Origin of the sequence: Alkanindiges hydrocarboniclasticus (assembly GCF_001982605.1) — a bacterium.
In the GTDB taxonomy this organism is placed as follows: domain Bacteria; phylum Pseudomonadota; class Gammaproteobacteria; order Pseudomonadales; family Moraxellaceae; genus Alkanindiges; species Alkanindiges hydrocarboniclasticus.
Window position 1 is genome coordinate 1 of the sequence record NZ_MLCN01000055.1, and the last position, 49,990, is coordinate 49,990.

A 49,990-nucleotide genomic window follows, 5' to 3' on the forward strand; every position below is an offset into this window, starting at 1 on the left:
CATCAAAGCCAAGTTGTAGGCTAAGATATCTTCCGTTTTCATTAAAACTGGCTGTCAGTGTACGGCTACCCGTAGAAAGTTCCCCTGCTGAAGCCATTCCGGCAATCAACTTCTCAGCTGCTCCTTCATTGAGCTTTATCCAGCCATGCTGCTCAACCAGCCGGTTAATGATCCTTTCTGAATAGTGTAAGGGCAGGGTATTGGCATGCATGGCAGGAATCTCTGGCTCATTATCATAAATACTATTATACTTCTATATTAATTATTTTGGCTATATATAAATAGGAAAAGACTGTATGTTTCCTTACACACCCCATTAATGCTGGCGGTGATATTCCTGCCATTGTTCAAGTGCTTTTTTAAAATAGACCAGATCAGATTGCTTCTGGCTGGCCTGCGAGATTAACATGTTTTTATGGTTGGCCAGTGCCTTTGGCCATTCAGGCATATCACGGGTGATCTGCGTGGCCATTTGACCGCGTGGTTTCATGATCATCAGGTTGGGGATAGAATCAACATTGGCAAGTTGTTGCTGCAACTCATTAATACGCTGCTCTGTGATCGTGATAAGCCACTCTAGGCCTGCTGTAGACTGCTCCAGTGGCTTAAAGCGTATACCTGCACAACTGGCCGTCTGATAGCCCTGTCCTGGTCGCTGGTAGCCATGGTGTGCCATGTGCTCACCCACAATTGCAATCTGGCGGAAACAGCAGGAACAGGTGCCCATTTTCTTATTGGGATTTTCCGGCTGGGCAGGCTTGTTACTTGGTGCACGTCCGCTAACCAGATGGTCTTTGAGGTAATCCATGCACTCAGCCAGTGGCAAAAGTTCACTGGCCATGTGTTGAAGGCGTATAACCAGTTCACCGTCTACTTTTGCACCCATGGCTTTCTTATACAAGGCCTTGATTTGATATAAGCCCATGGGCTTATTGACCGTCCTGAAGAATGTCTTGAGCTCTAAAGAAAGATTGGCCAACTGCACTCCCAATACTGGCCGGATATGATCATCCCAGATTTTATCCATCCTGTAGGAAAAATAGCTCTTGATCCGGTCATGGTCTGCCTTTCGTATCTGTCCTGCTTCCAGTGCCTGTATCAGTTCAGTCAGTATCCGCAAAAAAACCGGATCATTATTGAGGGCGGCGCGCGTAATGGGAAATTTTTCGGGCACCAGTAGGGCAGCTAATTCGACTGGATTTTTTTCAACGCTTGAATGCTTCATGTGAATACCTACGGGCAGCAACGACATACCTCACCAATAGATATTATTATAATATTCCCACAACACCCATGCAACACTATCCAATTGTTTTTTAAGGTTTTATTGTTAATTTTATTAACATTTCAACAATCAAAAACGGAGTTTTATTGGCCTGTTTTTCCAAAGCATATCCAGCCAGTCCAAGTGTATTAAATACATGGCATGCTAAGATTTATAGTTAAAACTTGAACTGTTGTATTGGCTTGCAATCCCTGCCAAGCCACTATTTCCCTAGTTGCCTACTATATTAGCCTAATCACGCTATGTGCCAGTTTTACTAGCTGTGGATCACATACAGCAGGGAAGGGAAGTGCATCAGGCACTGAGCTACACGAGCATCAAGCGAGTATTGCTGGTCAACTAAACAAATGTATTGGACAGTTTAAGCCGCCCCAATTCGGCCAGTGGGTGAATGACTGTCAACATGCGTCAAATCATGGCGCAAAGGTTTGATTTTACGATAAATTTTTATAAAAATTATTATAAAATAGAGACTTAAAAGAAATCGAGGGCAATATGATGAATATTAAAATGCTGACAGCAGCAAGTCTGGCCTCCCATGACCTATGTATAGAGATAGCAGGTATTGCACATACACTAAAAATTACCAGTACAACTCAGCTGGCCATGCTAGACCTGCCAAAACTAACTCTGATCAAGCCAGTTAATCCAGCATTACCTTATCTGTGGCATGGACAGGTGGATGATGATGTTACCCTGATCCTGATTGGCCAACCCAGTCATATGACCCTGCTCGCCGTGCATGCCGATAGTGTTGAGCAAGCCATGCTATTGCTGGCCAGCGAGTTATTAATGCCTACCAGCAAGCAAGATTTGTTCATGATCATGGTAACCGAATATGGTCTGGACATTGATAATTCCATTAAGGCAACCCAGCGCCATGTAAACCCAGTCACCAAAGTGGCTTCTTCCTATGTGAACGTAACCACATGGGATGTAGAACAAATGGATATGGAACTGGAACGACTTGATCGGATAGGACAATCTGAAAGCTATGTATTACACTGGAATGCTGCCAGTGCAAAGTATGAAGCTGAACTTACCAACCTGAATGACATCAATGCATTCCGCCCAGAAACACTGGTGTTACGGCTATTTGATTAATTTAATGTTTTGGCACTGGAGTTATTTTGCTAAGGCCTTGCATAGGTACTACTGTTAGTTTTCAGGCTGTTCTTACTGCCCGAGCATAATTCTCGCAAATCGCATACTTAGATGTTTTCAAGCAACGAGTTGGCCTGATACACCATATATTGCTGGGATAATACCCCTCCTGATAATGATGAAAGTGATGGCCATCAAGGGCTGGGTCTGTCGATCGATACATGTCAATGGTACTAGTCCAGTAATCACTGTTCCAGTAAAGCTCACGTCCCTCAGGGTCTAGGCTAATGATGGTACCTTCTGGCCATGAATAACCCTTGTGGATCACATATAGGGTAAGCATCTCATCCAGTGTTGGCATGCGCCAGTCAGTATAGCCGGCTAATTTCAATTGCCTGCATTCTTCTAGGGCTTGCTGCCATTCCATTTTCTTGCCATCGCCCATGCACTCACCATTGATCCAGTGCTGGCCAATGGTAATCCTAGACCACATTAAGCCCATTTTAGTGTCTGTCCATACTCCCTGATCAAGTTCATTGTTAATCAGCATGGTTTAATTCCCTTTTTGTCTTGGAACAAGTTGATATTCAGGATGCTGGCCAAGCGCCAGCAGGAATATCCCCCAAAGTTGAGGTGAAGGATTACGCAGCATTTTTTCATCACTGCCCAGATATTCATAACGCTCCCACGTCCTGACTGCAACACCGGTAATTTTGGCACACTGGCGCTGTGACAGGTTATGCTGATTACGCAAAGCCTGAATCGCTGCTGCATCAGGGGGATGAATGGCTACCTTGTCAGCAATATGGCCAAGGCCTACCGAGCACTGAGGGGGATTTTCCAGATTAGTCATTTCTGCTGTTATATTCCTGATTCATGGGGTCATTAAGCGGATCACGGTATCCTATGGCATACCCATCCGCAGCTGCCGGTCGCTTTACTGATTGGCTGCCAGCTAGAGGCATTGCTTAGTAAAACATCTGGCGCGATATTTCTTACAGCTTTAAGTGTGCAGGATCATTGCAATAATGGGACTTGGGCTTACCGGTTTATGACCTTGCTGGTACTGCTGCAACCGCATTTTTTTGCTGTTGCAAAAGCATGTGTGCTTTACAGGTTGCTAGCCAGCTTCTTAGCTGTCTTTTTGAAATAACTTCATCCGCTTGTTGGATATCGTCAACAATGGCGGGGCATTCCTTCATTGCAGCCCTGAGATTCTTTTTACTGGCATCACCAGCATTATAGTGATAAACGGCGTATATCAGACCTATAACAAGCCCAAGCCCTATTAGGCTTTGTAACAGACCCTTTAATTCACGCTTTGTCGCAGAATCAATCATATCTAATCTCATTTTTCTTAAAATAGATGTGTATTCGTTTTTTCACTTTCAGGCGTATCAACATTTGTCATGTATGCTGGTATGACCTGATCCAGCTTATTAATAAACGGTTCAGGCTGTACCATGGCATGCACATACATTGCTGCATGTCGTTTTTATCAAGCAACTACGGGAATGGGCTTTAACCAGTTTTTTGGGATGGCATACTGGCCAGCATGATTGCACTTGGGAGAGCTCATGACCAATACATATTCCTGCTCCAGATATGGGAAAATCTGGTATCGGATACCCCGCTCAGCCAGTCCCTGCTTGATTACGGTACGGGGTGCATCTGCATAACAATCACAGTCATGCATACTGCTACAGCAGGCATTGCCTTCGGGTTTAGTCCACTCGACTAAATCCTCTGCTTTTGGCGCTGTAATGTCCTTCAAGTTAAGGATACGAATAAACCCACCATGGCGCTGGCCTTCGCTAATCTCAACAATAGGGCTGGCAATTTCCCGATCAAGTGCCAGCTGGTTGCAGTAAGCCGCAATAAATTCACGGCTGGTATTAAAAAAGTGTAAATCACCAATAATGGTGTGACCGAGATGATCCTTGATCAGTGCGTTTAATTGCTGTGTCATGCCGTGGGCTCAACTGTTTAATATAGTTTATTATACCGTCCAATGGTCGGTATTAGGAGTTGTAAGTAGTTCCACTTTGTAAATAATCTATTTTAGTATCAGTTGATTAAGCCTCATTGTATAAAAATTTACTTTATTTGACTTCATCCATGAGGCTTTGCTGGCCATCCCCAAGTTTAGGGTTAGGATTATCAGGCTCGACCCATAGCCAGCAGGCTAACCGCTCATTAATGCGGGTATAATCAAAATCAATGGGTATCCAGTCAGTCGCTGCTTGAAGGGGAATACTGTGGTGCCTAAACCAGTTGCCTTGCAGGGCGTCACAATTCACGCAGCCATTGGATTGATAGCTTTTTCCTTCCGTTTTGCTATATCGTTCCTTGATTTGGCCATAACCATAGCGCATCCGGTAATGAGGTTCATTTAACAGCCTGACATAGGGTGCTGTTACCTTGTCTACTGGAACGGATGTCAGGTTATATAATCCATCGGCACATGGCGTGGCCAGATTGACCGTATCAATGATTCGTGTGGTTTCATCACATTTCCAGCACTGGTTTTCAGCCAGACTGATATTCAACATAAACCCCATTTCAGGGTAGGGTATCCACCTGATCTGACGTTGTAGCATACGCCGGATAAAATCACTGAGTTCCATTTCAGGGGGCTTGCCAAAGAGTCCCTTTTTCTGCTGGCTCACCCCTGCAACCATAAATTGCTTGGTATTAGGGTCAAGCCTGAGGCCAAACAGGGGTAATTCCTGACTGCGTGCCTGATGGTAATGATAGCCCCCATTAGCACCCATCCGCTGTAGCCAAAGTCCCCTGATCCCAGACCGTTTATATCGTGCCTGCCTGCGCATGGTTTCCTCAACAGTCTGGGGTGACCACTGTATTTCCACGGCAATCTTTATATTCCCTCGTTTACACAAAGTATCGACCACCCAGCCTTCATGGGTTTCAGATTCCCCACGGTGCTCGATGGAAACTTCCCAGCCCAGTTCATGTGCTGTCTTGGCCACAATATATTTGGCAAACTGGTGTTCCTTGCTTTCAAGCGCTGTTTTGCACTCTCCCTTACGGGCATGCGCAAAAAACTGGGTACCAAAGATATTGGTTTTTGGAATGGCAGCAGTCGGGCAGCAGCTCATCCTCAGCTGATGATTTTTATAGCTTGCCTTCAATTCCTTCCACTGGGCAGCACTATAGGTATAGCTATAAATGGTTTTTCCATTGGCCAGACAGCAGAAGGGCATGATGATTCCTGAACAGGGCGTGATGATCTACTTTAGGCAGATTTTGCAGGGTTGTGAAGTAGAATGGCCTGACCAGTACTGCCAGTGATAAACAGCCAGCTTTGGCTATCTGGGCTGGTAATTACCGCTCTCTGAATGCTCCCTGACCAGTAACTGCCGGTTGGTTTTTTTCCTTAAATGGTAAGACAGGTAGCGCATTGCAGTAATCCCAGCCATTAACAATGCAGTGATCAGCCCAAAAACAAGCTGTTCCCTGCTGGAATAAATATGGGGAGAAAGCCAGATGTTGGCCAGCAATAATGACCCACCCAGCATCTGTAAAATATAAAAACCGCTAAAGAACTTAAATGTTTTCATTATTGAATTTCCGGCAAGCCTAGGGCAGCTATCATCCTAAAAATATAGTAAATTACCCATAGAAATTATAAGGCTATAGGGCATACGCCGCTATAGTAGATTTTAGGGACTTGGGATTTAAAATGGTAGCCATTGCAAAAGACTATTCTGATATCTACAGGACGGCAACCCGAGCTGCCATAATTCAAAGCCAGAACCTTAAGTTTCCTAATCAAGCTCGGGTAACCCCTGAATCAAGGATTCCAGATCATTACCTAGAGGCGCTGCATGTTTTTAGTCGCAGTCAACTTATCAATTACCTTGCTCCACAATTTAATTATCCTTACTGGGGTACCAGTTGCCTGCAATTAGCAACTGCTATTTTTGCCTACCTCAACGCCATTGACCTGCCTGCTGACATCGTTTTTGGTGAAGTGACCATCCATGGAACTGACGAATATGATGTCACGCTTGAAAACCTGATCCATGAATATACGCATGGCATTCAAGAAGGCGAGCAGGCTATCCATGCTTGGGTGACTGTAGGAGATGACATCATTATTGATGCTGCCATGCCGGATCGGCTGCATAAGTATTATCACTTTCCGCTACCCAGCCTTCCGGAGATTCTGGTTGGGCGCGCCTATGAGTTGGCGCACTACTTTAAATGCCAGTATAAACCGATGCTGGTAGGTGCTGACTTCATTACCAGAACCAATCTCAACCGTATTGATCCACTTCAACTCGTTGAACAACTCAAACCAGTCCTTAATCCGTAACAGGATTAATCCAGATTGTGGGAAAACCTATATCCATGAACCGCCTAAAATTTTTGTCACTGGCGTGGGTAACAGCCCTTTGCTGTCTCCAGCCAGTAAAGGCTGATGATGTACCACCCGCCATGGACACACGGCCTGCCATCAATATTGCCGAGCTTAGCCAAAAGGCCAGTACCGGTGACGTTGCCGCTCAGGTTGCACTGGCCAATGCTTACTTTTATGGGGAAGGTACCACTGAGGACAACCAGAAGGCTTATGAGTGGTATAAGAAAGCAGCCATGCAAGATAATGCCTACGCGCAATATTCCTTGGGCTTGATCTATCATATGGGATTTGGCCTTCCTCAGGATTATAAGCAGGCGCTTTACTGGTATGGTAAAGCCAGTAATCAGGGCAGTGGTCTGGCCAAGGTAAGACTTGCTGGTCTGTATCATGAGGGTAACGGTGTCGCCAAAAATGAGGATATGGCCAAGCTGCTTTATAGCGATGGATTTGATGCCCTGATGAAAGATGCCCAAAATGATATTCCACGCGCTCAAAGAGAGATTGCCTCCATGTACTATCATGGCATGGGCATAAAACAGGATAAGAAAGCCGCAGCCCAGTGGTATCACAAGGCTGCCGAACTGGGTAACGCCTATGCCCAGCAAGAGTATGGGGAAATGCTGGAAGATGGGATTGGTGTCCCTGCTGATCCGGTGGAGGCATTCAAGTGGTATCAGCTGGCCGCAAATCAGGGTAGAGCTGAATCACAATATTATGTTGGCACTGCTTACTATAATGGTAAGGGAGTCACGCAGGATTATGAAAAAGCGTTTGAGTGGTTTATGCGCTCAGCCCAGAAAAATGATCGGGATGGCCAGTTTATTGTCAGCCTGATGTATTACAAGGGTCAGGGCGTGGTCAAGGATGAAAAACAGGGTTTAAGCTGGCTCATCAAGGCAGCAAATCAGGATCAGGCTAGGGCTCAGCTTACCTTGGGGGCACTATACCTTACAGGGGATGGAGTGCCGGAAAACCCCAACAAGGCCTATGAATGGTTTGCCAAATCCGCCCAGAATGGCAATAAGCAAGCAGCCAACATGCTGGCCGATTCCAAAGTATTAAAAGATCAGGAAGCGCGTGAATATGATGCGAAGATACGTGGTTATCATGTGATTAAAAAGCCAGTACGTGCTATTTATAATTATTACCTGACTTATAATTTATATAACTTCAGGGGCAAACATATCCGATCCTATGAAGTACCCGTGCCATTAAATACTACAACCTTGGCACAATGCCAGAATCTTGCGGCCAACCGGCAACTCTTAAAAAAGGCAAAAGCCTTACTGGATGATAATTTGTGGGTAGAACTGGAGATTATGCGCTTTAAGGTGACCGGTGCCTGTACCAAGGTGGAAATCCAATAGAAGCAGTCACATGGTAACTGCACCCCTATTAATTTCAATTAACCAGCCATGTTGGTATGCGCATAAAAAAGCCTACTTTCCAGTAGGCCTTTTATCAGAATATGAATTTTTAAATTGCACTACCCATTATATCCGCCATTAACGCGTTAGTGCGGGTACCTTGCGCCTTTTAATAATGCCTTCTTTTGCCTTTATGGCAAACTGACTTTGTTGTTCACAGTCATTATAGATTTTTAAGATAACAAAATTGTGATCAATGAGTTCACCAATCAATGATTCTGGCAAGTCAATTTCACCCATGTACGCCAGTATCATCTGACGTCCATACTGGTGTAATGTTTTGACCAGTGTTTTGATATCGTCTTCGGCATAGTGATACGCATCATCAATCGACCAACACTTGGCAGTGCTATTACTAACCATATCAAAAATCATGTTCAGAGAGGGTACCGAAACTTGGTAGGTTGGCGTTATGGCTGTGATGAACGTGTCAGGTGAAAATGCTTGCATTAATCTCGACTTGCCAGTGCCAGTTTTACCTATTAAAACCAGATTAACGCCTGTATCGAGTATTTTGCCCAATTCCTCTTGTGCAGCTTCAAGGTTATTGTGCACCCAGTGAGAATTTGCCTCATAATATAAATCTAACATCTTAAATTCCTCAGCTATTATTGAACTTAAGGGAACATGATTATCCGTGTTCCCCATAACACTTATTTACTGGCCAGTACTGCCAGCTTCTGGTTGGCTATAGCACGCACATTCGCATTGCTGGATTTTTCTGCAACCTGCTGTAGTGCGTATGACACGGGGACATCACCACGGATAATGCTAAAGTCAGTGGGACTGGCACAGCCGGATTCATCCAGCCCTTGGTCAACATCCTCACTGGCCACCACCAATGCAGGAACCTGCTTAATATTGAACATAACAAAAGCAGGGGGATGGATCAGGATATTGGGTGCCTTCTTCAGCCGGAATGTTTGCAGGTAACTCTGGGTTTCCTTAAATGATAGGGGCTTATCCCCGATAACCCCATTAAGGTAAACACTTACCCCCAGTTGCCCAGCCTGTCCCAGCATGTTTTCTACGGTGGCATGTGGCATGCTACTGCTAATGAAAAGGTACGCCCCACCATTCTTGTGATCCTGAATCCTGTCCTTGCTATCATCAGGCAAGGTGACCTTGAGCTGCCCATACTGATCAGCCAGCTTGGCAATATCGACGCCACTGATATCCACATTCGGGGCTTTATAATGCTCAAGCAGTTTTTTGACGTCTGGAACATTTTGCTTGGGCATGCTGACTTTATCCAGATTGACATTGGCCATGCCATTGGTGATCTTCTGTCCACTGGCCGGATCAATCTTATACAGGTCAGGCAGGCCATCCTTTTTAAGCTTATCAAGGCTTTTCTTGATTTCTTGATCGGTTGGGAACTGGTTGTCTTTTTTTACCTGCTCAAGGTCAATGGCAGCACTGGCCAACACCGGAAGCAGTAAAAGCCCATACAACAGGGATGCAGGTTTCATATTATTCTCCGACGTTGTAGACATTCTGGCAGCAATCACGTTTACGGAAGATCATGAAATTCATGTCTTCACCGATGATCGGTGGTGTCATGCCACTACCCCACAACAGGGTGGTACGGCCAAGCGGCTGGCAACACTTGCCGGCAATTTTCTGGGTTTGCGGTATGGGATAGGTCATGGAGTACTTGTATTGACGCTTATTCATCAGCGGCTGGATATAACCGCCACATAAGCCCATATCACCGTAATAGCTCCATGTAACCGACTGGCGGTGAAGCTTGGCCAGCATCCGCTGCATCATCAGGGAGCCGGTGTCCAGCTGGGCTTGATGGCTGCTTTCATAACCTGTTAGTGGGTAGGTCTGGCCATAACAGCCAGCACACCAGTGCAGTGCCGAAATGGGCAGGCCTGCGCTGGCAGCTAGGCAGTCTGCGGTACAGGCCGCTACTGCTGGTAAACTGCCATACAGGAAGGCATCCGGATTAAGCAGGTTGGCCAGCTCACCATCCACCCATGTGGGATCGGCCTCGGTAATATAGGCCACATCAAATCCCTTGTTTTCAAAACAGGCACTATCAAGAATGAGGCCTAATACTGTCAAAACGGGATTGGTATAAAAATGGGCATGGTAAAAGGCCTCTTCAATCGGGTTACGGCTATCTGCACCGACATAACCGGAAGTGTCCCCTGATAGCATGCCACTTTGGCCAAGCTCAACACCTCCAAGTCCAACCATGCAGTAGGCCTTGCTGGTGACATCGACCATACGGGCTGGTTCCCAAAACCCGATTGGAACCCCAACCGCTGCCTGCCCACAGTTACAGACATAATTGGATATGCCGCCCCCAAGGGTGGTTTCGCTGTCCTGTGCACCGGTGAAGTCAAGATTCTGTCCCATGATGGTGACGGGCAAAACGCATGACCAGCAAATATCAGTGACCGGATTAATGAACTGGCCAGAACAGGTACCATTGGCGGTACCGGTTGCCAGCAATAGCGGCATAACCAGCCAGACAAGCCGCAGTAGTACTGACCTATAAAGATTTTTCATGGTTTCTTCCTCTGGCTGCTTTCCAGTGTGGCCTGATCCAGCAATGCATCCAGTTCGGCGGTATGGCTAAAACCCACATGCACGCTCTGGTTGGGTAAAATAAAAAGTGGTACCGCGTTAACACCCACCTGTTTTAGCAGTGACAGGTTTTTGCTAAAGGGGGTTGGGCAGGGCGCAACTGCGGCCGGCTGAATTCCGCCCAGCACAAAATCATGCCAAGTCTGGCCAGCATTCCGGTTGCACCAGATTTGGGTATCAAGGGCGATGGCGGTAGGGCTAGGGTCTATTAATGGTACCGGATAAATATGAATGGTCACGTTATTTAGCCGTGCCACCTCGGCATCCAGTTTCTTACAGTAAAAACAGTGCGGGTCACTAAAGATCACCAGCTTACGGCTGCCATCCCCCCTGATAATCTGAATGGCCTGTGCAGCTGGCAATTGATCAAGGTTTACACTGGCATGTGTCCACGGGCTTGCCAGAGTTAAAACCAGACTAAAGAAGTACTTCTTCAATTTTAAGTACCTCACCTTGCTGGGTTACTTTTGATGGCACATGCTCAATGCCAAATTTCTGAATCAGCTGGCCATTTTGATCATAGAAAATCTGTAAGTGATACTTTTCCATGGCCTCCATCCAAGAACCCTTGGTAAAGATCACAACAGTCAGTGGCGCATCCTTTTTGACGGCCATTGCCCATGCCACCTGCTTATCAACAGTACCGTCAATAAACAGAACGGCCTTACTCAGCTGTCCGGTTACCAAGGGATTCACCACTGAACCTTTTTTGGCAATAATGTTCCCTTGGGTGTCAGTGATATCCGCTGTCACTGTAATGGATGGGTCAAGGGTAAATGTTCTTGGTTTGGTCACCAGCGGCAGGTCATTACCCTTGGGATGACGGATACCCTCTACAATCTTCTTGGTATTGTCCTGCTTGATTTTCTCCCATTCACCAGAATCAACCATTTCACCCACGCGCTTCTTGATGGCATCAAGCAGGGAAATTTCTTTCACTGGATAGACATTCCCCACAGTGCCCAGATCAGTAGCCATGGAACAGATTGGTAAGCCAAGGCTGGCCATCACCACCACATACTTGAATTTCATGCATAGTCCCTCATCGTCCGGCAGGCCATGGTTATTTTCGGCCTGTCACTTGGGCATGGGCATCATTCAGCAATGTGTCGAGTTCAACTGCTGAACTGGCACCTACATTTACCTTGCCATCCTCCAGTACCGACATGGGGGTGCCATTTAAACCCAATTGCTGGGCAAGCTTGATATTGGCATTGACTGGATTTTCACAGTCTGAAGGCGCATCTGGCTTTTGCTGATTGATCAGGTAGTTTCGCCATGCTGCCTGCTGGTCTTTGCTGCACCAGATTTGCCGTGCAACCTTGATGGCATCAGGATGAAGCTCAGTGATCGGGTTTTCAAAGATATAGATGGTAATATTGTCAAGCTTAGCCAGTTCGTGCTCAAAGCGTTTGCAATATGGACAATCCGGATCAGAAAATACTGCAATCTTGCGCTGGCCATTCCCCGCGACAAACTTGATGGCCTGATGGAAAGGCAATTTTGCAAAATCCAGCTTGTTGGCTTCTTCAACCTTGGACTTAGTGAGGTCGGCCTGATCCTTCATTCGGATCAAATTTCCAAACAGGAAGTAATCCCCTGTCTTGTCGGTGTAAGCCACATTCTTGCCCATCACCACTTCATAAATTCCCTTAATCTCAGATTCCTTGACCGTTTTGAACTGGGTAGCAGGGTATTTCTGTTTCAGGGTGGTAAGCAGGCTGGCATTGTCAGCCATTGCAACCGATAGGGAAGCACTGGTAATTACAAGGGCACTGATTAGCTGTTTCAACATATAAACCTCAAGCGTCTTAATAAATTGGAAAAGGATTGTTGTGAGTGGTTTCAACAGATGCACTATCAAGTGAAGCGTTAAGCTCAGGGGCAGTAACACTGGGTATTACTGGGACAGGGACAGTGACAGGACGCAACTGGGCAGCAGGAAGTACACTGGAGGCCATCATGCTTGGGATGATTTTGTCTTCAGGATTGATGTAGCCATTCCTGATCAAACAGTTGTTTTTGGCCAGTACCAGCAGGACATCCTTGATCACGCTTTGGAACTTGCCATGCTCAAGGGTCAGTAGCCATGCCAATATGGGTTCCGGTGTGTCATGGCCAAAATTGACCTTGAATATAAAACCATCCGGTTTCATTTTGCGCTGGAAAACTCGTTGTCTGGGCATACTGGTCATGCTCCAGTGAGAGCAGTCTTCTTATAGGTGGCCAAGCCAAATTTGCGCATTCCGGCTGCTACTGCATGGCGGGGATCACTGGCCGGTGAAAGTTGTGGCCATTTTTCCTGCATGGCCTCAATCAGGTAAATGCTTCCACCGCCAGCGATAATGAACTGGTCAATGGATCGTGCATGGCTTGAGAACAGGCGATTGGTGTTTTGATGGATATCGATCAGGGTGGCATCCAGTGCCGAAGTCACTGTTTTGGTTTTATCAATCAGCTTGCCATATGATTTGATTGTTTTGGTTTTAAGCACCTCAAAGCATTCAAGATGTGATGCGGTAATCCCCTCTCTGGCCAGTGCATGCTGCAAATGATCTACGGTCGCATAGATACCTTTGCCAGAGTAACTGGCGTTTTGCACCCATGTCCCACTATCAATTAGCATGTAATCAGTCGTGAAATGGCCGACATCAATGATGGCAATTTTGGCATTGCTATTATTGGTGGTGATAACAGAACCTTCATCATTCAATAAATAGTTCTGGTAAACCCCCCAAGGTTGAGGAATGGGCATAACCCGTGTTTCATGGCCAAAGTATTCCTTGATCTGTTTAGCCAGATCGCCACTTAACGATGCAAAGGTATTAACTGGAAGTCCCACCACGATTAACTCGGGTTTAATTCCATAAGTAAGCAGCAGTTGTTGAGCCTTAACCACCAGTACCCGATGTTCAAGACTGTTTATCCAGTCAGAATTATGGCCAACTGTATTTACAGCACCCTGCTTAATAGCGGTTTCACCAACAAAATAATCAACGCCATATAAATTAACGGTGTTCTGGCGGGTAATCTCGGGCGTAGGATCAAACGACAGGGTGGTAGCTGGGATAACAGCTGATGGAATAAATTTATTGCTGACCTCCCCATTAAAGTAAAATGATAGCTTTACACCGCTTCGTCCAATATCTATTGCAACGACCTTGCTGGATAAATCCTTGTTTCTATCTTTGGACATGTATTAACTCCATTAGTTAGGTACTCAATTGATAATTAATGCCGAATTAAACAAATATATAATTTATCTATTAGACTAATAGAAAGATTTATAATTATAGTAATTTTTAAATTAAATGATAGCGTTTCGTGCAAAAGTTCTTTTTGTGCTTAAGGGAAAAGTACTTTTGACATTGCTGCAAAACACTACTCTAGCAAGGCTTTATCTTGTGTTAGTGGTTGCAGGGGAAGACATTGAGGTTACAAAATAGTTATTGGATACTGTGTAATAGATATTCATAAAAGTACTTTTGCCGACTCATGGGTTCGGTGCAAAAAGAACTTTATAATTTGTGAGATTTGCTGAAATACGCTTGAACTCCTTAGCGTCAAGCGACCAAAGCCATAGCGTGCGTAAAGCACCTTTGCCTTTACCGGAACAGGGGCATAAAAGTACTTTTGCACCCCTGTTTCGTTTTTTTAATATTTAGAGGTTCATTTCCATTAAGTTAATATCCATATTTTGATTATCTTTAAGAAACACGGCAAATTCCTGCTGGCTAATTTCAGCTATTTTAAATTTTTGCTGATTAATAATTTCATCAATTTGTACATTTGTTAAATCCTTATATTTAACGTCAGATTCCCTAATTCTTTTTCGTAATACAATCCGGTTTTGCTTGTGCTGTTCCTGTAATTCCAGTTCCTTTATCCATTTAATGGATTCAGTAATGCATGCATCATGAAACTCTTTAAAATTGGCATAAGATTTTGCAAATATCCGGATAAAGCCAAGCGCTCTGGGGCGGGTCGCATTCTGGTGAGTCTGGGGGTAGGTTAGCCGCATACGGCGATGATAGCGGCCAGACAGGATGCCGATCTGTTTTCTGACGCCACGAAAGCCAACATGTCGAAAAATATCATGCATGGCCTTTTCATATTCCATGGGTCTCTTGGGATACAGGATGATTGCCTGATCCAGTCTTTTTTCCCAATCTTTCATTGAGCTTTGCTTGATAAACCATGTCCAGCGGATTTTAAAAGAGGTCACCAAGCCGTGTGATGCTACTGGGGCAATCCCTTGGATCATCTGGTCAAGCTGGCTTGTTCCGGTGACGACGTGCTTATCGTTAACGTCATTACTTTCGGGATCGACGATAGTATCGTCATCGATATCGTCTGTTCGGGAACGAATATTCGGGGCATGCTCTGGTATCGGCATCATACTGCTTTTGTGTCTTCTTTCCGGTATTACCATTTCCTCAATCTTGGATTTTCCCTTGGATTTGATATGCAGCTGGCCAAGCACATAGTTTTCAAAAATCAGCATCTGGTCTTTTTCAGAAGAAAGCAGGCAACGCAGGTTCTCATCGCGGATTAGCTTTTCGTGCGCATCAGGATCAGATGATCCCGTGGTCATCAGCCAGAATTGATATATCTTGTTAGGGTTCCTTTGTTTCCGGTTAAACCAGATCACAAGGTGCCACACTGGTTCATCAATCGACTTCAGGTAGCTATTTTTGCGTTTGTCATTATTGAGCTGATATTTGCTATTGAGGTGGTTTAATACCCGCGATAAATCCTTAGCCTCAATCCGGCCAGCAGTGTACCAGTACGTTCTTGAACGAGATACCAGCGTCATTAAATGCTGCATGGCCTCAGCTTTGTGAATGGAATAATAGATCATAATATAACCTAATAGATTAATTAATTGTTACCATATAAAAGAGCATAATTGATTTTATAATAGATTTGTTAATAATTCCCTTAAAAAATCCGAACTATTTCCGAAAATTTGCTACCGTGTAAATAAGAGTTCCTATGGGAACACTCGACAACGAATAAAAAGCGCACTAATATTTGCTTATCAATTAACGGAAAGTGTTAAACAGCAGCTGTCAACTGCGGTAAGGCACATCAAAATTTCCTCTATTGAATTAAACTTCTTTGAGTGTCTTGGACTGCCAATCCAATACATCGAATTCGCAAAGCTGCATACTTCCGAAAGGGCGTTGGTGCGGCTATGAAGAGCGCTGGTTGTTGAAATACAACCTTCGACTCAATCGGATTTAAACGCAGTTCGGCCAGCCATATGTATATCCATGGCAGTTTTTATTGGCCGATTTGACAGATGTATGATTAAGGTTCGGGCGACAATGAAACGGGCGTTGTGGTGACACAACCAACCCTGTCTTTCGAGAAACGGTGAGAGTTTGCATGGATTGCTAAACTCGTTAATAACCGCCATTCCTCGCTGCAATTTTGCAAAGGGCGAGGTGTGTGACGCACTGGTGGGCTTTTGAGGGCATCGTGAGGTGTCAGGGCTGCAAGGAGAAATCTGGCGCAGTCGGTACTCGTAGGTTTGCATGTGAATTCGCTGAGAAGTGTTCATGCAGGCTTATGAGATCAATGGATAGCTCAAGCCAGTAACGGTGACACGCAAATTAATTCCCATATGATTTTAAGAATCGTCCTCTACATGTATTGGACGATTTTTTTATCGGGTGTTAAATGATGTTGCTGTGCGTAGATTAAGTGCTATACCCCTACAATGTCTGGTACTTCCAATAATCAGGGTTTCGGAACTCTTACCTGAAAAATGGGAAGTGGAGTACACAAGGCTATGGGATTAGCGTACTGATCGCATTACTGAATCCAATTCATTAATGCAAAGGCTCTTTAGACTAAATTGGGAATCAGTGGGGCGTTAATTTGAGGTGGCACTCAAATTGCCTTGATCGTGAAAATTTTCCTTTGAGAATTGAATAAGCGATCTTAATCACTGAGGGAGATTAGGTGACTAGGTAGTGGATTATTTATTAATTCATTTGTAGACAAATTCGAGCGAATAAAAACGTAAGCGTTTGTTAAGCGAAAGCCTAAGCGGATTTTATCAAAGAAGTTTATTTAATAGTGTGTGAGGGTGACGCCTCAGTATCGGTGACACGATACAACTCTTAATTGACGGTAACAGCTCTGTAAAATGTCCGCTAATTATAAACTTAATTCTTTAAGGAATTATTAATTTAATTAGTGTCGGAGGAAGTGCCCGAAGAGAAGAGCATTTATTAGTTTGCTCGATAATATAACTATATATCTGCCGAGATATAAAATGCGGTAAAGCTTTAATTAAAGCCGTAGTTACCACGTTAAGGTAAATTTTTGAACCCCATCAATTGATGGGGTTCGATCTCATTAATTTAATGAATATTTTTATATAAATAATATGTTATCTATTAATTTAAAATATAAATTATTTAAAAAATATTATTTCTAATTCCGTTTTTTTCGTCGTTTTATCGGCTTGTGCCATATTAAAAAAATTTGCATCCCTAAATGTGGCTTTTCAATTTAACTCTAATATGAGGTGTATCGTTAAAATTGGACTTACCACTGCATCCCGATTTGTGGCTTTATTTAATCATCCCAAGTTGTGGCTTTATTGAGGATGCTTAAAAAGAGGTTTTTAGCTATATTCTGCATTTATTGATTATATATAGTACGTTTTTCTATGCTTATTAAGTTCTATTCACTTCCGTTAACATATTTTTCCATTTTCTATCTAAAAAATATTGAATCAGCTCTGTAGTGTAGAGATACTGAGATTTGCTTCTAATTAGTCAACGATTACCTTTTATTTTATAGCTTAACTAAGTTATCCACAGCCAAGAATAGTTAAGTTACTGCTTTTAAAGAAAAAAATTAAAAAAGATAAAGATTTTGAATTCATTTTTATTTTATCTATTTTTTATTTTTTTATTTTATTTTATAAAATTTATTCTTTTATAAACAATGGTTTAACTTCCCATTTAACCACATTTAGGGACGGGTAAAACCACATTTAGGGAGAGTTAGAGCCACAAATCGGGATGGATAAGACCACAAATCGGGATGCATAAAGCCACATTTAGGGATGGATAAAACCACAAACAAGGATTTAACCACATTTAGGGATTAGCATATGACCACATCTAGGGATGATCTAAGTAGTAGTTTTATAATTTATAAAATAAGTTTATATAAATTATATACTTACCTATAAAGACTAATTTTATGAATACCTAGGTACCTACGGCACAAACCATATGACCACATTTAGGGATGTATAAATTTTCAGTTTGGAGAATTTTTAATAAAGCCACAAATCGGGACGACTTAATAAAGCCACAGTTTGGGATGGTTTAATTTAGCCACAAATCGGGATGAATTGGATTCTGTACCTGTTAGTTGTAAAACATGGAATCCAATAAAGCCACATTTAGGGACGGTACAGGGGCTATAAAATGGGTATTGGATTTGTCAGTATTCTTTTTACAAGATAAAGCCACAATTTGGGATGGTAGGGTTTGGCCAGTGAAAGATTATTGGGTGAATTGGGATTTGATAGCCAACAATAAATTTCTTGCCATAAAGCCCAGTATCGTAATAATGTGGCTAAATGGATTTTAGTTTAGGCGACTTAATGGCATCTTCAGCAAAAAAGGATTCAAAGACTATTTCATTGGACTTTGAGGAACCTAAAGAATCAAAAAACGAATTAACTGTTCAAAATAGCGAAGTTGTATTAGCAGCTGAGAAGAGCCTTGTTGTAAAGAGTAATCGTTTAGTAGAGGCCATTTATAAGAATTTAACTTTAAATGAGCATCGTATGATAACGCTTGCCATCGTGAATTTAAGGCAGCTCGTTCATGAGAATCCTAATCAAGGTATGATTCCCCCTTCAATATTTATAAGTAAACACCAGTACCAAGCGTTTTTTGGGGTTACGTCCCATTCAGCCTATAAAATTCTTAAAGAAGCAGCTACCAGCCTATATGAGAAAACCATAAAATTTTCGGATGCTGAAAAATCTTCTGAAATCCGCTGGATTTATAAAAAAAGCATCTACAATGTTAAAAATAGCGGGGTGGAAATATCCTTTTCACCTGAGATCATTGCTGAAATACTGGATGTTACGTCTGACTACACCAAGTACTTTTTCAGGTACCATCGTCCACTCCCTACATTTTATTCGATCCGGCTCTATGAACTTTTATCACGATGGCGTTATCGGGGCGAAACGGACTTTATTGAAATAAACTATTTTCGGGAATTGTTAGGCGTTGAAGAAGAAGCATATACACGAGTTCAGCATCTTAAAGAGCGTGTCATTTTCCCTGCGATGGAAAATATTCATAAGTTTACTGATCTAAAAATTACAAATCTCGTTAATCAAAAAGCAGGCCGAACGATCATTGGTTTTAAATTTTATTTTGAAATTAACAATGAGGTTGCTTATGGCCTTGAGCCAATCATTGATATATCGCAGCTTTCTGAACTTGAACAAAAATCCCGTGCCATTATTCACAAAGCACAAACAGGATTGGTTGATGTAAAGGAAAGTCCAAAAAAGCTTACACAGGATGATTTTGTCTTTCCAGAAAAATGGCTAATTACAGATAAACGGGTGTTTGTACAACTTAAGAATGAGTCACCTGATAGTGAGGTTACTGTTGAAGATATTGAAAACTATAAAAGGAAAAATCCTGATGAAAAACAATCAAATGCATTTATAGCAATGAAGTTGTTTGGCCATACACCGTAGAATTTTTTGAAGAAATCGATGCCACTTGCTAAAAGTGGCTTTTTTTTGGCCAAATAAAAAGTGCCAAAAATTTTTAAGCATTACATTAAATAATTTCATTTTTAATAGCTGAATTAGAAAATTAATTAAGCAACCAACTGATTTACAAAGATAAAATACTAATATTGCTTTAATTATTAAATTAAATAATTATGTTTTAATTTTAATAAAAATTTTATACAATTAATAACCATTTATTTAATTAATGGCTTAAATGTTAAGTTATTAGATAATTTAATTTATATGCGAAATCTTACTGCTTACCAATGTATTTTTACGGTTCTCCTGATTCTCAATACGTGGAATGCATCTTTTGCTGTTGCGTCCACAATCTACGCTGAACCCGTTTCGTATCATGCTTCTAAAAGGAGTAAGGCTAAACCTATGCCTTACTTTTATGGCTGTTTTTTTGCTACTTCACAGAAATATCGTATACCGGCAGACCTGCTCATTGCTATTGCACAAACTGAGTCTTCAATGAATCCACGGGCATATAACAACAATGGTTCTACCCAAGATCATGGATTGATGCAGATCAATTCTTCATGGCTCCCGAAAATTAGCCGGAATTTTGGAATTACTAAAGAAGCCCTGTATGAGCCCTGTACCAGCATCGAAGTTGGCGCATGGATACTGACACATAACTTTGTTGAGAATGGCTATTCATGGAATGCAGTAGGTGCCTACAACGTAGGAAATATTAAGACATCCAATAAAACATCAGCTGAAAAGTACATGCTTAAAGTTTGGAAAAATCTTCAAAAATTCCATAATGGGGAAATTATTCAATGATTTTGCGGATGATTACTGGTGCTGTGGTTACAGTTGCCATATTTGCATTTTGCATCCATGTCTTTATTACATCCGATCCCTGCCAGCGGCTTGAGCGATCAGCAAAACCAATTTACTGGTTTCTGAAAATGGCACAAAAAGGCGCAGAGCCATGGATCAAGCCTGAAACCAGTTTGAAAATTGGTGAGATCGCTACAACGAGCCAGTTGCGCCTTGCAGTCATTCTAAAAACGCAATTTTACTCCAAAGATATGCCGGCTTTGACTTGTCCATGGGATGCATATGTCGCTCCAGATTCATTTGGAACAGCCAAAAATCCCAACAAAGTGGCTAATTCCAAACCAGATTCCACAGGGGCAAAACATGACTAGCATGCAATCCCCAGCGAACGCGGTAGCAATGGAAGAACACAAACAGTTTATTTCCAGTAACCCAAATGATCCACTAGATCAAAAGGCAGTTGAAATTCTAAACGACGTTTTTGCCTATGCATTATTTAATAAGGCCTCGGACGTTCATTTTGAAACGGCCTATGATGAGGGGCTTGTGAGAGTTAGGCAGGATGGGGAACTTAGGATTATCCATAACCTGCCAAAAAACCTGATTGTCCGGATAAGTGAAAAAATTATGTCGCGTGCAGATATAGCTGCATCTACGACAAAAACCCCTCAGGACGGCCGTACTTATTTATTTTTTCCAAAACCAGACAACAGCAACGAAGAAGTGCGGGTTGACCTGCGGATAAATATCTTGCCCTCTATGAAGGGTCGTTCAATCGTCTGCCGCCTGCTAGACCAGTCTAATGCAGGTAAGTCATTAAATGAAATTCATATGACTAAATCAGTGCGTGAAGCAATTGGATCGCTTATCACATCACCGACCGGACTTTTTTATGTTGTTGGGGAAACCGGTTCCGGTAAAACAACCACACTTTATGCAATCTTGAATGAACTCAACGATAGTGCCCGCAAAATTATCACTATTGAAGACCCTGTTGAATATCAGTTGCCATTTTTGCAACAGGTCAACGTTGATAAGTCTAACTCGTTTGAAACTGCTTTACGTGCATGTATGCGTCAAGACCCTGATGTCATTCTGGTTGGGGAAATACGCGATAAGGTGACTGCGCAAATTGCAGTACAGGCAGCACAAACTGGCCATCTAGTGTTATCGACTTTACACGCCAATGACTCGGTAGCTGCAATTACCCGCCTTATTGATCTTGGGGTGGATCGGTATTCACTGGGTGAGGTGTTGCGTGGGATTCTAGCCCAGCGACTGGTTCGCCAGCTTAAGAATAGCAAAATGATCGATGAGGCTAATGAAGAACAAAAGTCATGGCTTATGAAAAATGGATTTGGCCAGTATGCAAATCAAAGTTTTGGTAAAAGTGGCATTGATGCCTATTCAGGCCGGTTGCCAGTCATGGAAATGCTCTTAATGTCTAATGACATTAAAGAGCTCGTATTTTCAGGCAATACCCAGAAAATTTATGAGGTGGCTAAGAACCAGCCTCAATATGAAACATTAGCAAATGCAGCAATCAGGCTATCCATGGAAGGAAAAACTTCACTTAATCAGGCGCGACTGATTGCGGGTAGTAAGGTCAGTTCTGGCATGCAGGGTCTGAAAATCGGTGAACGTCTAATTAACCTTGGTTATTTATCAAATTACCAGCTTGAACAGGCACTGGAAATTCAAAGGTTCCAGCGATCAGAACATAGGCAAAGACTGGGTGACATTTTAATTGACATGAAATTTTGTAATGAGGATCAGATTAATGAATCTCTTCGGGCAATTTAAAAAGGGTAGTGTTGCCGTTTTTGTCGCACTGGCTTTAAACAGTGTGGCTCTAGAGTCCTATGCCGAAGCAATTGATACTGAAAACGTCTACGCAACAGTGAATGTAAGTAGCGATCAGAAATTGGTGCGGTACTTTTTCTCATACACCTGCCCATATTGCAGGAAATATGATTCCAGCATGTCACGGTGGGGCAAGACTCTCCCCAAGCCAATGCGGTTCATCCGTACACCGGTAATCACTGATAATGAAAATTCAGTGACCGGTGCATATGGCTACTACACTGTTTTACAGGCTATGCCCACTAAACTGGATGCTTATCAGGATACAGTTTATACAAACATTCAAGACCGCGGTTTATCAGCTGATGATTTAAATACATATTTAATCTCAGCTATTCAAATTGGAATTCCAAGAGATTTATTCATTCGCACATGGAAACTGGATTCAACAAGAAATCTAGTCAATAACGCTTCCATACTAGGATCAAAATATAACGTTAGAAGAACTCCAACGATAGGCGTAGGAGGGAAATACTCTTTTGACCCTGAAATATTAAATTCAGGATCATTGGATTTATATACATTTTCTAACGTGATGGTTTCTAAATATATTCAAGAAAGAGGGTCATTTTAATGCCCAATAAATTACTGATATCTGGATTACTAATATTAATGGCTGGTTGTGCTACTAAATACCAGCCACCCGCACAGCTTATTGTACAGAATATTAAAAATCCCTATTTTGGAATTTTAAAAGTTCATACCGATAGTGATGTTGCAACGATTCAGGTCACCGACCAAACAGTGTTATGTGTTTCCTGTGCACAGAGTGATGGGTTTGGCGAAAATGACAATGTGGTATGGATTAAGCTCGCTCTTCCTAAAGCTTTCGAGCCACTAACCATTACTGACAAACACTTTGATTTCGATAAGGCTATATTGAAAGGTGATTTATCAGTACTTTCAAAAATTGTTGACCGCCTTCAAAGTGACCCTGTTCTAACCGTGGATGTCGTTGGTCATACCGATAGTAAAGGTTCCCAGAAATATAACCAGAAGCTTGGCTTAAAACGTTCCAAGGCAGTAGCAAACTGGCTCATCCGTAATGGAATTGCTGAGAATCGCATTTCTATTTCGTCCATGGGAGAAAATCAGCCAGTCGCTACCAATAAAACCAAAAAAGGTCGTGCCCTAAATAGACGCGCCGTAATATCAATTAATATTGTGGATTAATAGATATGGTTAAAGATGTTGAAATTCCTGAAGGTATAGATGGATTTTTCCACGTACTTATGTTTGAAGCGGATGAGGTAGGGGTCATATTTGGTTTGCTTTATATCGGCTTATTTACCAAGCAATTAGTTATTTGCATTTTTCTGATTCTTATATTTGTGAGGATTTATATCTATTACAAAAAAAGGAAGTTGAGAGGATTTTTTATTCATTATCCGTATCGATGGGGATTAATACCTCTAAATAAATATTTCCCGAATGGGGCAATCACGGAGTACCTAGAATGAAGTTGAACTTTATGCGGCTTGAGTGGTTAAAAGCCAATAAAATTGCCGTAAGTAGTATGGCCTTGAACATGATTCTGGGTGCTTCAGTTTTAACACTGTCGTATGGCATATCAACTAAGCATGAACGCCTTGTCATAATGCCACCTATTGTTAATAACGCATTTGAAGTGCAATGGAATGGTGCTTCATCAACCTATTATCAGGATATGTCAATTTTTGTGGCCTCAATGATGGGCTCTACCACTAAAGCTAACATCAACTACAACCTAGAAGCCATTTCAAAGTTTGCCAGCCCTCCGATGTTTAAGGTGATTTCTGAACGGCTGAGAGGCTATGTGTCCACGTTACCTGTAGATGTCACCCTTGCAGCTTGGTTTACACCTATTGATGTCCGATACGAACCTGCAACCAATAAAGTATTTGTCATCGGTAGCTTAAACAGCTCTGCGGTGGCCAACCAAGCTAATTCTAAAGACGTCATTTATGAATTCCAGTGGCAGATTATTGCAGGCAGGCCGGAATTCCAAGCATTTGATAGTTATGAAGGGACTGAACCGCATACACAAATGTGGCTAAAAAATAACCCTAATCCCCAGCAGTCTGCTCCGGCAACAACTGGCACCCAAGCTCAAGGCCAGACTACATCCCCAGAGGTATCCGCAAATGCCCAGTAAACTCTATTTAGCTTTAGCAATAACTGTATTAACGGCTCCAGTTTATGCAGATGAATTACCCTTTAAAAGCACACGCGATATCCCTGCTCCAGAACGGGTAACAACAGCGCCAATTGTTGGGTTGAGTGCTACGCAACTCTCAAATCCGCCTACAGTACAAAGCTTGCCAAAAAGTTCGCTTACCCAGTCAACGCGGGTGGTCGAAAAAATACAACTGGAACCTGCTGGATTACGTCAGCAAACCGTGAATATTACCAATGATGATATTCATATCGTTAATGTCAGTGCTTCACTGGTTAACCGGATTTCGACGCCATTTAAGTCACCTGCCGTAATTGTTAATGGCAGTGCCAACTATACAGTCGTTGGCCAAGATGTATTTATTGAGCTGAATTCAGATCAACCCACCGGCCTTTTTATACGAGAAGATGAAAAGCTTACAAACAACAGTGTAGTCGCTGGCCTGACATTGGTGCCTAAACCAATACCGAACCAGAACATTGTGATTGTCCTTGATCATCCGCTTCGGGAACGCTTAACAACCCCTGTCCAGAATGTTCCCTCTGATTACACGGATGGCATCAGGGTAGCCTTAAGTCAAGCTGTTGCTGGCCAAGCACCAGAAGGATATTCACGCGCGAATGTTTCACAGTCGATTGCTCGATTAGGTGGGGTTCTACTGACACCAACCAATTTTTATTCTGGTTCAGACCAGAACATTTATGTATACGAAGCCCAGAATCTTACCAGCCAGTATATTGAGCTCAATGAACCTAGTTTCTATCACGAAGGCGTGCGGGCAGTGGCATTTTTTCCAATTGTGAAACTGGCTCCTAAAGCTAAGACCACGGTTTATATTCTTGCCGATGCTGCTGAACAAGACCCGAACTAATAGGATAGTAAAATGAAAGAAAAGTTCGATGATTTAAAAGCTCGCTGGGCGGAAATGGACGCCAACGACAAACGTAAGTATTTCTATGGCATTGGCCTGATGTTCATACTTATCATTGTTTTTGCTTTAGGAAAACAGCGAAATGCCCAGTATGAAAATCTAGCCGATAAAGCTGCTGATCAGGAAATCACAAACTCATCAGTAGTTACTCCAAAAGTAGAGGCACCCACACTGGATGACCTTCGTGGTGCATCCCTAGAGCAAATTGAGCAGGGCAGGCAACAAACCGAGGCAGCTACTGCGGAACAAGAAAAACTTCGGGAACAGGTTAAGCTGGAACAGGAACAACTTAAAAGCCAGACCTCTGAATTAGCATCGCGTATGGCAACCATGCAAGAGGAACTGCGCCTTGCCCGAATGGGTAGCGATGGCAGTGGTGTCAATAATGTTGATGGTGTGCAATTACCCCCTTTACCATCGCTTGATGACAAGGGCTTACCTAAGGCGGCAACTTCTGGGGCAGGCACTGATCCGGCCTATAATGATTCTGGGATAAGAGCAGTTGGGATGACGCCTGACCAACAGTCAGGTACTGGTGATCCTTTAGCTGCAACAGATTCAATTGATTCGCCTTCTACCAGTACCGGTGGCTTACGGGTTATTACCAAATCTGGCCAGAATTCCCAACCGAGAATGGGTGGACTTGGCCAGCCAGCCAATAAGCTCTCTGATACAGACAAAAAACAACTACGGCAAAGCATTCAAAGGCAAGTGACGTCCAGCAAGATTCTACCTACTGGATCACTGCTTGAAGGTGTGCTGTTGACAGGGATGGATGCTGCCGCGTCCAGTAAAGGACAGGCAACCCCAGTACCAGCCCTAATTCGGGTAAAAAAAGAAGCAATCCTGCCTAATAAATATCTGCAAGATGTTAGAGAGTGCTTTGTTGTTGTGAGTGGCTTTGGTGATCTGGCCAGTGAGCGTGCTCGTCTCAGAACAGAAAATATCTCATGTATCTTCAAAGATGGCCAATACATTGATCAGCCAATCAGTGGCTATGTGGTTGGCGAAGATGGCAAGGCAGGGATGCGAGGCCGAGTTGTCGAACGCCAAGGTGCAATTATTGGCAAGTCAGTGCTGGCCAGCTTCTTGGCAGGATTTGGTTCAAATCTTTCCCCAACAAAAGTTGAGGCACTGGATATTTCCGCAGGCAGTACTACACGCGTTCAGCGTCCTGATGCTGGTGTTGCTGCTGAAATGGGTGCCTATCAGGGTGTTGGTCAGGGCTTCTCAACAGTTTCCCAATATTATCTAGACATGGCCAACCAGTTATTCCCAATTATTGAAATTGATGCAGCCCGTAAAGTGACCATTGTATTAACCGCACGCCTTGAGGTACAAAAAATTGATTAAGCAATTTCAAATTCCATTATTTCTGTGTATCGCATCCAGTTTAATTGGTGGTTGTAGCTCACTGGGTCATCAAAAGCACTTTGGTTGCTCAGGAATGCCGGATGGAGTGGTATGTAAGACTCCAATTCAAGTCTATCAGCTGACCAATGGCAGTACTGATTCATTGGCCATAGAGGATAGCTCTGAAAAACAGGAGGGCATGTTCAGGTCTTCTAGGAAATCAAAAGCACCAGCGTCCAAGGAAGATAATATTTTTTCACGCCCTGCTTTTGAAACATTCAGTGGAGCCATGCCAGTTCTTGAACAGCCAAAAGTACTTAGAATCTGGGTCGCACCATGGCGCGATGAAAATGAAACTTTAAACTGGCCAAGCTATATGTTTTCAGAGATCACTCCGAAAAAATGGAGCTTTGGTGGTATTTCATTCCGGAATAATCCACCAACTGCACCACTGGTGGGAGATTTTAAATCACCCTCAACAGATGTTACTGCTGAGGCTGCCGCAAACGAAATGGAAAATGGGGTTCAACAGGATCAACGAAATAATGCAGTTGCCTCAATGAACAACAGTAATGCTGGCATGACGGCAACCCCAAATCCTGTTGAGCAAAGCAATCCATAGATTTATTAATTAATAAATTAATTATTGTGTTAAATAATTAGTTATTAGTTGAAATAAATACTAGGAAAACTAATAAGAAATATATACAATCAGTCAATTGCAAAGAGCGATTATGTGCAAACAATAAAAAAGCACCGCTTTTTGTAATTGAAGATCAATACTTTTATTAACAATCGAAACCGAGGACTGTTCGCATGCAAGCAACTAATACCTTAATTTCTGCCCAATTTGCCCTGCGCAAACTGGCCAACAATCCATTAGCCCGCAAAATCTCTTATTTTGCAGCACTTGCTCTATTAGTCGTGATTGCCTATGCATTTACGATTGAATTTGCCAGTGCTTTAACCGTAGGCACCAACGGCACCATCACTGCTGGTACCGGTAGCCAGAGCACTGCTGCTACCCTTACCACTGGTGGTAACGTGCTGCAACAACCACTTTATTGGTTACTAAACTTCCTGAAAGGGACTGGTGGTCTGTTCGCAGCTGTATTGGCACTGCTGTTCACCATTTTTGAAGCTTTCGTTCGTAAAAATCTGGTGGGTGCAATTCTTTCTTTCGCTGTTGCTTTGGTTGCGTTGTATGGCCCAGGCATCCTGACTACTTTCTTCGGTGCTTCTCTGTAAGCCTTAAGAAAATGAAAAAGTTGCCAACTGGCAACTTTTTTTATGCCAAAAAAATGAAAATTTAAGTATTCTTATTAAGGTGTGACCAGTAGGAAAAATCCTAATCTATTGATTATTAATAAAAATAAATAATTAAATATATGGAATTAAATAAATTATCTAATAATTAATTAATTAATGAAATTATAAATAAAAGATTTTATAATTGATCCATTATTGTGAATATAAATACTGCCATTCTGCGTAGGATTTAGTTAACTAAAGGGGTGTTTAATGAATTCCATTGCCAAAAAAATTAATGCAATGTTGCAACGACACAGAGCGAGTTCAGCTGCACCGGTTCATGCTATTTCAGAAGACTCTTATTTTTATATAGAGCATGATAAAAAAAGATCATATTTAGGGGCATCATTTCGAGTTACCCCATTAAATGGCATTAATAGTGCCATGTTTGAGCAGCTGATTTCCACGCTATCCATGGAGATTCCTGAAGGGACAATTATTCAATTTACTTACATTTCAACAAATCATGTTGATGCTGAAATTGACCATTACATCCTTAATAAATATAACCTGATTCAATCAAACCTTACGATGGATGAAAGGCAACGCGAGTTAGCCTGTGAAATTCTTGCTGAGGAAAAAATTGCACTTGAACGGGGTAAAAGTATCCCGCCTATTCCATTTACACAGCTTACAACCCGTTATAACCGCATCATCATCAGCGTAAAAATACCAACTGATGTGCATATGAGTGAAGAGGATTACCAGAGCGCAAAGGAATACATGATTAAACTGGAAACCAGTTTAAAGGCAAACATATTTAGTGATCTTACAAAGCTCAATGTGACTGAGTATCTGGCGGAGACCCGCTCAATTCTCTACCCATTTATTCCTTTAAACACTGCTTACGATGTCAATGTAAAAATCGGTGAGCAAGTCCTGTTTCCAACCACCAAGATTTCAAATAAAGATACCAATACCCTGCAAATTAATGACACGTATTATAAGCTTTTATCTGTCCATACCTTGCCCACGCCTACCAACAATATTTTGCTAATGAATTTGCTGATTGGCGATCCGGTTGGTAATGAAAAGCAAATAGGGACTCCCTTTGTTGTATCAACTGTAATGAAGTTCCACGATCCGTTTAAAAAATCCGCAAGTGTAGAGCGTGACTACATGTATGTTTCGGATCAGGCTACACCATTTATCCTTAAGTTTACCCCAGCGCTAGCCATTAAAAAACGTGGGTTGCAGATTATGTTTGAAGCGGTCAAGTCTGGCCAGAAATCCTGTGAAATGACTTTAAACATTTTCTTGATGCATCAGGATAAGGTCAAGGTATCCCGTCAGGTGACTCAGCTGATTAGCTTTATTAAAGGTGCAAACCTCACACTTCAGGAAGACAGTGAAATCTTATGGCCAATGCTCTATAACTGTTTGCCGCTCTACCCCAGTGAAGAATCCTTAAAAAACACCTACCGGCATAGAACACTCTCTGCTGAACAGGCCACCACATTCCTTCCGGTGTTTACTGATTTTAAAGGCTATAGCAAAGAAGGGAATAATATTTATTTTACCCGACGAGCACAGCACTTTTTCTTTGATCCAACGACTGGCATGAATCGTAATGGGGCAATTTTAGGTTCCTCAGGTGGCGGTAAGTCTGTCTCTACAAACTACCTCGTAATGAATGAATGGCTGGCAGGAAGTATGCAGCGCATTATTGACGAGGGGGGATCATATAAAAAACTATGCTCTTTACTGGGAGGACAATATATTGATTTTACTGTTAATTCTAATATTTGCCTTAATCCCTTTACCCACATCCGTGATATTGATGAGGAACTTAACCAATTGGTGTTACTGGTTGAGAAAATGGCTGCACCAAAAGAATCATTTCGCGATCTTGAAACAGCACTTGTGACTGAAGCAATACGCAGTGTCTGGGATAAGAAAACCAACCTGATGACCATTACTGACTTGGCGGAAATGCTCCGTCAACATGACAAGATTGAAGCGCGTGAAATTGCAACCAAGCTTTATGCGTATACCAAGGATGGCCAGTATGGCAAATGGTTCCAAGGAGCCAATAATCTCAATTTTGATTCAAACCTTGTGGTACTCGAGTTGTTTGGCCTAAAGCAGCAGCCAGCCCTTAAAAGTGTTGTTCTGATGCTGCTATTAACCCGCATTCAGCATGACATGTATAACCAGACCCATATTGCCCGTAAATTTGCTTGGTTTGACGAAGCGAAATCCTATTTGGGTGATCCAGTTACAGCGGAATTTATCGACGATTTTTATGCACGCTTGCGTAAATTTAATGCTGGCGTCTGGTTGATTACTCAGTCCCTATCGACCATTGCAATGAATCCAGCAATTAGATCAATTCTCAATAACTGCTACTGGAAGATTTATTTACCTCATAAAGAGGCAGAAATCACCGAGATGATGCAAAAGGGAATTATCCCATCTGACCAATCATTTGCTGCCATGCTCCGGACAGTCCACAAACGTGATGGTGAATATGGCGAGTTCATGTTGAGTAATGATGATTCATTTACAACCGCCAGACTGGTACTGACCCGCTTTCAGCAAATCCTGTTCTTTAGTAGCGGCAACGAACGTAACTACATTAATTACCTGCTTGATAACGGCATGAATATTGTGGACGCGATTCGCCAGCTGATGGAAATGGAATCTCAGGGAGACCTCATCCCACAATTTAAGGAAGAGGCAGAGGAAAGTGAAACCATTGAAGTGGCTTAAAAAAGTTTCAGCATTTCCCCTGTACACCATGAGAATGGTTTATGGCCAGTCCAATTTAATTTAAAGAGCACAAAAATAATGTCAAATAACCCGTCCGAAAATTCACAGGTACCAACAACCGTTGAAGTTGTGGAATCTACGACCGTTGAGCATAAAACCGAATTTAATGCATTCCATGCTCAGGGTCAAAAATCATCTTTACCACCGACTTGGGTCATCATACTGACAGGACTATTAATCATTTACCTGTGTGTGAGCCGACTTGACCTTCTGCCACCAAAATTTACACTTTCTGGTACCAAGACGATATTTATTGACGTTGAAAAGATCGTCATTGCCAATTCTGCAAAAATGGCTCAAAAAGCGTCCGGTGAAGCACAGGTTCATTATGAAGCCCAATTATTTGCCTTAAAGCTTAAGGATGAGCTCAGAAAGCTACGTGATCAGGGTTATGTAGTGATCCAGCCCCAAAGTGCATTGGCTTGGCCAGCATCTCTGGATTATACGTTACGGTTTGCCCACGACATGAATGTTGATCTTTCCTCATATCAAAAACTGTTTGAGCAAGCACCAAAATCAACACTACCCGCTAATAGTGTGGCTACAGCAGCTGCAACCAATCCAACCACAGCCGCTGTTACCCCTGTTCCTACAAGTGATAATGCACAGACAGGTGATGTACAGGCAAATGCCAATGGCGAAGCGCTTGACTACGGGCTGGTGAATTAAATGACGACTAAAGCAAGTAAAATTTCAAACTGGCCAAAACGGATATTCTGGTTTTTTGCAAAACCTCCAGTGGAGTTTGTTCAGCAGCTACATCAAGCCACTCGGGGCAAGCGCCTAAAAGTTATGTGGACAATGGTATTTATGGGGTTAGGAATTATTATCGCCCAAAGTGCCTCACAGTCCCTTGGTATGACGTATGGCATAGGCATGGATGTTAGTAATATTTCCTCAAACGATCATATCTTTTACTTAATCAAGAAAAATGAAATCGCTGTAGCACAGGCCAAGGTTGGGGATTATCTGGTATTCCAGTCCGATCTGTTAAAGCCTTATGTCAATAGTGATGCGGTCATTATCAAAAAAATTGCAGCAACAGCCGGTGATCGTATCAAGGTGCAGCAGGGTGTTGTCACAGTTAATGGCAAGGAAGTAACACGGCTAAACCCAATTGTACTTGGAAAATTGCATAAGAAAGCCAGTGACTATGACCGTGAAATGGTATTGCCCAAAAATGCTTTTTTTGTTCTGGGTTCCAATCCGCGTTCATATGACTCACGTTACTGGAATTATCTGGTTATACGTCAGGAGACGGTCAGCCGTGCTTATCCATTCCTATTTTAAGTATACCGTGCTAATGGCCGGCATGATGGTGATCAGTAGTGTGGCCATATCGGCTGCACCCAATGGTGCCAATCCCAGTTTTTATGATAAAAAAGCTGAAGGCTGGTATTGGTATAAAGACCCCAAAAAGCTTCCACCAAAAAAGATCATTGATCAGAAACCTGTCGTTGTCGTTGCGCCAGTACAGCAAAACCCAACTCAGCAATCAGTGAAGGTTGAATCACCGCCAGCGGTCTTTTCAGTAAAGTGGTTTAATGAAAATATGGATGCTGCGCGAATTCGTGCGCTTGATAATCCACGTAATCCGGATGGTACGCCGTCCAAAGATATGATTGCCTATATGTATTTCCAGCGTGTGGCATTAGATAAAGCACAAAACTTTGCCTATGCGGCACAGGATGCCGTTTCCTCTGATCCAATACTGGATGAAACCAGTCGTATCCCTATTGATACAGGGGCGATCACCACTTTCAAACGTATGGTTGAGGATGACAAGAAATCAGCGCTCAACAGTCTTACCCAAAAGGCAGGCCTGTGGTTTTTCTTCGACTCAACCTGCCAGTATTGTGCTTATCAATATCAGTCTTTAAATGCATTTGTTAGCCAATACCGCTTTCCTGTGCGCTATATCAGCATGGATAACAAGCCCTTGGCAGGAATGCGGTCTTTCTTGCCAAATCGTGGGTTGGCACAGCAGCTTAATCTGAAAGTTACTCCAGCAATTGTATTGGTCGTACCCCCCAATAATTTTTATATCGTGAGTCATGGGATGTCAGCAACCAGCACGATTGGAGACAAGATTTTACTGGCCGCTGCTTCTCGTAACCTGTTGCCTAAGGAGATCAAGGATCGTATTGATCCCTATAACAAGGGAATTATGACTCCTGAACAAATGAAAATATCGCAACAGGAACAAGCCAAGCTGGATAAAGACCCGAACGCTTTTGTTGACCTTATCAAAGATGCTTTAGGTGGAAAATAGGAGATATACCAATGAAAAATTATCTTAATAAAAAATCGCTAACGGCTACCTGTTTTGGAATCTGGCTGGCCATGAATGCGACCCCCTTATCTGCTGCCAATAGCCTAGATAGTGTTATGGATGGCATATATAGCAATATGACCTCACCAGATATTTATAATTCCCAGCGCCGTGGAGTACTGGTGGGGGGGAGCTATGTTGCGCGTATTCCAACCCGCAGTATCAACCTCATATCATTTGATCCACCGCGCTTAAATGCCGGATGTGGTGGTATTGACATGTACCTTGGAGGCTTTTCCATGATCAACAGTAAACAGATCGTGGAAACCCTGCGCCAGATTGGCCAGAATGCAGTTGGCCTTTTATTTCAACTGGGTTTAAAGGCAGTAAATGATCAGCTCTCAGGGATGTTGAGTAACTGGTCTAAAAAGCTCGAAGACATTAACAGTATGCTGAAAAACACCTGCCAAGCAGCCAATAAAGTGGTTTCATTAATGAACCCCAAGGAAAGCGCAGCGACCTTTGCTTCCATGAAAGGTGGCTTAATGAAAACGATTACTGGCGGTTTTTCTGATACCGCAGAAATGGAACAGCAAAAGCAGTTAAACCCATCTGCCCTGACGCCAAATGCTTCTGGCACCCTAACCGGCAATGACCTTAAGCTGGCTGAGTCGAACCCTAATTTAGGTAATATAGTTTGGCGTGCAGCCGTGAACTCAGGGGTAACCGCCAAAATATCTAGCTCTACCAGTCCGGTGGCAGCTACCAGTGAGCCTGAATTGGCCATACTGCTGATGAACGTGGTTGGGACACTGATCTATAGTGGAAAAGACCTCTCGGCAACGTCTGGATGTAAAACAGGGGATAATGTGACCTGTGTGAATGATGCTGAACCCTATGCAGCCTACATTCATCCGCAGGATTTGATCGATCCGCAAGATAAAACCATCAAGGCCTGTGCCGGTTCAATTGCTTCAAATAATAAAGAGTTTGGTTGTCAGACACTGGAGGATAGAAAACTTTCCACCTACTTTAAAGGAACTCGATACATCATTAATGACAAATTGTACGGTAAAAGAACCAATCAAGTCCTGACACCCAGTGATATTAAAGCTGCCATTTCAGCGAAGCAGGGTATTATTGGCAAGGTATTAAGTAATCAGACATTAACTACGGCTGAGCTTCAGTTCCTAAACAGTATACCGGCTCCATTGTATGCGTATTTAAAAGCTGTCCAAAACTCGCCTGAAGCAATTGCGATGATAAGTTCACGGGTTACCCCCATGATTGAAAACTATTTTGCAACTAACATTGCACAGTCATTTTATGAATCAGGGTCTGAGATGTTTAGTGGAAAAAATATCAAGGTTGAAGAGCCCGCGTTTGTTAAAGAAAGACTGGCCATATTTAAGCAGGAAATGAATGCCCTTACGCCTGATCCGAAAGACCGGATCAAGGAAGAAAATGAGCTGCGTACTTTTGTTAGGGATACCGTTGCTTCATTGCCAAAAAATGTCCGCTTCCAAGTTAATCCTGCTATGTCAGTAGGTTCAAATAATTAATAAAACAAGCCCTAGGCCAATGAACTAGGGCATTTTTTTAGGAAACAAACGTGCAAAACCGTGATAAAACACTACCAGACTGGCTTGGTATAGAGGAAATCGCTTTCTCACTGGGATTATCAAAAGTCATCACCAAGAACCAACTCAGTAAGCCCGTTGAAGCGCGAAATAAGGCATTTAGAGATTGTTATGATAGCTTTGTCCGCCATACCCATAAAATTATCAAGAAGCACCGCTTGGAATCATTTGATGACTTAAAAACCATATACATGATCAAAAATGAATATGCAGAGAGCCCTTTTGCCCATCGTGATAGTGTTTCTGGCCAGCAATTATCGTCCCTCGTCAACCTGAGGCTGGAAATCACGCATATTGATGAATTAGGCCTACGGCTTGGGATTAGCAAAAGGACAATATTCCGTTTAAAGAATCCGGATCAAGCCTATGAGATTAAACTCATGTATCCAGTGTTCTGGTGCCTGATGAATGATTTAAGGGTTAAAGCTGCGTAATAAGCCACAGAGGCTGCATTAGCCACAGATCAGGTGCAACCCCATGATGGCAGCTTAGCGCTATATCATGGTTGTAATGGCAACATGTGCTGTATAAGGTGTAGTGAAATTACAATTTGCTTGTATGTTAGGGTGGCACTCTAGTAGCTTATGGCTATAGCCCATGGAGTGCTGCCGCCAAAATGAATATGCCACTTGATTTAAGCCGGATTGGATTAAATGATTACACCGAGTTAGCCAAAGAGCAAGCCAGTGTTTTTGGTGAGCCCGTTGAGTATTTCCATCAGGAAACCTTCAATTACTGGTCAGCACATTTCGGTGCTATTCTTTCTTGCCTTCATTATCATACTTTATTACAGCACCGGCCTACCGAACTGAAAAACTATCCACACTGGTCGCTCAGTGACTTTCGTGGACAAAAGCCTTTAGGATTTTTTGATTCTCTGAAGTCTTATTTAAAAAACTGGGGACTACAGTACTTTTTACTTAACTTCCTGAATAATGAATGTGCCCGTAACATCGCTGTAGCTTTGGCTGAAGGATTGGACGTGTTAAACCGTCTCGATATTATGGAAGATTATACCTACTATGCTTTTGAGATGGCCGGCTTTGATTCCAAACTTACTAAAAGTAATAACTTTGAATTGATCGATACATTTCCTCCCCAGAATGATGAAAACTCGCACGTTTCCAAACGTGCAGATTTGGGAGTGATATTCTCAAACGATATAAATTCTGAGCCTAATCCATTGGTAATTTTTGGTGAGGTTGAAGGCAATAATGGGCGAAGTTTATTAAAACCGCAGTGGTGGGAAAATAAACATCCCGATTGTCTATTTGGGATAGGTGTGGTTAAGTCAATCAATTCTTTAAAAAATAAAATAAATATCAATCCTAATTTAGCCAAATACGGACAGCCAGCCATAATAACCCACAAGGTACCAGTGAATGGTTCAACTAAACTGGTGATTTTAATTGAGCAGACTCACCAAATTATTAAGGATTTTGATGATGCCATTGAAGTATTTAGGCATCTTATGTATATGGGAGCAGATTATAAATGTTTGAATAATTGCTCAGAGCCATTTCGGGAAGCTGTAAATCTTCTCATCACAGGCTTTGATAGTACGTTTGAGTTATTACATTGCGGATTTCAACATAGCCATAAAAATGCATTTAATATTGATCAGGCTAAATTTAAACTTTCAATTGCTCCTGAGTTAATAGATACGAAAGTGAAGATAATTCGTTTTGATGTTTAGCAGCTTGAAATATTGGATTAAAAGCCTTTGATTCTGAAGAAAATGAAGATATAAAAAAAGGCCAAAATTGACATGGCCTTTTATTCTTCAGGATACATCAGTGCAACTGGTTGAGCTTCCCTTCAATATCCTGTTGTCCTGCCAGCACAGCATTATTTAAGCTGTCCTGTAAGTTATTGCCTTTATACCAGTCACCGGCTAGATCACTACGCCCAAACCAGCGATCCTGCCATACAATCTGGTTATCATGTGTACTCACCAGTGTCATATTGCCAAAAAAAGCAGCCTGTTTTTTAGTGGTTGGAATAAAAAGAAACTTATTTTGGGTCAGGCCAATAAAAGTAGGCTCCAGAACCAGAATATAATCGCCAGCGTTTGTATCTGTCAGATTTTTAGCATAGCTATGCTGGCCAGCAGGGTGTTCCATACGCGGCAGTGTTTTAACATCAAGGTTAACCAGCTGTACTTGAGCACCCTTGGCTTGTACGTTGGTTGCTACCGACTGGCCAAGAGTTTGATAGGCAGGTACCTGAGTTTTAGCGAGTGAACGATCCAGATCAGATTTGGCAATATTGGCAACCAGTTCAACATAATAAAGCGGGGAGGCCATATCACGTCCGACCAAAAAAGTAGGTGTCGGCAATTGTTGTGCAGCAACGCTGACCTTTTTATTTTGGATGCTATTTGCAGCACTTTGCGGTTGTACTGACATACAGGCAGGCAAAGAAGCTGTGGCCATGATGAGCCCCAGCACCGCTAATTTTTTTGTTTGAAATTGATTTTTCATATACTTATCCTGTTGAGTAAATAATAAGAGTTAACTCTCTTGCTGTAAATATTAACATAATAATTAAATTGGCAATATTAAAATCATTAATTTATTTTCTGTTTTAATTGTGATGCACGATTAGCAATATCTTTTAAGGCCATATTATTCATGGCGACTTTAGAGCGGGTCACTGCCACATAAAGTAACCTTAATTCCGAATCTTCCATCTGTGTCATTTGGGGTTTATTGTCATACATTGCCTCAATGCCATCGCTACGTTTGACGGTGTTGAGCATTTCATTAAAAGTTCTATCAGGGGTCAGTTTAAGCTCAAAGTCATCATGGAAATCCACCTTGTTCCATTCCAGCCCTTTGCTTTTATGGGCAGTTGAAATTACACACTGCGGATTTTTTGCCTGAATACTTTGTTTAATGACTTTCTCCAGCTCATAAAAACCAAATTTTTCCTCAAGCCGAACTAGCCCAGCCAGTTCAAAGTCACTTTTATCAGATTCCGTATACTCTTTTACATCATGCCAGCTGGTAAAACCCATGAAAGCCGGATGATTTGGTGTACGTCCTTCTTTTAGTAACTTACCTGCTTCAATAAGTTTAATATATTCCTCGGAGTTGGCTACTAAACCATAAGTGCGGTTATCACCTAGCTTAAGCCTGTTCATCAGTGCCTCTATTGCACCTCGATTAGTGCGGCACAGTATGGCATCCGGATCAAAAGATTCTGATCGCATATGTAATACTCTTGAATTGATGGATTCTGTACCAACCAGTGGAACACTTTCACCCAGCATATTTAGGTACAGATTAGCATTATCAGCAATAGCATGGCCAAACCGAAATGACTGGGTGAGGCGCTCAGCTGGAATATTCAGCTGGATCATGGCATTAACAGCACCGCGCCAGTCATATATCTGTTGATAAGCATCACCTACATAAATTACTTGCGTATTTTTCTGTTCAAGCAATACACCCAACATCAAGGGATCAGCATCCTGAGCTTCATCGAACATGATGTAATCGGTTCTGATTTGCGGCCTCTGGATTGCCCACTTTTTTAGGTAAATTTCATGGGTAATGGGAAACTGGCTATTTGGATTTAATTGATCATGCCAATACTGGTGTGCAATCGGAAGTAGTGTTTCACCCAGCGCTTTTTTTGAATTTTCACTCATCCAGTCTGGAAATTGAAAATGAGTGACCTTTAACTGTTTGGCATGGGTAGAGCAGTAATATGAAACCGCTTTTTTAACGAGCCGGAACAGGTCTATGTCAAAAATATACTTGGTCTTTTTACTGTCACCCACACGCATAGTAGGGTCAATTTCAGCCTCAAATGCAATAAGACCATAATGTGTGGCTAAGTCATTGTCTCTTATTCTTGGTAACTTAAGCTTTTCAGTCAAGCTACGTTCAGTTTGCCGGAATGCAAGGCTATGAAAGGTACGCGCATCAACTGATGAATCAAACTTTTTAGCTGCTTCATCAGCAATGGATTTATTAAATGCCAAATATGTTCCTTTACGGCTTTTAGCGGCAAGGGTTTTACTAATTAGCCCAAGAGTTGAAGTCTTACCCGTACCCGCATAAGCCATTACCTTGAATGACTCCCCAACTGCTGCACGGTGTAAAATTTTTTCTTGTTCAGTAGTGGGCTTGAACATGTAATTTATGACCTTGAAGTTAATTTTTATATTGACTGATACTAACTTGAAAAAATAAAAAAGGCAATATATAATACAAGAGTTAAGCAATTAATTTATTAATATATTTGACGGATTTTAACGATACCAAGCTGGTTTTTAAATGCCATGACTTCGCTTAGTATTAACTTAAATGATAGTACTCTTTTTATAGAAGCTACAATCATTCGACTGATTGTATGGAGTATTAAATGCAAATTGCGCCAGAAAATCCAATTGCATTAGTGGCCACCCAGCTTGACTCTTTACAGCTTAAAATATTGACATTGGCGCTTCAGAAAGTGCCTGATCCGGACTGTGGTTATCATGTGGAGTTAGAGGTTCTGCATGATAAATATTTCCCTAAAACTGATTTATCAGAACGGCTCATGCTTAAGGCACTTGAAAACCTTTTTTATCAAAAATTGATCAGGCAGCGCTTGGGTAAAACAACTTATACTCATATTTTAACTCATTATGAATTAGTTCCCTTTACACGGTTGGTGATCGGCATTGAGCCTGAGGTGGCTCAATTGCTGCTGTCTTATTTTAAGCAATCTACCAAATCTGAGATAGAGGAATAATCATGTATAGCCATGCACATGTCATTGAACTTCTTGCCCAGCTTACCTTACCTGAACGACAAATTATTCAGGCACTCACCACCCAATATCTTAAGTATGAAAATGCCTCTTCTGTTGTTTTAAGCCAAACTGTATTAATCAATTTGGGTGTACCCGCGCAAATGATTACCAACTTTATTATTCGCGCATTTCCTGAGTTTGCCAACCGTGAACTCAGGTTACATTCTTTACTTGATCGTGGGGTTTCCAAGGTTTACTGGATAAGTACCTACACAATGGATATCGAAAATGTCGTGATCGATAATGTTTCAATAAACCCCTGTTTTATTCCTTATATCAAATTTATTCATGAGTTTTTGGCCAGTTATGGAAAGCGGCTCCCTGTTACCCTGAATGGATTTTACTTGGCACAACTCTGGACATTGATACAAACCAATACCGCTTATATTGAAATAAAGCAGCTTCGCCAGTTATTTGAAGTTGAAGACAGGCCTGCATACCAAAAGCAGAGTAATTTCAAAAACCGGTTGCTCAAACCTGCCTTGAATGCGCTTTCTATTATGCTTGATCAAGAAATACATATGAAACCACGCATTCAGAGCAGGACAATCATTGGGTTTGATTTTATCTTAACGGATTGGCCAGACATTTCTGCCAATCTCAAAATGGTATAGACAATCAAGTTGTTAACCTACACAGATCATCCTAATGACTGGTGAGTTATGAAGAGTACTTACTTGTCTCTACCATGGCGCTGATCATCAAGCGATGGAAGCATCACACTACGGGGGGTAAATATATTCTTGATCAATAACGCATGCGCTGAATAAATGCCTTTGACAAACCAGCCTATCCATAGAAATATTTTCTGGATCAGCCACAGCATAAAATCAAAAATTAGTTCATTAAAAATCCAGAAAAGTAGCGCCCGTGTTGAGCTAAAGAACATCATCACAATTAATGCAGCAAAGGAAATGATGATAAACAGCTGGGTATCTTGAGAAAGTGTGAGGAAATAATCCATGGTCTTTTCCTGAACAATTCTAGTTTAATAGGTTTTTGACTTTTTCAAACAAATCCAGTCCTTCAACTTCCGGCATAACAAAACGGTTAAGCTGGTTGTTATCTAGGTTTAAGACTTTTCTTGCTTCTGGCGTGATTTTAAAAATTGGCGTCTTAAGATGGTAAATCCTGTTACCGTCATAAAAAACAATACATTCACCAATAGGCAAAGCCATAAACTGTTCAGGTGTGACCTTTGCTACCTCCTCATCACGTTGCATGGTGGTACTTGCCGCACTATCCCCTTGATTCTTGATCGGCGATGTATCCACCTCGGCACCGCTGATACTTGCACCATGACCCTCACCAATGGCATAGGTGGTACGGCGACGGTTGCCCAGCATTTCTGATGCCTCTGTGGCAGTAGTGTTAGTACCAAGCTTATAGAAAATCTTTGTATAGGTATTACCTAAGATCATTTCCTTATTTTCCTTTTCGTCTGTTTCAAGATTGGCAAATGTCTGGAAAGCGGGGCAAAAGAAAATGCCGGCAGAACGGGATTGCTCCAGCGGCCGTGTCCAGTTTTTATCAATATAGGAACCTGCTTCATCTGGAAAAACAAAGTAGGGTGGATTGGGTTTTAACTCATCCGGCAGTTTCTGAATCCATGAGATCGCAGTCCTGAGGTCTGCAATGATCATTTTGGCGAGTGAAATTGACTGTTCATTCTTACCCATAGTTGGCAGCATCACATAAATAATCTTATGTTGCATAATGGCATCGTACAGCTTGAGTTCTGGGTTATAGGTATTCATAACCTGCCCAAATGAACCGGTAGCAAATTCGTGCAAACGGCCAGCGAGGCCACCAAGAGTCTTGCGGAATTCCTCAACATTAATACGACCGTCCTTGTCACGATAACGGTTGATTAGCATTTTAAACTGGGCTGTGACCGGATCATCAAAGTACTTGGAGTTAAGTTCCTTAAGAATGATATAGATTGTTTGTGCTTCCATAAGTACCATGGAAATATCCATGAAATTGTAGGGCTTGCCAAGACGCTGGAAGGCCGCAACGATGGTTTCAATAGCCTGTTTTGCAGATGACCGATAGTGATCAGTACCTGCGCTGCCCTCCGGAATCAGTGAAATAATACGCGAGGCTACTTCCTGTGGATCACCGTACAAAATGGGATTATAGGTGTTGCTCTGCTCAGGATTGGCTGCATTTAAGATGTATACATCCTGCTCGCGGCCAGCCCATTTGGCCAGCATAATTACGTTATCCAGTTCCGAGCTGCTAAGCTTTCCGTCAATGAAAAGGTAACCACCGCCGTTTCTGATATGCTGGGTCATCAAGTTTGTTCCACAGACGGTCTTTCCGACCCCTGACTGGCCTATCAGCGCCATATGCTGGCTTAGGCGAGAATATGGAATATAAACCGGCATGCCGTTATCCGTGGTATAGCCGATCAGTAATCCGCTCCCTAGGGCTTCAGCTTCAGGAATGGGAATAGGGGATGATTCAATACGGAGTTTTTCTTCAACAGGAAAGAAAAATCGTTTATCCAGAAAAGGTTTTATTTTCTGAGGAAACCATAGGATGCCTGAAAATAGCATCAGTATTAAGATGGCCAAGGACTTGGCCATAAAGTTGAGATCAGAAAAATAGGGATTGCACAGTAATATACCCGCGATGAGGCATATCAAGCCTAAAGCATCCGTGGTACCTGCAAAAGTCAGTGTTCTTTGGTCTTCAAGACTTAGTTTCATGTCAGCCTACTGTAATAAAGTGAATTAACCATTTTTTAAGAGCTTCAGTTCAACAAATGTTTCTGTACCATCATTACTTCGAGCACTGACGAACAATTCTTCCTTGGTTTCCTTGAACAATGGATCATTCGGATGCTGTGTAATACAGTTGAGCAGATTTTGAATAACCGTGGCATGCTCGCCAAAAATGGTGCCTAAATTCTCTTTGGGAAATGAGTAAATGGTGTGGTAAAGGGCATTGGCCGGTAGTAGTTTTGCATTGATACCCAAGCGAACCTTATCTTGTCGCTTCATCCCTTCAAGCTGCCTGAACATTTTTACCATCAAGGCGCGGATGTTGGTCTTAGTCCATTCATCTGCTGAAATATTTTTATATAGCTTGTTCTCTCCAGATTTATAAATCCTAACCAGTTTTACCTGCTTTACGCGCTTGGTGGCTTGATCATCAGGCTTTATGTAGTTGAAACTGACTTCATAAAGATCAGCTTCCTTATGGAATTTGGTAAGGCCACCTATCAAAGTCTGGTCAAAAAACTCATGCAAATGGGTGTTAAAGATAGTCCAGCCCATGTCTTCCTGCTTGACGTGATCCAGCCTTGTCCCGTTGAAAAAATCACTTCTGAGCATAACCATATGCTCATTAATTCTTGACTTTAGGGCAGCATTGGAAATCTTGGGGGATGGCGCTAGCCGCGAAGTTTTGGTTTCTTCATTTGACTCAGGCTTCTTACGGGCTCGCTTTGGTTTTGTGGCTGGTACTGTGGTTGTCTCTCCATCTTTAGCAGCAGCCATTGGGTTCTGCTGATCCTGTGGTATTCCATCTAAAGGAGATTCTGGCGCAATTGATGTCTGATCCTGACTGGATTCAGTTAATTTATTTAAAAAATCAGTGATCACTCCTTCAAGGGTGCCTTCTGGCTGCGTCACTTCAATACTATCTGCACCTGTTATAACCTCACTGGATACAGAACCAAAATCACTCCCCAAAAAATCAATTTGCTGGAACTGGTCATCAACCGGCATAAGCTCGGCATCAATATCAATGGAGGTTGTCTCCATGATCGACTCATGCGGGACAGGATTTTCTAGTTCATTTTCTAGTTCGCTGATGATATCTTCATGTTGATTTTCAGCTAAATCGGGTTCCTCTATATTTAAGGCGCTATTACCTATTGCTATATCGTTCTTGGCCTGCTGCTCAAGTTTGCTCAGAATCGAATTATCAGGGCTAGCATCATCGAGTTTACCTGTCTGGCCAAATAATGTTTCATACCGTAGTGATCCCTCGATGGCATCTTGTTCATCAATGCCACGGATACGGGGATAATTACTTGCTTTTTTTACAATGGAACGGATATGCGAAAGTGAGCCAATAGCCTTAATCCGTAAAATACCATTGGTTATAATCGGCTTGTCATTTTCACTTGAAACCCATTCAACTGAGAGTAACTCACCATTGGTATAGGTAATATCTTCGCCATCGTTACCCTCCATCACAACATTAAGATAACCTTGTTCCTGCAAGTAGCCGTAGATGGCCATGGGTATGCTGCCAACCTTATTCCCAAATTGTGGATAGGTCAGCCTGAAGAGTTTACGAAGCTCCTTAAATAATTTTTCGTTATACAAATAGAGGTCACCCTCAGCAAACATCCCGATACGCTTATCAGTGACTTTTCCGTTGATGCGGTCATTTTCAGAGATAAGTTCAACCAGCAGGCCAAAGAGCATTTCAATTGAATAGGCTTCTTCTTTAACGTCCAAGGTAGTAATGGCCAGTGGTTTAAAACCTTTAATAAAACGTTCCAGTTCAATAAGTGCGACCGGTTCATCCAATATTGGGGAGGGCTTGCCATTCTGGATATGTATTGGCATTTGCGGATAGCGGTAGCTTTCAGTAGGCGCGATATAAGGCACCTCTGTTTGATTGTACGAGTTCTTGTAATAAATATCGTATAAGCCCCTTGCTTGGAACAGTACCCGCTTTTCATGAAGGTTAAGGCTATTAATATGCTTACTATTGCGCAGTTCGCTCCATGAGTAAAACGGGAACAAGGCGGTCAAAATGACCAAGGGATTATTCTTTAAATTGATGGCCTTACCCTTACCGGTCACTGGCCGCAGTGTAGATATGCCGGTATATTTGAATGACTCTATATGTTCAATGAGTTGCTTAAGGTAATCATTAATTTGTTGGCGGTCATGATCTTCTAAGGCGTTAAATAACGCTTCAAAGATGCTCTCATGTTTTAGTAATTTACTTATAGAAAGCGTATTTTTATCTTTCTGGGAGCCTAAAGTTCTGAAGTTAGTCAGGTGTGATTTTACAGCTCCAACTTTTTTAGAATGAACATTCTTGGTAAAGTGATTTCCTAAATTAACGGTAAGTCCATCAATTTCTACAGGACTAATTCTTCTCTGTAATGCCCTGCTTTTTTCTGAATCAAATAGGAACAGAAAAAAATAGACGGTGATCAAAGAAATAATCATGAAAAACAGTAGAAGAATTGAATCCACATTCAGCAAAAAACCTTCATGATTAATACCCACTTTTCGCATGCGTATTAATGCCAGTACAACCCACCAGAATAAAACAATCAATAATGATTTTTTAATTAATTCAAAAGGACTTTGCATCTTAAAATTAACACCCGATTAGCTTAATAATTAAGTTTATCAATAAAAAAATAGATAACTATCTTATCAAAGATAGAACATTTATTTATAAAAGGTTAACATAACAATAGGTATTTATTTTAGGATTTGTTCTCGTAATGATTAAATTAATAAATAAAAAATCATTTCTCTCAAGTGACTTGGTTAATGTTACTCATGTGACACCTCGTCTTTATAAAGCATCCTTACTCATCATTAGTTTGATGCTCTCCAGTCCCGCCAGTCATGCTGACCTTATTTCAAATCTGCCTCAAATTGACCGACCATCATGGCTTCCTGAATTGCCCAAGGATGCAAACTTTGGTTTTACGACCAATACAACCAAATTTAATGAATTAAAAAAAAGGCTTATAGAGCAGAAAGACCGTACTGCATTAAAGCCGCTCAAGCAGCTGGCCGATTCCGGCTTTTCTCAAGCGATCACCTTGTTCGGCTATATTTATGACAACGAACCCAAGCTGGTAAAGCTCAATCCGACTATTGCAGCCCACTACTGGGCGGCTTCAGCGCGGATGAATGATCCAGTGGCTATGTATAACCTTGGGGTACTATATCTTTATGGCCGTGGTGTTCCGCAAACCACGGATACGGCCTTTCGCCTATTTGACCTTGCATCACAGCAAACCATGGGTAAGGCCAATTATATGCTGGGCAAAATGTATGAGGTAAAAAAAGACTATCAGGGTGCAATTCAAGCATACGAAGGCTGCTTTAATTATCAGACTATCCCTAAATGCAAGACCCGCTATGGCATTCTTTCAATTAAAACGAAAGCAGCGAAGGATATTGAAATTAACAAGGTCATGGCTGGTTTGGATGATGCCAGCAGCCGTGGTGATCCGGAAGCCATGTACACCCTAGCCAGATTGCACGCAGAGGGTCTGTTGCTGAGCAAAAGTATGGAAAATATGGTGGCATCTCTGGAGCCATTACGGATTTCACCTGATCCATATTGGCGCAAAGTGGCTGCCGACATGTACAGGGCATATAACCCATCACCAGATGCCATCAAGAAGGGCAGGGATAACTACCGCGTTTCGCATATTGGGGGCATCGTTCAAGGGTTATTACAATCGAGCGTGGATGACCGTAGAACCGTTTTGGAGAAAGGGGATTTATTCACATGATCCCAGCAGATCAACCACAACTGGCGCGCGGTAAAGCCAAATTCTGGCTGGCTGTAAATAACAATGATAAACGGGTTTTAGGGGCAATAATGTTCCCTAATATTTATCATATACCTGATAACCGAAAAAATAAGCTTTATAAGAAATATCGCAAGGAAGCATTGCTCTTACTGGGTATTCATGAAAAATTTGTTGAAACTGGATCACTGGTAATACAGCAGTCAGGCTCACTGGCCGTGGGAATGACAACCAACCGAAAGCTAGGCAATGGTCAAGCGCCGACTGTTTTTAATTTCAACTCCAATAAACATCGTTTCAAGGAAATGTCATCGGCCACAGAGGAGGATAGTCCTAACAACTTATCTGTCCTAATTCGTCAACAGGACTATCTTTCAGCGGAAGTGATTTTTAGGGCATGGGCTGCAATTGATAACGGTCTCATTGTTGGCCTGATTGTATTCCCCCATATCAATGATAGTGGCCAGTACCATAGCAAACAGTTTTATCAATATAAGAACAAAGCCAGAGCTATTTTACAAAAGGTTGGATATGTCATTTCTGGTGATCTGGTGCTGGATCAGCACCAGCAGGTTCGATTCTATACTTATCATCAATTGCATCGCCACGCATATAGGACAATTTCAAACTGGGTTAAGGAATATGGATTAACTAAATCGTTAAAGGAATTTATAAATTAATATTTGCATTAATAGTTAAATTTTCTTATCATCTTTCTTGTCCGAAGCCTAGCTTTAGACTAAATCATTTAGGCTTTAGCCTAAAAGTGGATGTATATTCTGTTTTCAGATTTTCTGATAATTGAATGATATTCGCATCGTTCTTGGAACGTTTATTAGCTTAGGCGTTCAGGTTGTTAAGTTGCTCACGCAACTGACCATCTTTGAATGGTGTCTATTATCATTTTTTACGTACTGGTCTTAAGATCGCCAGTGCTGTACAGAATGTGCAATAGTCATCTTTTGATGGATGGCAATAATGATTGATCTTCATTATTATAAAAGTCTCATACCATGTGTGAGACTTTTCTTTTTTAGACTTAATTAAAGTCTCGTTTTTGAAGATTCTTTATTATGTCTCATTACTCTTTTCAATGATAAAGCGACAATCAGGGCTTAATCTGGATGCCAGTTCATTGATGAGCTCTTCAGTAGATGCGTCACTTACAGCAGTAGACTGCTCAAAGGTTTGATTTAAACGGGCAACAATATCGGCATTCATAGATCGGTTAAGTTCTTTTGCCGATTCAGCTAATTTTTCTTTTAGCTCGGCAGGCATGCGCATTTTGTACTCGATGCCTAAATTTTTACCCATAAACTTGCCTCAATTTTCACTCATGACCAAATAAGAGTTATGCTATTTATTATTTGCCCAATCCTTTAAAATTACATATTGCTCATTAGATAAATTTAGCTTTTTAAATAATGAAATTACACTTTCACTACTACTAGCGCCAATATGGCTAATGAATAAATTGATCAGTTCTTCATCATACCCCAGAGCGGGGGATAGTAAAGTAGGGGAATTGCCTTGGGCAGGATTGGTTTTAGCCGTTGGGTCAACTGTACCTGCGATAGGCCTATTTTCATTTAATCCTGTTCCGACCGTTTTTTTAACAGGAATGGCTGGTTCATTGCTTGACCCACGATCATGACCAGCTGCTTCAATAGGGTTATCATTTTTTAACTGATTACTGGTTAAGGCGTCAGTTGAATTATTTTCCTGCGAATCTTTCTTGGAGGCAGCCAAATCCGCTTGCCCCTCACTTTTAGAAATTTCCGATTTATTCTCTACTGCCTTTGGGTTTTCCATGGCCTTAAGAGTGCGAATTTCACTTTTAAGCCATGTTCTGCTAACAATCCCTTCCTGCTCAAACTGTTGTTCAGCCAATTTTAAGCAATTTGGGTCAAGTTTATATAACTCGTTTAAAGCAACCACAGCATGGACATCGGCCATTTTAAACTTCAGGGCTGATTCCTGAATATTTTTTGGTATATCGAGTATTCCAAGTGACCGTGATAAATCAGAAGGGGCGATACCAAGTTGATCTGCAATATCCTTTTTTAACTTCTCAGGTTGCAGCTCGACCATTTTCTTATAAAAAACGGCTGTTTCAATAGCTGACAGGTTGACCCTGACATGGTTCTCGGCATATTGCTTAAGCGCAATACTGACCTTATCGTTGTCGTCAACGGCCATAATCATGGCAGCAATCGTTTCTATCTTTTTACTGGAAAGAATTGCTCTGACTCGACGCTCACCAACCAGTATCTTGAACCGGTTTTTTTCATTAGGAACAGGGTAGGCTACAATGGGTTCCAGCTGGCCATTTTCCTCAATACTTAACCGTAAAGCTGCAATCTCGTTTTCATCAAACCAAAAACGCACTTGGTTGTCGTCAAAAACAATTTGCTCTTTCTTTAAATTAAGCAAATAAGGCTTTGAATTTAGCCGGCCTTGAATACCTGCGCCACCAGACGTCGCCTGTACTTTTGCCATGATGGCTTCAACGCTATTGCCTTTAGCTTTAGCAGTACTCATTGTAAAAGTCCCTTTCTCATTTTTCTTGGTTCTTAAAAATATCAAGAATTTCAGAAAAAATCCTTAATAAGGATTCTCCTGTTTTAAGTACTTTTGGCACCAGCGCAGTTTGGCCATTATCAATAGCAATTTTATAGTCAACACTATTGGCAATATATTCTTCAAAGGCTTTCCAGCGAAAATCAGGGTTAGCTTTTGAAAGTAGGGCACTCATCAATGTACCAGTTCTATTTTTTGAATAACTGTTTACGAGAATGCGGATTTCTACGGGATGGTTGTGTTGTTCTGAAATGGCTTCAATAAAATTCAGCGTTTCAAGCGTAGACTCATATTCAGAGACGCCAGAAGTCATGGGCGTGATAACCAAGTCAGCGGTTAGTATAATTTCCGAAATTTGATTGAAGGCAGTCTCATTGGGATTGCCAACATACCCTGCGGTATCAATAAATACAAAATCATAATTTTCCTTTGCTTCAGAAATGGCGGTTTCAGGAAAATCATCGTTTGCGCAATTAATGACATCTGGCAACATTAAGCTGGTTTTGCTATCAGTATCTGCTCGGTTCCGCCATTTTGTAGCACTATTTTGTGGATCAAAATCTAAAATGACACTTTTATATCCGGTAGACTTAGCTGCATTGGCCAAGTTTATTGTTGTTGTTGTTTTGCCAACACCACCTTTCTGATTTGCAACAACTATTACTTTTGCTGTTTTACTCATGAAATTACCTGCTTAACATACAGTTATATTAATTACGCAGGTCAATCATACCACAATAAATTTAAAAGGCAATATATTTAAAAAATGACTGGAATTAAAAAAGAGCCCTTATTAGGGCTCCTTTTCATAATCAATTAGTTTTTCTGAATTAAATCAGAACGACTTTGTCCAGCGACTGCTTCATAATCTTTAATCCACTGAGGCAAACGGCCAAGTCCGAACCATGTCTGGGACGGGTTATTTGGATTAACGTACATGTTCTTATTGCTTGAGCGCAATGCTTCACCAGAAGGCGTAAAAATACTGCCAGACTTGGAAAGAATGTTATTAATTTCCTGATTAGTTAGGCGGTGCTTTTGCACGATATCAATTAATTTTTTAACGTCCGCAGCCTTCTCTTCGGATTTTAATTGATCCAATCTATTCTTGGCTGCTTCCATAATACTGGCTAAAGCATCTGGGCTACATGTTTGCAATGCTTGATCAATACTTTCAGTATCACCTAGCTTAATTGGCGAAAGATCACTTCGTGACATTTTTCATTCCCCTGAAAATTAACGTATACATAATGGTCACCGACTATTTTATCGATTTAAAAGATAAAATAGAATAGCTATTTGCTAAAAGCTTTAATTAATGGATATTTTAAAAGCTATTTAACTCAAAAATGTAATCAGTAACCTTTAAAAAATAAGGATAT

General features: G+C 41.8%; 52 protein-coding genes. 26 read left to right on the plus strand and 26 right to left on the minus strand.

Annotated features, from left to right (window positions below):
• Positions 1 to 211, minus strand: a 211-nt coding sequence (locus tag BKE30_RS14635) for a hypothetical protein (protein ID WP_143253794.1), incomplete at its 3' end; no start/stop codon positions are given.
• A 105-nt stretch (positions 212 to 316) separates the two neighbouring features.
• Positions 317 to 1,225 (minus strand): hypothetical protein, encoded by a 909-nt coding sequence (locus BKE30_RS14640; RefSeq protein WP_076879306.1) that lies wholly within the window; start codon positions 1,223 to 1,225, stop codon positions 317 to 319.
• A 555-nt stretch (positions 1,226 to 1,780) separates the two neighbouring features.
• Between BKE30_RS14640 and BKE30_RS14645 the strand changes: the two genes are divergently transcribed.
• Positions 1,781 to 2,389, plus strand: coding sequence for a hypothetical protein (locus BKE30_RS14645; protein ID WP_143253796.1), 609 nt, complete (start codon positions 1,781 to 1,783; stop codon positions 2,387 to 2,389).
• Between the two features lie 61 nt (positions 2,390 to 2,450).
• On the opposite strand, the gene BKE30_RS14650 is transcribed toward BKE30_RS14645, so the two are convergent.
• From BKE30_RS14650 to BKE30_RS14675, 6 genes are all read right to left on the minus strand, one after another.
• A complete protein-coding gene (locus tag BKE30_RS14650) occupies positions 2,451 to 2,939 on the minus strand; it encodes an Lcl C-terminal domain-containing protein (RefSeq protein WP_076879308.1) in 489 nt (162 codons plus the stop codon).
• Between the two features lie 3 nt (positions 2,940 to 2,942).
• Positions 2,943 to 3,242, minus strand: a complete 300-nt coding sequence (locus tag BKE30_RS14655) for a helix-turn-helix domain-containing protein (RefSeq protein ID WP_076879309.1) — start codon at positions 3,240 to 3,242, stop codon at positions 2,943 to 2,945.
• Positions 3,243 to 3,438: 196 nt separating this feature from the next.
• Positions 3,439 to 3,729, minus strand: coding sequence for a hypothetical protein (locus tag BKE30_RS14660; protein WP_143253798.1), 291 nt, complete (start codon positions 3,727 to 3,729; stop codon positions 3,439 to 3,441).
• Between the two features lie 158 nt (positions 3,730 to 3,887).
• Positions 3,888 to 4,358 carry a hypothetical protein gene (locus tag BKE30_RS14665; protein WP_076879311.1) on the minus strand — a complete coding sequence of 157 codons (471 nt, stop codon included), beginning with the start codon at positions 4,356 to 4,358 and terminating at the stop codon, positions 3,888 to 3,890.
• A 133-nt stretch (positions 4,359 to 4,491) separates the two neighbouring features.
• Positions 4,492 to 5,613: a competence protein CoiA gene (locus BKE30_RS14670; RefSeq protein ID WP_076879312.1), complete on the minus strand. Its 1,122-nt coding sequence runs from the start codon at positions 5,611 to 5,613 to the stop codon at positions 4,492 to 4,494.
• A gap of 105 nt (positions 5,614 to 5,718) precedes the next feature.
• Positions 5,719 to 5,970, minus strand: a complete 252-nt coding sequence (locus BKE30_RS14675; RefSeq protein ID WP_076879313.1) for a hypothetical protein — start codon at positions 5,968 to 5,970, stop codon at positions 5,719 to 5,721.
• Positions 5,971 to 6,092: 122 nt separating this feature from the next.
• Between BKE30_RS14675 and BKE30_RS14680 the strand changes: the two genes are divergently transcribed.
• Positions 6,093 to 6,728: a hypothetical protein gene (locus BKE30_RS14680; RefSeq protein WP_076879314.1), complete on the plus strand. Its 636-nt coding sequence runs from the start codon at positions 6,093 to 6,095 to the stop codon at positions 6,726 to 6,728.
• A 35-nt stretch (positions 6,729 to 6,763) separates the two neighbouring features.
• A complete protein-coding gene (locus BKE30_RS14685; protein ID WP_076879315.1) occupies positions 6,764 to 8,140 on the plus strand; it encodes an SEL1-like repeat protein in 1,377 nt (458 codons plus the stop codon).
• 138 nt (positions 8,141 to 8,278) lie between these two features.
• On the opposite strand, the gene BKE30_RS14690 is transcribed toward BKE30_RS14685, so the two are convergent.
• The 9 genes from BKE30_RS14690 to BKE30_RS14730 form a co-directional block, all read right to left on the minus strand.
• Entirely contained in the window at positions 8,279 to 8,791 is a 513-nt protein-coding gene (locus BKE30_RS14690) for a P-loop NTPase family protein (RefSeq protein ID WP_076879316.1), read from the minus strand.
• Positions 8,792 to 8,853: 62 nt separating this feature from the next.
• Entirely contained in the window at positions 8,854 to 9,672 is an 819-nt protein-coding gene (trbC, locus tag BKE30_RS14695) for a type-F conjugative transfer system pilin assembly protein TrbC (protein ID WP_076879317.1), read from the minus strand.
• 1 nt (position 9,673) lies between these two features.
• Entirely contained in the window at positions 9,674 to 10,723 is a 1,050-nt protein-coding gene (locus tag BKE30_RS14700) for a TraU family protein (protein WP_076879318.1), read from the minus strand.
• On the minus strand, positions 10,720 to 11,238 hold the full coding sequence (locus tag BKE30_RS14705) for a DsbC family protein (RefSeq protein WP_076879319.1): 519 nt from the start codon (positions 11,236 to 11,238) through the stop codon (positions 10,720 to 10,722). Before BKE30_RS14705 ends, BKE30_RS14700 begins: the two co-directional genes overlap by 4 nt.
• Positions 11,219 to 11,833, minus strand: coding sequence for a type-F conjugative transfer system protein TraW (traW, locus tag BKE30_RS14710; protein ID WP_083698610.1), 615 nt, complete (start codon positions 11,831 to 11,833; stop codon positions 11,219 to 11,221). The genes BKE30_RS14705 and traW overlap by 20 nt, the downstream gene beginning before the upstream one ends.
• Before the next feature lie 31 nt (positions 11,834 to 11,864).
• Positions 11,865 to 12,596: a DsbC family protein gene (locus tag BKE30_RS14715; RefSeq protein ID WP_083698611.1), complete on the minus strand. Its 732-nt coding sequence runs from the start codon at positions 12,594 to 12,596 to the stop codon at positions 11,865 to 11,867.
• 16 nt (positions 12,597 to 12,612) lie between these two features.
• On the minus strand, positions 12,613 to 12,987 hold the full coding sequence (locus BKE30_RS14720; RefSeq protein ID WP_143253799.1) for a hypothetical protein: 375 nt from the start codon (positions 12,985 to 12,987) through the stop codon (positions 12,613 to 12,615).
• 5 nt (positions 12,988 to 12,992) lie between these two features.
• Positions 12,993 to 13,997 carry a ParM/StbA family protein gene (locus tag BKE30_RS14725; protein ID WP_076879321.1) on the minus strand — a complete coding sequence of 335 codons (1,005 nt, stop codon included), beginning with the start codon at positions 13,995 to 13,997 and terminating at the stop codon, positions 12,993 to 12,995.
• Positions 13,998 to 14,462: 465 nt separating this feature from the next.
• On the minus strand, positions 14,463 to 15,662 hold the full coding sequence (locus BKE30_RS14730) for a hypothetical protein (RefSeq protein ID WP_076879322.1): 1,200 nt from the start codon (positions 15,660 to 15,662) through the stop codon (positions 14,463 to 14,465).
• Positions 15,663 to 18,437: 2,775 nt separating this feature from the next.
• On the opposite strand from BKE30_RS14730, the gene BKE30_RS14740 reads away from it, so the two are divergent.
• The 19 genes from BKE30_RS14740 (at position 18,438) to BKE30_RS14830 (ending at position 36,383) form a co-directional block, all read left to right on the plus strand.
• On the plus strand, positions 18,438 to 19,559 hold the full coding sequence (locus tag BKE30_RS14740) for a RepB family plasmid replication initiator protein (protein WP_158073203.1): 1,122 nt from the start codon (positions 18,438 to 18,440) through the stop codon (positions 19,557 to 19,559).
• Positions 19,560 to 19,982: 423 nt separating this feature from the next.
• A complete protein-coding gene (locus BKE30_RS14745; RefSeq protein ID WP_083698619.1) occupies positions 19,983 to 20,390 on the plus strand; it encodes a lytic transglycosylase domain-containing protein in 408 nt (135 codons plus the stop codon).
• Positions 20,387 to 20,761, plus strand: a complete 375-nt coding sequence (locus BKE30_RS15910; protein ID WP_076879326.1) for a hypothetical protein — start codon at positions 20,387 to 20,389, stop codon at positions 20,759 to 20,761. The genes BKE30_RS14745 and BKE30_RS15910 overlap by 4 nt, the downstream gene beginning before the upstream one ends.
• Positions 20,754 to 22,193, plus strand: a complete 1,440-nt coding sequence (locus tag BKE30_RS14755) for a GspE/PulE family protein (protein WP_076879327.1) — start codon at positions 20,754 to 20,756, stop codon at positions 22,191 to 22,193. Before BKE30_RS15910 ends, BKE30_RS14755 begins: the two co-directional genes overlap by 8 nt.
• A complete protein-coding gene (locus BKE30_RS14760) occupies positions 22,171 to 22,827 on the plus strand; it encodes a thioredoxin domain-containing protein (RefSeq protein ID WP_076879328.1) in 657 nt (218 codons plus the stop codon). Before BKE30_RS14755 ends, BKE30_RS14760 begins: the two co-directional genes overlap by 23 nt.
• Positions 22,827 to 23,426, plus strand: a complete 600-nt coding sequence (locus BKE30_RS14765; RefSeq protein WP_076879329.1) for an OmpA family protein — start codon at positions 22,827 to 22,829, stop codon at positions 23,424 to 23,426. The genes BKE30_RS14760 and BKE30_RS14765 overlap by 1 nt, the downstream gene beginning before the upstream one ends.
• A gap of 5 nt (positions 23,427 to 23,431) precedes the next feature.
• Positions 23,432 to 23,713 carry a type IV conjugative transfer system protein TraL gene (locus BKE30_RS16610; protein ID WP_076879330.1) on the plus strand — a complete coding sequence of 94 codons (282 nt, stop codon included), beginning with the start codon at positions 23,432 to 23,434 and terminating at the stop codon, positions 23,711 to 23,713.
• A gap of 11 nt (positions 23,714 to 23,724) precedes the next feature.
• Positions 23,725 to 24,387: a TraE/TraK family type IV conjugative transfer system protein gene (locus BKE30_RS14775; RefSeq protein ID WP_406564690.1), complete on the plus strand. Its 663-nt coding sequence runs from the start codon at positions 23,725 to 23,727 to the stop codon at positions 24,385 to 24,387.
• Positions 24,377 to 25,279: a TraK domain-containing protein gene (locus BKE30_RS14780; RefSeq protein WP_076879332.1), complete on the plus strand. Its 903-nt coding sequence runs from the start codon at positions 24,377 to 24,379 to the stop codon at positions 25,277 to 25,279. The genes BKE30_RS14775 and BKE30_RS14780 overlap by 11 nt, the downstream gene beginning before the upstream one ends.
• A 12-nt stretch (positions 25,280 to 25,291) precedes the next feature.
• The gene (locus BKE30_RS14785; RefSeq protein WP_076879333.1) at positions 25,292 to 26,692 is read left to right on the plus strand and encodes a TraB/VirB10 family protein; all 1,401 of its coding nucleotides are present in this window, start codon (positions 25,292 to 25,294) and stop codon (positions 26,690 to 26,692) included.
• On the plus strand, positions 26,685 to 27,314 hold the full coding sequence (traV, locus tag BKE30_RS14790) for a type IV conjugative transfer system lipoprotein TraV (protein WP_076879334.1): 630 nt from the start codon (positions 26,685 to 26,687) through the stop codon (positions 27,312 to 27,314). Before BKE30_RS14785 ends, traV begins: the two co-directional genes overlap by 8 nt.
• A gap of 194 nt (positions 27,315 to 27,508) precedes the next feature.
• A complete protein-coding gene (locus BKE30_RS14795; protein WP_076879335.1) occupies positions 27,509 to 27,940 on the plus strand; it encodes a hypothetical protein in 432 nt (143 codons plus the stop codon).
• A gap of 273 nt (positions 27,941 to 28,213) precedes the next feature.
• On the plus strand, positions 28,214 to 30,715 hold the full coding sequence (locus BKE30_RS14800; RefSeq protein WP_076879336.1) for a TraG/VirB4 family ATPase: 2,502 nt from the start codon (positions 28,214 to 28,216) through the stop codon (positions 30,713 to 30,715).
• Between the two features lie 78 nt (positions 30,716 to 30,793).
• On the plus strand, positions 30,794 to 31,444 hold the full coding sequence (locus BKE30_RS14805; protein ID WP_076879337.1) for a hypothetical protein: 651 nt from the start codon (positions 30,794 to 30,796) through the stop codon (positions 31,442 to 31,444).
• Positions 31,445 to 32,065 carry a signal peptidase I gene (lepB, locus tag BKE30_RS14810; RefSeq protein WP_076879338.1) on the plus strand — a complete coding sequence of 207 codons (621 nt, stop codon included), beginning with the start codon at positions 31,445 to 31,447 and terminating at the stop codon, positions 32,063 to 32,065. It abuts the gene before it with no gap.
• Complete coding sequence (traF, locus tag BKE30_RS14815) at positions 32,043 to 33,047, plus strand: conjugal transfer protein TraF (protein ID WP_158073205.1); 1,005 nt, start codon at positions 32,043 to 32,045, stop codon at positions 33,045 to 33,047. The genes lepB and traF overlap by 23 nt, the downstream gene beginning before the upstream one ends.
• A gap of 11 nt (positions 33,048 to 33,058) precedes the next feature.
• Positions 33,059 to 34,609 (plus strand): conjugal transfer protein TraH, encoded by a 1,551-nt coding sequence (locus tag BKE30_RS14820; RefSeq protein WP_076879339.1) that lies wholly within the window; start codon positions 33,059 to 33,061, stop codon positions 34,607 to 34,609.
• 50 nt (positions 34,610 to 34,659) lie between these two features.
• Positions 34,660 to 35,121, plus strand: coding sequence for a hypothetical protein (locus tag BKE30_RS14825; protein WP_076879340.1), 462 nt, complete (start codon positions 34,660 to 34,662; stop codon positions 35,119 to 35,121).
• Positions 35,122 to 35,303: 182 nt separating this feature from the next.
• A complete protein-coding gene (locus BKE30_RS14830; RefSeq protein WP_076879341.1) occupies positions 35,304 to 36,383 on the plus strand; it encodes a hypothetical protein in 1,080 nt (359 codons plus the stop codon).
• 97 nt (positions 36,384 to 36,480) lie between these two features.
• On the opposite strand, the gene BKE30_RS14835 is transcribed toward BKE30_RS14830, so the two are convergent.
• Together BKE30_RS14835 and BKE30_RS14840 are read right to left on the minus strand one after the other, a co-directional pair.
• Positions 36,481 to 37,122: a hypothetical protein gene (locus BKE30_RS14835; protein WP_143253800.1), complete on the minus strand. Its 642-nt coding sequence runs from the start codon at positions 37,120 to 37,122 to the stop codon at positions 36,481 to 36,483.
• Between the two features lie 134 nt (positions 37,123 to 37,256).
• Positions 37,257 to 38,921, minus strand: coding sequence for a UvrD-helicase domain-containing protein (locus tag BKE30_RS14840; RefSeq protein WP_143253801.1), 1,665 nt, complete (start codon positions 38,919 to 38,921; stop codon positions 37,257 to 37,259).
• Positions 38,922 to 39,061: 140 nt separating this feature from the next.
• On the opposite strand from BKE30_RS14840, the gene BKE30_RS14845 reads away from it, so the two are divergent.
• A complete protein-coding gene (locus BKE30_RS14845) occupies positions 39,062 to 39,433 on the plus strand; it encodes a hypothetical protein (protein ID WP_076879343.1) in 372 nt (123 codons plus the stop codon).
• Positions 39,434 to 39,435: 2 nt separating this feature from the next.
• Positions 39,436 to 40,107: a replication initiation protein gene (locus BKE30_RS14850; RefSeq protein WP_076879344.1), complete on the plus strand. Its 672-nt coding sequence runs from the start codon at positions 39,436 to 39,438 to the stop codon at positions 40,105 to 40,107.
• A 59-nt stretch (positions 40,108 to 40,166) separates the two neighbouring features.
• Here the strand turns inward: BKE30_RS14850 and BKE30_RS14855 are convergent, their stop codons facing one another.
• From BKE30_RS14855 to BKE30_RS14865, 3 genes are read right to left on the minus strand one after another with little or no spacing between them, the layout of a single operon-like run.
• Positions 40,167 to 40,457: a hypothetical protein gene (locus BKE30_RS14855; protein WP_076879345.1), complete on the minus strand. Its 291-nt coding sequence runs from the start codon at positions 40,455 to 40,457 to the stop codon at positions 40,167 to 40,169.
• Positions 40,458 to 40,476: 19 nt separating this feature from the next.
• Positions 40,477 to 42,207 (minus strand): type IV secretory system conjugative DNA transfer family protein, encoded by a 1,731-nt coding sequence (locus tag BKE30_RS14860; protein ID WP_083698617.1) that lies wholly within the window; start codon positions 42,205 to 42,207, stop codon positions 40,477 to 40,479.
• Between the two features lie 24 nt (positions 42,208 to 42,231).
• A complete protein-coding gene (locus tag BKE30_RS14865; RefSeq protein WP_076879346.1) occupies positions 42,232 to 44,844 on the minus strand; it encodes a hypothetical protein in 2,613 nt (870 codons plus the stop codon).
• Between the two features lie 137 nt (positions 44,845 to 44,981).
• On the opposite strand from BKE30_RS14865, the gene BKE30_RS14870 reads away from it, so the two are divergent.
• On the plus strand, positions 44,982 to 46,010 hold the full coding sequence (locus tag BKE30_RS14870; RefSeq protein ID WP_083698618.1) for a tetratricopeptide repeat protein: 1,029 nt from the start codon (positions 44,982 to 44,984) through the stop codon (positions 46,008 to 46,010).
• On the plus strand, positions 46,007 to 46,708 hold the full coding sequence (locus BKE30_RS14875; RefSeq protein WP_076879348.1) for a hypothetical protein: 702 nt from the start codon (positions 46,007 to 46,009) through the stop codon (positions 46,706 to 46,708). Before BKE30_RS14870 ends, BKE30_RS14875 begins: the two co-directional genes overlap by 4 nt.
• Positions 46,709 to 47,099: 391 nt before the next feature.
• Here the strand turns inward: BKE30_RS14875 and BKE30_RS14880 are convergent, their stop codons facing one another.
• From BKE30_RS14880 to BKE30_RS14895, 4 genes are all read right to left on the minus strand, one after another.
• Positions 47,100 to 47,342, minus strand: coding sequence for an Arc family DNA-binding protein (locus BKE30_RS14880; protein ID WP_076879349.1), 243 nt, complete (start codon positions 47,340 to 47,342; stop codon positions 47,100 to 47,102).
• Between the two features lie 42 nt (positions 47,343 to 47,384).
• Entirely contained in the window at positions 47,385 to 48,569 is a 1,185-nt protein-coding gene (locus BKE30_RS14885) for a ParB/RepB/Spo0J family partition protein (protein WP_076879350.1), read from the minus strand.
• Positions 48,570 to 48,585: 16 nt separating this feature from the next.
• The gene (locus BKE30_RS14890) at positions 48,586 to 49,290 is read right to left on the minus strand and encodes a ParA family protein (RefSeq protein WP_076879351.1); all 705 of its coding nucleotides are present in this window, start codon (positions 49,288 to 49,290) and stop codon (positions 48,586 to 48,588) included.
• A gap of 134 nt (positions 49,291 to 49,424) precedes the next feature.
• Complete coding sequence (locus BKE30_RS14895; protein ID WP_076879352.1) at positions 49,425 to 49,826, minus strand: H-NS histone family protein; 402 nt, start codon at positions 49,824 to 49,826, stop codon at positions 49,425 to 49,427.
• Positions 49,827 to 49,990: the final 164 nt, after the last annotated feature.

Excerpts from the sequence above, each read along its gene's own strand:
- BKE30_RS14640 (WP_076879306.1), bottom strand. The coding sequence starts at position 1,225 with ATGAAGCATTCAAGCGTTGAAAAAAATCCAGTCGAATTAGCTGCCCTA.
- BKE30_RS14645 (WP_143253796.1), top strand. The coding sequence starts at position 1,781 with ATGATGAATATTAAAATGCTGACAGCAGCAAGTCTGGCCTCCCATGAC.
- BKE30_RS14650 (WP_076879308.1), bottom strand. The coding sequence starts at position 2,939 with ATGCTGATTAACAATGAACTTGATCAGGGAGTATGGACAGACACTAAA.
- BKE30_RS14655 (WP_076879309.1), bottom strand. The coding sequence starts at position 3,242 with ATGACTAATCTGGAAAATCCCCCTCAGTGCTCGGTAGGCCTTGGCCAT.
- BKE30_RS14660 (WP_143253798.1), bottom strand. The coding sequence starts at position 3,729 with ATGATTGATTCTGCGACAAAGCGTGAATTAAAGGGTCTGTTACAAAGC.
- BKE30_RS14665 (WP_076879311.1), bottom strand. The coding sequence starts at position 4,358 with ATGACACAGCAATTAAACGCACTGATCAAGGATCATCTCGGTCACACC.
- BKE30_RS14670 (WP_076879312.1), bottom strand. The coding sequence starts at position 5,613 with ATGCCCTTCTGCTGTCTGGCCAATGGAAAAACCATTTATAGCTATACC.
- BKE30_RS14675 (WP_076879313.1), bottom strand. The coding sequence starts at position 5,970 with ATGAAAACATTTAAGTTCTTTAGCGGTTTTTATATTTTACAGATGCTG.
- BKE30_RS14680 (WP_076879314.1), top strand. The coding sequence starts at position 6,093 with ATGGTAGCCATTGCAAAAGACTATTCTGATATCTACAGGACGGCAACC.
- BKE30_RS14685 (WP_076879315.1), top strand. The coding sequence starts at position 6,764 with ATGAACCGCCTAAAATTTTTGTCACTGGCGTGGGTAACAGCCCTTTGC.
- BKE30_RS14690 (WP_076879316.1), bottom strand. The coding sequence starts at position 8,791 with ATGTTAGATTTATATTATGAGGCAAATTCTCACTGGGTGCACAATAAC.
- trbC (WP_076879317.1), bottom strand. The coding sequence starts at position 9,672 with ATGAAACCTGCATCCCTGTTGTATGGGCTTTTACTGCTTCCGGTGTTG.
- BKE30_RS14700 (WP_076879318.1), bottom strand. The coding sequence starts at position 10,723 with ATGAAAAATCTTTATAGGTCAGTACTACTGCGGCTTGTCTGGCTGGTT.
- traW (WP_083698610.1), bottom strand. The coding sequence starts at position 11,833 with ATGAAATTCAAGTATGTGGTGGTGATGGCCAGCCTTGGCTTACCAATC.
- BKE30_RS14715 (WP_083698611.1), bottom strand. The coding sequence starts at position 12,596 with ATGTTGAAACAGCTAATCAGTGCCCTTGTAATTACCAGTGCTTCCCTA.
- BKE30_RS14720 (WP_143253799.1), bottom strand. The coding sequence starts at position 12,987 with ATGCCCAGACAACGAGTTTTCCAGCGCAAAATGAAACCGGATGGTTTT.
- BKE30_RS14725 (WP_076879321.1), bottom strand. The coding sequence starts at position 13,997 with ATGTCCAAAGATAGAAACAAGGATTTATCCAGCAAGGTCGTTGCAATA.
- BKE30_RS14730 (WP_076879322.1), bottom strand. The coding sequence starts at position 15,662 with ATGATCTATTATTCCATTCACAAAGCTGAGGCCATGCAGCATTTAATG.
- BKE30_RS14740 (WP_158073203.1), top strand. The coding sequence starts at position 18,438 with ATGGCATCTTCAGCAAAAAAGGATTCAAAGACTATTTCATTGGACTTT.
- BKE30_RS14745 (WP_083698619.1), top strand. The coding sequence starts at position 19,983 with ATGCCTTACTTTTATGGCTGTTTTTTTGCTACTTCACAGAAATATCGT.
- BKE30_RS15910 (WP_076879326.1), top strand. The coding sequence starts at position 20,387 with ATGATTTTGCGGATGATTACTGGTGCTGTGGTTACAGTTGCCATATTT.
- BKE30_RS14755 (WP_076879327.1), top strand. The coding sequence starts at position 20,754 with ATGACTAGCATGCAATCCCCAGCGAACGCGGTAGCAATGGAAGAACAC.
- BKE30_RS14760 (WP_076879328.1), top strand. The coding sequence starts at position 22,171 with ATGAATCTCTTCGGGCAATTTAAAAAGGGTAGTGTTGCCGTTTTTGTC.
- BKE30_RS14765 (WP_076879329.1), top strand. The coding sequence starts at position 22,827 with ATGCCCAATAAATTACTGATATCTGGATTACTAATATTAATGGCTGGT.
- BKE30_RS16610 (WP_076879330.1), top strand. The coding sequence starts at position 23,432 with ATGGTTAAAGATGTTGAAATTCCTGAAGGTATAGATGGATTTTTCCAC.
- BKE30_RS14775 (WP_406564690.1), top strand. The coding sequence starts at position 23,725 with ATGCGGCTTGAGTGGTTAAAAGCCAATAAAATTGCCGTAAGTAGTATG.
- BKE30_RS14780 (WP_076879332.1), top strand. The coding sequence starts at position 24,377 with ATGCCCAGTAAACTCTATTTAGCTTTAGCAATAACTGTATTAACGGCT.
- BKE30_RS14785 (WP_076879333.1), top strand. The coding sequence starts at position 25,292 with ATGAAAGAAAAGTTCGATGATTTAAAAGCTCGCTGGGCGGAAATGGAC.
- BKE30_RS14795 (WP_076879335.1), top strand. The coding sequence starts at position 27,509 with ATGCAAGCAACTAATACCTTAATTTCTGCCCAATTTGCCCTGCGCAAA.
- BKE30_RS14800 (WP_076879336.1), top strand. The coding sequence starts at position 28,214 with ATGAATTCCATTGCCAAAAAAATTAATGCAATGTTGCAACGACACAGA.
- BKE30_RS14805 (WP_076879337.1), top strand. The coding sequence starts at position 30,794 with ATGTCAAATAACCCGTCCGAAAATTCACAGGTACCAACAACCGTTGAA.
- lepB (WP_076879338.1), top strand. The coding sequence starts at position 31,445 with ATGACGACTAAAGCAAGTAAAATTTCAAACTGGCCAAAACGGATATTC.
- BKE30_RS14820 (WP_076879339.1), top strand. The coding sequence starts at position 33,059 with ATGAAAAATTATCTTAATAAAAAATCGCTAACGGCTACCTGTTTTGGA.
- BKE30_RS14830 (WP_076879341.1), top strand. The coding sequence starts at position 35,304 with ATGAATATGCCACTTGATTTAAGCCGGATTGGATTAAATGATTACACC.
- BKE30_RS14835 (WP_143253800.1), bottom strand. The coding sequence starts at position 37,122 with ATGGCCACAGCTTCTTTGCCTGCCTGTATGTCAGTACAACCGCAAAGT.
- BKE30_RS14845 (WP_076879343.1), top strand. The coding sequence starts at position 39,062 with ATGCAAATTGCGCCAGAAAATCCAATTGCATTAGTGGCCACCCAGCTT.
- BKE30_RS14850 (WP_076879344.1), top strand. The coding sequence starts at position 39,436 with ATGTATAGCCATGCACATGTCATTGAACTTCTTGCCCAGCTTACCTTA.
- BKE30_RS14855 (WP_076879345.1), bottom strand. The coding sequence starts at position 40,457 with ATGGATTATTTCCTCACACTTTCTCAAGATACCCAGCTGTTTATCATC.
- BKE30_RS14860 (WP_083698617.1), bottom strand. The coding sequence starts at position 42,207 with ATGAAACTAAGTCTTGAAGACCAAAGAACACTGACTTTTGCAGGTACC.
- BKE30_RS14865 (WP_076879346.1), bottom strand. The coding sequence starts at position 44,844 with ATGCAAAGTCCTTTTGAATTAATTAAAAAATCATTATTGATTGTTTTA.
- BKE30_RS14870 (WP_083698618.1), top strand. The coding sequence starts at position 44,982 with ATGATTAAATTAATAAATAAAAAATCATTTCTCTCAAGTGACTTGGTT.
- BKE30_RS14875 (WP_076879348.1), top strand. The coding sequence starts at position 46,007 with ATGATCCCAGCAGATCAACCACAACTGGCGCGCGGTAAAGCCAAATTC.
- BKE30_RS14880 (WP_076879349.1), bottom strand. The coding sequence starts at position 47,342 with ATGGGTAAAAATTTAGGCATCGAGTACAAAATGCGCATGCCTGCCGAG.
- BKE30_RS14885 (WP_076879350.1), bottom strand. The coding sequence starts at position 48,569 with ATGAGTACTGCTAAAGCTAAAGGCAATAGCGTTGAAGCCATCATGGCA.
- BKE30_RS14890 (WP_076879351.1), bottom strand. The coding sequence starts at position 49,290 with ATGAGTAAAACAGCAAAAGTAATAGTTGTTGCAAATCAGAAAGGTGGT.
- BKE30_RS14895 (WP_076879352.1), bottom strand. The coding sequence starts at position 49,826 with ATGTCACGAAGTGATCTTTCGCCAATTAAGCTAGGTGATACTGAAAGT.